The sequence below is a fragment of the Actinoplanes sp. NPDC051513 genome (assembly GCF_044454685.1).
Classification (GTDB): Bacteria; Actinomycetota; Actinomycetes; order Mycobacteriales; family Micromonosporaceae; genus Actinoplanes.
The window spans coordinates 350,295-407,965 of the sequence record NZ_JBITDW010000008.1 but is presented as its reverse complement, the minus strand read 5'-3'; the positions used below and the strand labels follow the sequence as shown (position 1 = coordinate 407,965).

General features: G+C 65.6%; 47 protein-coding genes and 3 pseudogenes (1 of these 50 only partly in view). 33 read left to right on the top strand and 17 right to left on the bottom strand.

Going from position 1 to position 57,671, the window contains the following annotated elements:
• Positions 1 to 794 carry the 3' portion of a hypothetical protein gene (locus ACIA5D_RS27250; RefSeq protein ID WP_396033047.1) on the top strand. Its footprint begins 490 nt before the window's first position, so the window shows 794 of its 1,284 coding nt (coding positions 491-1,284); its start codon lies beyond the left edge, outside the window; its stop codon occupies positions 792 to 794.
• 259 nt (positions 795 to 1,053) lie between these two features.
• A complete protein-coding gene (locus ACIA5D_RS27245) occupies positions 1,054 to 1,884 on the top strand; it encodes an alpha/beta hydrolase (protein ID WP_396033046.1) in 831 nt (276 codons plus the stop codon).
• Here ACIA5D_RS27245 and ACIA5D_RS27240 read toward each other — a convergent pair whose 3' ends face one another.
• The 3 genes from ACIA5D_RS27240 to ACIA5D_RS27230 all read right to left on the bottom strand — a co-directional run bounded on the left by ACIA5D_RS27240 (position 1,885) and on the right by ACIA5D_RS27230 (position 4,908).
• Positions 1,885 to 3,276: a hypothetical protein gene (locus ACIA5D_RS27240; RefSeq protein WP_396033045.1), complete on the bottom strand. Its 1,392-nt coding sequence runs from the start codon at positions 3,274 to 3,276 to the stop codon at positions 1,885 to 1,887. It lies immediately after the preceding gene.
• A gap of 535 nt (positions 3,277 to 3,811) precedes the next feature.
• Positions 3,812 to 4,030 carry a DUF397 domain-containing protein gene (locus ACIA5D_RS27235; RefSeq protein WP_396033044.1) on the bottom strand — a complete coding sequence of 73 codons (219 nt, stop codon included), beginning with the start codon at positions 4,028 to 4,030 and terminating at the stop codon, positions 3,812 to 3,814.
• The gene (locus ACIA5D_RS27230; protein WP_396033089.1) at positions 4,027 to 4,908 is read right to left on the bottom strand and encodes a Scr1 family TA system antitoxin-like transcriptional regulator; all 882 of its coding nucleotides are present in this window, start codon (positions 4,906 to 4,908) and stop codon (positions 4,027 to 4,029) included. The genes ACIA5D_RS27235 and ACIA5D_RS27230 overlap by 4 nt, the downstream gene beginning before the upstream one ends.
• A 1,115-nt stretch (positions 4,909 to 6,023) precedes the next feature.
• On the opposite strand from ACIA5D_RS27230, the gene ACIA5D_RS27225 reads away from it, so the two are divergent.
• The 13 genes from ACIA5D_RS27225 (at position 6,024) to ACIA5D_RS27165 (ending at position 20,122) form a co-directional block, all read left to right on the top strand.
• Entirely contained in the window at positions 6,024 to 6,860 is an 837-nt protein-coding gene (locus tag ACIA5D_RS27225) for a GPP34 family phosphoprotein (protein ID WP_396033043.1), read from the top strand.
• 57 nt (positions 6,861 to 6,917) lie between these two features.
• The gene (locus ACIA5D_RS27220) at positions 6,918 to 8,429 is read left to right on the top strand and encodes an APC family permease (protein ID WP_396033042.1); all 1,512 of its coding nucleotides are present in this window, start codon (positions 6,918 to 6,920) and stop codon (positions 8,427 to 8,429) included.
• Positions 8,426 to 8,587, top strand: a complete 162-nt coding sequence (locus ACIA5D_RS27215) for a hypothetical protein (protein WP_396033040.1) — start codon at positions 8,426 to 8,428, stop codon at positions 8,585 to 8,587. Before ACIA5D_RS27220 ends, ACIA5D_RS27215 begins: the two co-directional genes overlap by 4 nt.
• A gap of 73 nt (positions 8,588 to 8,660) precedes the next feature.
• Positions 8,661 to 9,275 carry a GNAT family N-acetyltransferase gene (locus ACIA5D_RS27210; protein ID WP_396033039.1) on the top strand — a complete coding sequence of 205 codons (615 nt, stop codon included), beginning with the start codon at positions 8,661 to 8,663 and terminating at the stop codon, positions 9,273 to 9,275.
• A gap of 1,030 nt (positions 9,276 to 10,305) precedes the next feature.
• Positions 10,306 to 11,145: an SAM-dependent methyltransferase gene (locus tag ACIA5D_RS27205; protein WP_396033088.1), complete on the top strand. Its 840-nt coding sequence runs from the start codon at positions 10,306 to 10,308 to the stop codon at positions 11,143 to 11,145.
• 158 nt (positions 11,146 to 11,303) lie between these two features.
• Complete coding sequence (fxlM, locus tag ACIA5D_RS27200) at positions 11,304 to 12,587, top strand: methyltransferase, FxLD system (protein WP_396033037.1); 1,284 nt, start codon at positions 11,304 to 11,306, stop codon at positions 12,585 to 12,587.
• 75 nt (positions 12,588 to 12,662) lie between these two features.
• On the top strand, positions 12,663 to 12,860 hold the full coding sequence (locus ACIA5D_RS27195) for an FxLD family lanthipeptide (RefSeq protein WP_396033036.1): 198 nt from the start codon (positions 12,663 to 12,665) through the stop codon (positions 12,858 to 12,860).
• Between the two features lie 92 nt (positions 12,861 to 12,952).
• A complete protein-coding gene (locus ACIA5D_RS27190) occupies positions 12,953 to 16,024 on the top strand; it encodes a lantibiotic dehydratase (protein ID WP_396033035.1) in 3,072 nt (1,023 codons plus the stop codon).
• Entirely contained in the window at positions 16,021 to 17,187 is a 1,167-nt protein-coding gene (locus tag ACIA5D_RS27185) for a lanthionine synthetase C family protein (protein ID WP_396033033.1), read from the top strand. The genes ACIA5D_RS27190 and ACIA5D_RS27185 overlap by 4 nt, the downstream gene beginning before the upstream one ends.
• The gene (locus ACIA5D_RS27180; protein ID WP_396033031.1) at positions 17,184 to 18,113 is read left to right on the top strand and encodes a thiopeptide-type bacteriocin biosynthesis protein; all 930 of its coding nucleotides are present in this window, start codon (positions 17,184 to 17,186) and stop codon (positions 18,111 to 18,113) included. Before ACIA5D_RS27185 ends, ACIA5D_RS27180 begins: the two co-directional genes overlap by 4 nt.
• A gap of 3 nt (positions 18,114 to 18,116) precedes the next feature.
• A complete protein-coding gene (locus tag ACIA5D_RS27175) occupies positions 18,117 to 19,286 on the top strand; it encodes a hypothetical protein (protein WP_396033030.1) in 1,170 nt (389 codons plus the stop codon).
• A 264-nt stretch (positions 19,287 to 19,550) separates the two neighbouring features.
• Complete coding sequence (locus ACIA5D_RS27170; RefSeq protein WP_396033029.1) at positions 19,551 to 19,739, top strand: type I restriction-modification system subunit M N-terminal domain-containing protein; 189 nt, start codon at positions 19,551 to 19,553, stop codon at positions 19,737 to 19,739.
• Between the two features lie 239 nt (positions 19,740 to 19,978).
• Positions 19,979 to 20,122 (top strand): hypothetical protein, encoded by a 144-nt coding sequence (locus tag ACIA5D_RS27165; protein ID WP_396033028.1) that lies wholly within the window; start codon positions 19,979 to 19,981, stop codon positions 20,120 to 20,122.
• A gap of 20 nt (positions 20,123 to 20,142) precedes the next feature.
• Here the strand turns inward: ACIA5D_RS27165 and ACIA5D_RS27160 are convergent, their stop codons facing one another.
• The 3 genes from ACIA5D_RS27160 to ACIA5D_RS27150 all read right to left on the bottom strand — a co-directional run bounded on the left by ACIA5D_RS27160 (position 20,143) and on the right by ACIA5D_RS27150 (position 22,562).
• Positions 20,143 to 20,403 (bottom strand): hypothetical protein, encoded by a 261-nt coding sequence (locus ACIA5D_RS27160; protein ID WP_396033027.1) that lies wholly within the window; start codon positions 20,401 to 20,403, stop codon positions 20,143 to 20,145.
• Positions 20,404 to 20,823: 420 nt separating this feature from the next.
• Complete coding sequence (locus ACIA5D_RS27155; protein WP_396033026.1) at positions 20,824 to 20,994, bottom strand: hypothetical protein; 171 nt, start codon at positions 20,992 to 20,994, stop codon at positions 20,824 to 20,826.
• 356 nt (positions 20,995 to 21,350) lie between these two features.
• The gene (locus ACIA5D_RS27150) at positions 21,351 to 22,562 is read right to left on the bottom strand and encodes a hypothetical protein (protein ID WP_396033025.1); all 1,212 of its coding nucleotides are present in this window, start codon (positions 22,560 to 22,562) and stop codon (positions 21,351 to 21,353) included.
• A gap of 10 nt (positions 22,563 to 22,572) precedes the next feature.
• Here ACIA5D_RS27150 and ACIA5D_RS27145 point away from each other — a divergent pair.
• Positions 22,573 to 22,926: pseudogene (locus ACIA5D_RS27145) on the top strand (IS6 family transposase); the annotation flags it as partial.
• Positions 22,927 to 22,985: 59 nt separating this feature from the next.
• Here the strand turns inward: ACIA5D_RS27145 and ACIA5D_RS27140 are convergent.
• Entirely contained in the window at positions 22,986 to 23,291 is a 306-nt protein-coding gene (locus tag ACIA5D_RS27140; protein WP_396033023.1) for a hypothetical protein, read from the bottom strand.
• A 608-nt stretch (positions 23,292 to 23,899) separates the two neighbouring features.
• Here ACIA5D_RS27140 and ACIA5D_RS27135 point away from each other — a divergent pair.
• The 3 genes from ACIA5D_RS27135 to ACIA5D_RS27125 all read left to right on the top strand — a co-directional run bounded on the left by ACIA5D_RS27135 (position 23,900) and on the right by ACIA5D_RS27125 (position 27,161).
• Positions 23,900 to 24,307, top strand: a complete 408-nt coding sequence (locus tag ACIA5D_RS27135; RefSeq protein WP_396033022.1) for a hypothetical protein — start codon at positions 23,900 to 23,902, stop codon at positions 24,305 to 24,307.
• 218 nt (positions 24,308 to 24,525) lie between these two features.
• Positions 24,526 to 26,820, top strand: coding sequence for an FxSxx-COOH system tetratricopeptide repeat protein (fxsT, locus tag ACIA5D_RS27130; RefSeq protein WP_396033021.1), 2,295 nt, complete (start codon positions 24,526 to 24,528; stop codon positions 26,818 to 26,820).
• Positions 26,821 to 26,933: 113 nt separating this feature from the next.
• Positions 26,934 to 27,161 carry a hypothetical protein gene (locus ACIA5D_RS27125; RefSeq protein ID WP_396033020.1) on the top strand — a complete coding sequence of 76 codons (228 nt, stop codon included), beginning with the start codon at positions 26,934 to 26,936 and terminating at the stop codon, positions 27,159 to 27,161.
• A gap of 39 nt (positions 27,162 to 27,200) precedes the next feature.
• On the opposite strand, the gene ACIA5D_RS27120 is transcribed toward ACIA5D_RS27125, so the two are convergent.
• Genes ACIA5D_RS27120 through ACIA5D_RS27110 form a run of 3 tightly spaced genes read right to left on the bottom strand, consistent with a single transcriptional unit; the run spans position 27,201 to position 32,276 of the window.
• Positions 27,201 to 28,316: a patatin-like phospholipase family protein gene (locus tag ACIA5D_RS27120; protein ID WP_396033019.1), complete on the bottom strand. Its 1,116-nt coding sequence runs from the start codon at positions 28,314 to 28,316 to the stop codon at positions 27,201 to 27,203.
• Positions 28,295 to 30,919, bottom strand: a complete 2,625-nt coding sequence (locus ACIA5D_RS27115; RefSeq protein WP_396033018.1) for a ThiF family adenylyltransferase — start codon at positions 30,917 to 30,919, stop codon at positions 28,295 to 28,297. Before ACIA5D_RS27115 ends, ACIA5D_RS27120 begins: the two co-directional genes overlap by 22 nt.
• On the bottom strand, positions 30,909 to 32,276 hold the full coding sequence (locus ACIA5D_RS27110) for a hypothetical protein (protein ID WP_396033017.1): 1,368 nt from the start codon (positions 32,274 to 32,276) through the stop codon (positions 30,909 to 30,911). The genes ACIA5D_RS27115 and ACIA5D_RS27110 overlap by 11 nt, the downstream gene beginning before the upstream one ends.
• Positions 32,277 to 32,366: 90 nt before the next feature.
• Here ACIA5D_RS27110 and ACIA5D_RS27105 point away from each other — a divergent pair, with 90 nt between their 5' ends.
• Entirely contained in the window at positions 32,367 to 33,245 is an 879-nt protein-coding gene (locus ACIA5D_RS27105; protein ID WP_396033016.1) for an ImmA/IrrE family metallo-endopeptidase, read from the top strand.
• Positions 33,235 to 33,663, top strand: coding sequence for a helix-turn-helix domain-containing protein (locus ACIA5D_RS27100; RefSeq protein ID WP_396033015.1), 429 nt, complete (start codon positions 33,235 to 33,237; stop codon positions 33,661 to 33,663). Before ACIA5D_RS27105 ends, ACIA5D_RS27100 begins: the two co-directional genes overlap by 11 nt.
• A 522-nt stretch (positions 33,664 to 34,185) precedes the next feature.
• On the opposite strand, the gene ACIA5D_RS27095 is transcribed toward ACIA5D_RS27100, so the two are convergent.
• Positions 34,186 to 36,591 carry a phosphotransferase gene (locus tag ACIA5D_RS27095; protein WP_396033014.1) on the bottom strand — a complete coding sequence of 802 codons (2,406 nt, stop codon included), beginning with the start codon at positions 36,589 to 36,591 and terminating at the stop codon, positions 34,186 to 34,188.
• Between the two features lie 331 nt (positions 36,592 to 36,922).
• On the opposite strand from ACIA5D_RS27095, the gene ACIA5D_RS27090 reads away from it, so the two are divergent.
• Complete coding sequence (locus ACIA5D_RS27090) at positions 36,923 to 37,372, top strand: hypothetical protein (protein WP_396033013.1); 450 nt, start codon at positions 36,923 to 36,925, stop codon at positions 37,370 to 37,372.
• Between the two features lie 112 nt (positions 37,373 to 37,484).
• Here the strand turns inward: ACIA5D_RS27090 and ACIA5D_RS27085 are convergent, their stop codons facing one another.
• Together ACIA5D_RS27085 and ACIA5D_RS27080 are read right to left on the bottom strand one after the other, a co-directional pair.
• Complete coding sequence (locus ACIA5D_RS27085) at positions 37,485 to 38,123, bottom strand: hypothetical protein (protein WP_396033012.1); 639 nt, start codon at positions 38,121 to 38,123, stop codon at positions 37,485 to 37,487.
• Between the two features lie 160 nt (positions 38,124 to 38,283).
• Positions 38,284 to 38,732: pseudogene (locus tag ACIA5D_RS27080) on the bottom strand (DUF1990 family protein).
• Between the two features lie 1,919 nt (positions 38,733 to 40,651).
• On the opposite strand from ACIA5D_RS27080, the gene ACIA5D_RS27075 reads away from it, so the two are divergent.
• Positions 40,652 to 43,870 carry an NACHT domain-containing protein gene (locus ACIA5D_RS27075; protein WP_396033011.1) on the top strand — a complete coding sequence of 1,073 codons (3,219 nt, stop codon included), beginning with the start codon at positions 40,652 to 40,654 and terminating at the stop codon, positions 43,868 to 43,870.
• Here ACIA5D_RS27075 and ACIA5D_RS27070 read toward each other — a convergent pair.
• A complete protein-coding gene (locus ACIA5D_RS27070; RefSeq protein WP_396033010.1) occupies positions 43,841 to 44,290 on the bottom strand; it encodes a hypothetical protein in 450 nt (149 codons plus the stop codon). The genes ACIA5D_RS27075 and ACIA5D_RS27070 overlap by 30 nt on opposite strands.
• A 41-nt stretch (positions 44,291 to 44,331) precedes the next feature.
• Between ACIA5D_RS27070 and ACIA5D_RS27065 the strand changes: the two genes are divergently transcribed.
• The 3 genes from ACIA5D_RS27065 (at position 44,332) to ACIA5D_RS27055 (ending at position 46,526) form a co-directional block, all read left to right on the top strand.
• On the top strand, positions 44,332 to 44,505 hold the full coding sequence (locus ACIA5D_RS27065; protein ID WP_396033008.1) for a hypothetical protein: 174 nt from the start codon (positions 44,332 to 44,334) through the stop codon (positions 44,503 to 44,505).
• Positions 44,506 to 44,556: 51 nt separating this feature from the next.
• A complete protein-coding gene (locus ACIA5D_RS27060; protein WP_396033007.1) occupies positions 44,557 to 45,675 on the top strand; it encodes a hypothetical protein in 1,119 nt (372 codons plus the stop codon).
• Positions 45,676 to 46,040: 365 nt separating this feature from the next.
• Entirely contained in the window at positions 46,041 to 46,526 is a 486-nt protein-coding gene (locus tag ACIA5D_RS27055; protein WP_396033006.1) for a hypothetical protein, read from the top strand.
• Positions 46,527 to 46,615: 89 nt separating this feature from the next.
• Here the strand turns inward: ACIA5D_RS27055 and ACIA5D_RS27050 are convergent, their stop codons facing one another.
• On the bottom strand, positions 46,616 to 46,960 hold the full coding sequence (locus ACIA5D_RS27050; RefSeq protein ID WP_396033005.1) for an Lsr2 family protein: 345 nt from the start codon (positions 46,958 to 46,960) through the stop codon (positions 46,616 to 46,618).
• A 176-nt stretch (positions 46,961 to 47,136) separates the two neighbouring features.
• On the opposite strand from ACIA5D_RS27050, the gene ACIA5D_RS27045 reads away from it, so the two are divergent.
• On the top strand, positions 47,137 to 47,703 hold the full coding sequence (locus ACIA5D_RS27045; RefSeq protein ID WP_396033004.1) for a hypothetical protein: 567 nt from the start codon (positions 47,137 to 47,139) through the stop codon (positions 47,701 to 47,703).
• Between the two features lie 366 nt (positions 47,704 to 48,069).
• Here the strand turns inward: ACIA5D_RS27045 and ACIA5D_RS27040 are convergent, their stop codons facing one another.
• Entirely contained in the window at positions 48,070 to 48,264 is a 195-nt protein-coding gene (locus ACIA5D_RS27040) for a hypothetical protein (RefSeq protein ID WP_396033003.1), read from the bottom strand.
• 379 nt (positions 48,265 to 48,643) lie between these two features.
• Here ACIA5D_RS27040 and ACIA5D_RS27035 point away from each other — a divergent pair, with 379 nt between their 5' ends.
• A complete protein-coding gene (locus tag ACIA5D_RS27035; protein ID WP_396033001.1) occupies positions 48,644 to 49,882 on the top strand; it encodes a hypothetical protein in 1,239 nt (412 codons plus the stop codon).
• Positions 49,883 to 50,074: 192 nt separating this feature from the next.
• Here ACIA5D_RS27035 and ACIA5D_RS27030 read toward each other — a convergent pair whose 3' ends face one another.
• Positions 50,075 to 50,293, bottom strand: a complete 219-nt coding sequence (locus ACIA5D_RS27030) for a transposase (protein WP_396033000.1) — start codon at positions 50,291 to 50,293, stop codon at positions 50,075 to 50,077.
• A gap of 159 nt (positions 50,294 to 50,452) precedes the next feature.
• Between ACIA5D_RS27030 and ACIA5D_RS27025 the strand changes: the two genes are divergently transcribed.
• From ACIA5D_RS27025 to ACIA5D_RS27005, 5 genes and pseudogenes are all read left to right on the top strand, one after another.
• Positions 50,453 to 51,553, top strand: coding sequence for a hypothetical protein (locus ACIA5D_RS27025; RefSeq protein WP_396032999.1), 1,101 nt, complete (start codon positions 50,453 to 50,455; stop codon positions 51,551 to 51,553).
• Positions 51,554 to 51,932: 379 nt separating this feature from the next.
• Positions 51,933 to 52,199: pseudogene (locus ACIA5D_RS27020) on the top strand (hypothetical protein); the annotation flags it as partial.
• Positions 52,200 to 52,264: 65 nt separating this feature from the next.
• Positions 52,265 to 52,582: a hypothetical protein gene (locus ACIA5D_RS27015; protein ID WP_396032998.1), complete on the top strand. Its 318-nt coding sequence runs from the start codon at positions 52,265 to 52,267 to the stop codon at positions 52,580 to 52,582.
• The gene (locus ACIA5D_RS27010; RefSeq protein ID WP_396032997.1) at positions 52,548 to 54,731 is read left to right on the top strand and encodes a S8 family serine peptidase; all 2,184 of its coding nucleotides are present in this window, start codon (positions 52,548 to 52,550) and stop codon (positions 54,729 to 54,731) included. Before ACIA5D_RS27015 ends, ACIA5D_RS27010 begins: the two co-directional genes overlap by 35 nt.
• Before the next feature lie 1,085 nt (positions 54,732 to 55,816).
• The gene (locus tag ACIA5D_RS27005; protein WP_396032996.1) at positions 55,817 to 56,626 is read left to right on the top strand and encodes a hypothetical protein; all 810 of its coding nucleotides are present in this window, start codon (positions 55,817 to 55,819) and stop codon (positions 56,624 to 56,626) included.
• The last annotated feature ends 1,045 nt before the right edge of the window (positions 56,627 to 57,671 follow it).

Genomic DNA, 57,671 nt, shown 5'->3' with positions numbered 1-57,671 from the left:
ACCGGCTCCTCCGCCTCCTGCGCGGCACGATCACGCTGCCCGCACATCTCAGCATCGACCGACCTGAACTCGCCGACCGGCTTGAGCAAAGTCGCCTCTACTGGGTCGACCCCACCTTCACCAACCTCGCCACCGCCGCCACACCAAGGCTGCCCAACACGGCTCTGCACCCCAGCCTGATCCCCGGCGATGTCGGCATCCTCGCCTGGGCTGAACCCATCGGCCACACCGCCGCGATCACCTGGTCCACCCACGACACCGCAATCCACCTCGTCCGATACCGGACCATCGGCAGCGGCCTCGACCAGCACGTCCAGCAACACATACGCGAAGACATCGGCTGGCTCGCGCCCATTTCCACCCACATCCTGCCGCTCGACGCCGAGATCAACCCGCGAGACCACGCTGGCATTGCCGTGACCCTCGCGACCTGGCTGCTCATGGGCCAACAAGTCGCCGAAAGCCCAGCCGCCGACCTCGACAAACCCACCCGCAAGCGATACACCCGCAGCTACCGGCCGCTACCTGACGTCCGGCTCGTCCGTCTCCGCACCGCCGACCAAGCACCGCCAGGAGGCCAGCCACACCGGCAGCCCGCTGACCGCGCCACCCCAGCCGAGCGAGTCTGGGTCACCGGACACTGGCGCGCCCAGCCCTACGGACCCGGCCGGACCCTGCGCCGCCCCGTCTACATCCACCCACACCTACGCGGCCCCGACGACGCACCGATCAAGCTCAGCACCACCGTCCGCGTACTCGCCAACCCGCCCGCGAGCACGAACACCAACGAGTAGGACCCGAACGGGGCGCGGGCGAGCCCAGCGCTTCACCGCGCCCCGTCCGTACCAACACCGCGAGTCAGAGATCACCGCGAGACTGTCAAGAAAATGGCTATGGCGCAGAAACGGTCGCTCCGCGAGAATTTGGACCCTCAAACGCTCAGTGGATCGCCCGGGGTCACTCACTCCGGAGCGACGACAGCAGCCTCCGACGGCAGGACGCGGAACCGCTAAGCTTCGAGCGGTGCCGACCGGGCTGGAGGGAACGCCGACCATGACCGACGACGCCCTGCAAGACGCGACCATGCAAACAAGCTTTCGTAGTGCAGATGGCCTACTTCTTCGTGGAACCTTCGTCGCGCCGCAGCGACCATCTGGCTCCTGCGTCGTCCTCGTGCACGGTGGAGGCGTAACCCGCGAGGAAGGCGGCTTCTTCGGCCGGCTCGCTACAGGCCTGGCGTCAGCCGGGGTGGCGTCGCTCCGCTTCGACTTTCGAGGTCACGGCGAAAGCGAGGGCAGGCAAGAGGATCTCACACTGTCCGGCGTGTTAAACGACATCAACGCTGCGGTCGCGCACGTCCGGCAACTCGCCGGCGGTCCGCCCGTTAATCTACTGGGAGCGAGCTTCAGTGGTGGTATCTGCGGCTATTACGCGGCCGAATTTCCATCTGAAATCAGCAGACTCGTTCTAATTAATCCGCTAGTCAACTACAAGAAGCGCTTCATCGACGACAAGCCGTACTGGAATAACGGTCAGATCGACGAGTCGGCGGGTCGCGAACTGACCCAGAGCGGGTTCCTACCACATTCGCCGACATTCAAGCTTGGCCGTCCCATACTGAACGAGGTATTCTATGTACGCCCAGATCGCAAGTTCGGCAACATTAAAGCACCAACGCTAATTCTGCATGGCACTGGCGACACCTTCATCCCCGTGCAGAGTTCACGCGACTACATTGCAAGGATTCCCTCGCCCTCTCGGTTGATTGAGATTGAGGGCGCCCAGCACGGGATTGCCGTCCATGATGATCCACAGTATGTAGATCCGCAGACTCAATTGTGGCAGGCGAAGGCGATCGAGGATATCGCCGCCTGGCTTGTGTGACTAGACCGTTTCCATCAGCCGGGCAAATGAGGCGACCGCAGGTCGTTTCCGCCAAGGATGCAGATTGACCCGCAGCCGCGCCAACTCTTGCATCGTTCGTGCGGATCCTGCCATGGTGGCAGCAGAAAAGGCTGAGCAGCCAATTGATGCGGCTTTGTCTGGTTGCTGAATAGTTGCTAGGGTCTGGGCCTGCAGTACGGAAAAGTACGCGAAATCGCGTGTCGAGAAGACTTCCGCCTTCAAGGTTGTCGCATAGATTTCGGCGGCCTCGTCTGGCCGACCGGACTCGCCATAGCAGATGGCGGTTTGTAGCCTGAACAGCTGTTCGCCGTAGTGGGCAGCGAGTGGACCGTCGTCGCCAGCCCCTTGCGCGAGAAGTTCGCGCGCCCGCTCCAGAGTGTCGTCAACCTTCTGACGGTTGCCATTCACCATCGCGAGTCCGCGCGCCTGCTGCTGGACCGCTTCGGCCATGATTCGAGAAGGGAGACGCCAGGGCCCATCCTGGGCAGCCTCGGCAAGCCCGAGCATCCGGGCGGCATCGCGATTGTCCCACGATGCCTGGCTTTTCTTGATCAGGACATAGCCAGCCATGGCGTAGTCAGTTGCTTCCAATCCCCATTCCGATGCCCGATCTCGCCAATAGTCTGCCGCGACGGGATGACCCATGTCCCGGTACAGCCAACCGGCGAACTCCGCAGCCCCAGCACCGACTCGCATAAGAGGGCGGCGCGTCTCCCAATCCACCGACCGCGCTTTGCGCTGTACGGTCGCGATGATGCCGAGCACGGTCGGTAGCGCATGGCGGGGGCCATGGAACCCGTCGTCTGCCGCGCTGTCGGCGAGCTTGCAGGTCAGGATCGCAACGAGCTCTTCGTCGCTGCATCGGTGACCGTCCCGCCACACACCATCCATGCGGTCAAGATCATCGAGCATCAGGGTCGGCGCTGTCCCAGCGGTCTTGATCAGGGCGCTACGGACGACCCCATTGCTCGGCTCTACGATAAGGCCGTCCTCATGATCTGATCGCTCAGGACCAGGGATAGCTACACCCGCCAACGGCGACCGGCGGTTGCGGTAGAAGCCAAGCTCGGCGTCAGTCACGGCACCCGTGACGCCACGAAAGCCGTCCCTTCGCGGCCGCCTAGGCCAGTGGTGTTCGCCGCGCTCGTAGCTTCCAATATCGTTCTCGTCGAGGTGATCTCTGACTTTCAGGTGCTCCCATTGCCAGGCGTTAACCGCTTCGGCGAATTCTTGTCGCGACATCGGCTCATCCGAGCCGCTGGACGACATCATTCGCAGACGAGCGTATATCAGCTTTGTGTTCGCGTTCTTGGTCGGTTTGCCGTCCGTCCGAGAGGTACGGGCGGGTGCTGGCGCGGGCGTGGCATCCATGGCGTCACCGTCCCGTTCCTTCATCGGTGCCTATTCCGGTGGCTGCGGGTTTGGGCATTGTGGTCAGCATGGCAGGAGCGACCATGCGTTCTCAACCAGCTACCCCGTCTGGAGGCCGCTGCCTGCGGCATTGTTGGAATGCTTGGTCGATGGGTCGCCTCCTGTAGGCGTGCGGTTGCCGTTCGCGCGCTCGCCGGCAACGAGGTAGGGGACCTGGTCGCTCCTGGTGTGGAGGTTCATCGGTACGCCGTCGTGGGCCGTGCCGATGGCTCGCCCGTGTTCGGCGGCCTTGGATTCCTTGGCGTGCAGCCGCCCGGGATCGCCGGTTGCCGGCCGGGTTCGCCTGCACGTAGTCGACTGGGATCTCCGTGCGTCGTCCACCACGGGCCTTGCCGCTCATCGCTAACCTCCGCTGTTGATGTTCCGGCCGCCGGATGGGCGCGAACCGGTGCCTAGTCACCGGTAGCTGGCAATCGGATGGAGCCTGCTACGACGGGCGACACCGGTTCGCCGCCGCCCGTCGCCCAGATTGGGTCTAGCTGTGGTTCGCCCGATTGCGGTCGAACTCGCTGTTCTTGACGCCCGTGATGAAGGCGTCCCATTCGGTGGGGCTGAACTCGATGACCGGGCCGGTGGGGTTCTTGCTGTGGCGAACGCCCACGGTTCCGTCGGCGGCGAAGGCCGTCTCGACGCAGTTGCTGGCGCCGTCGCTGTCGCTCGACTTGAACCAGTTGGTGAACTTGCTGATGCTCATACTCGGTTCCCTGCGTAGTTGTTGGGCTTTTCCTCGGCCATCGTGGCGAGGAAGTCGAGGCTGTCGGCCGGGGATAGGGCCGCCTGTTGAATGCGCTGGTACAGGTCTAGGTAGTGGCTGGTCTTGTCCGGTGTGCTGAGGACCAGGTCTTCGCCGTCGGTGTCGACCGCGACCACGGTCGGGTCCCTCGGGTCGGCGAAGCGGTAGGTGAAGAACGACGACTTCGGCACCACGTAACCGGGTAGCGGGGCGGACAGGGGCAGTATCCGCATCGTGATCTTGTTGCGTTCGCGTCCGATCCGCACGAGGTGCCGGAGTTGGGCGCGCACCACATCCGGAGGTGCCGCCGGGCGGCGCACGGCTTGCTCGTCGATGATGACCTCGTATTTCGGGCCGCCGGCCCGCTCGAGGATGCGCTGCCGGAAGGCGCGTGCTGCCAGCGCGCGGGCCGGGTCGAAGTGCTCGGGGCGGGTACCGCGGTTGGCGCGGACGCGAACTTCGGTGAAGGTCGGAATCTGGAGCAGTCCGGGCACCATGAGTTGGTACTCGGCGATCGAGCGGGCGCCGGCTTCCAGGTCGGCGTAGAGGGCTTGCTGCGGCCCCATCTCGTCGCGAAATTTCTCCCACCAGCCGCGTTCCCGACAATCGCGGGCTACGGCCATGATCTCTTCCCAGCGGCGCTGGCCTACCTTGAGTACTTCGAGGATGAGCATCATCTCGGCATCGCTTGGACCCACGTGTCCATTTTGTATTTGGCTGATCCGCTGCCGAGGTATCCGGGTTGCGGTGGCGAGCCGCACGGCGGAGTAGCCGTGCTCCTGCATGAGCTGTTTCAGCTCAGCCGCGAGACGACGACGCCGCACATAAGGGCTGATCATCAACAGACCTCCGGACGCCAACAAATGTGAAAGCGCACTACGACTGTCCGACCACTGCGGACTGTCCGGCGCGGCCAAAGCGTAACCCCGGATTTCGGCGACAAGATCCTTATAACCGTTCAATCGGGTGACAAAGTCGCAGGTCAATGGCGGTTTCCCTACTAACTCCGGTGCTAAAACCCCTATTAATTCGGGGTTCCACACCTGCGGACTGTCGGTAATCGTAGGCACACCACACGCGACATATCGATGTTTGTGGTCTGCCAATCATCCCGTCAGACAGCCGCACCAACGGGCGAGCAGATCCGGCCGTTGCCGAGGAGGACGTGATGACCGCCAACGGATCACCGACACCGGCCACACGCCGCCCCGCTCCTGCTACGCAAGCTGATCTGGTCTTCGCCGGGTCGGTAAGCCCACGCGTCGACGGGGTGATTGGTGGCGTGCAGTCCTCGCCCATGCTCAAGCTGACGCCGGTTCAGGTCGACCGCTCGAACCCGCGGGACAGGGCAGGCCGGGGCTGCTCTTGCGCTCGCCAGGTCGGCCGGAGGGGTGTGCACGCCGCACCCGTCATGGCGGCGGCTTTCCCCAGCCCAACCCCCAGAAGCGTCCGCGTCTCCGTGCTGCGCCGTGCCGCCGCGGTGGCGTGCGATCCGGGACGGCAGAGCCCCCGCCTGTCGTCCCTCAACCGCCCATACCGGCTGTGTCAGGCATCTGGTCAAGCCTCCGGAGATGCCTGCTGCCAACGGCCAACCGAGGGCGGCCGTGGGCGGGTGCGGATCAGGCCACAGCTTCACCGTGCCGGTCCGTACCCGCCCGCGAGACACGCGTACCCGGGCCGCCCGCACGACGCCCGCAGTGGCACCCCGAACTCGCCGACCAGCCCGAGGGGGATATCCGGAACACCGGGTAGATGTACGCGGGCATCGGCTTATTTACACGGCACACAGCAGGGCTCGAAGGCACCGGGCAACACCACACGAAGCGGCGGTCGCGAGCAGCCGAGCGGCCGTCGACGCAAGAGAACGGACGACCAGACCGACAGTGCCGGTAGTTCAGTCGGGCCCGAGTTCCCGTTCAGCCGAGTAGCCCACTGGGTGGGGAAGGACGTTGTCATGTCGTCAGCGGGGCCGGCGAGGCTCACCGATCAGCTGTGGCTTGCGGCGCACGACCGGTACAGCGGTAAACCGGTGATCGGTGAGGGCCCCCTCGGCGTCGGGCTCGCCGCCGGGTTGCTCGCCGAGCTGATCCACTACAAGTTTCTTGAGCTCAGCGACGGCGAGCTGTTCCGCACGACGCCGGACCTGCCCAGCGACCTCGCACTGCGGCCGTTGCTGGCAAAGATGGCGGAAGAAGAGCAGCGCCTGCCCCCGCCGGAGCCGTTGGCACCAGCCCAGAGGCGGGTGCCTGAAGGCCAGAGCTGGTCTGCGCCGGCCCCCGGCGGCCGCGGCTGGATGGAGCCGGCGCCGGAAAGGCAGAGCTGGCATCCGGCCGCCCGGGAGGCATGGGGTACCGCGCCGGTACAGGCTGCGAACCGGCATCGGAGGCGCGGTCATGACCTGCGCGACTGGATCGCGTTTCTGGCACGCGAGCATCGTGCCGAAGATCGGGTGATCGACCGGCTTTCCCGGGCCGGCCTCGTAAAGCAGCAGGAGCGTCGCCGGCTGCTGGGTGGTTCGAAGGTGCACTGGGTGCCCCTCGACACCACGGTGGCCGGCGCCCCAGCGACCGCGATCAACACCGCACTCACGCGTGGACTGCGGCTGGACGACCCCCAGCTGCTGCTCGCCGGCCTGTTCCTGGCGACAACCCTGCACCAGCATGCGCTGGCCACCTTAGGCCCGGATGACCTCGCCAGGCTGGCGGACCAGCTCAAACGGCGGCTGGACACGACCTCGCGGGAGCTGTTGAAGGCCGCGGACAACGCAGTCGCGGATGCCGCCCTGCTCTAGCGCCCCTCGATGTATCACACCATCTCTAACCCCTCACCTTCTGCAAGGAGGAACCCGGTGTCCGCACCAGCTACTGGGCACACCGCATCCCTGAGTGTGTCGTCCGCGTTGGCCGCCGACCGGCTCGGCGCGTTCACCGTCGGGACGACAATCGCCAGTTCCGTGGCACCGCTGACCGTTGTCGCGCTGGTCGTCAGCACCGCCCTGGCCGCCACCGGGCTGGTCGGTGTTCCGATCGCGATCATCGCAGTCGCGCTGCTGTTGATGCTGTTCGTCGTCGGCTATCTCGCGATGGCCCGGCACATCCCGAACACCGGCGCCTTCGGCGCCTACGTCGCGCAGGGCATCGGCCGCCCATTCGGGGTCGGCACCTCGTGGGTCGCGCTGGCCACCTACCTGAGCTTCGAACTGTGCTGCTTCGGCGGGTTCGCCGCCGCGATCGCCGTGCCGCTGCTCCAGAAGTGGTTCGACGTCAGCACGCCGTGGTTCATCCCCGCGTTCATCATGCTGATCCTGGTCGCGGTGCTGGGCGCCAACGAGGTCAAGGTGTCCGGGAAGGTGCTGATCGTCCTGGTCGTCGGCGAGACGATCCTGGTGGTCGTCTACAGCATCGCCATCATCAGCACCCCAGGCTTCCACTTCACCTTCGCCGCCCTGGCGCCGGCCAATCTGTGGGGACCTGGCGCGGGAACGTTGTTCGTCATCGGGATGACGGCATTCGCGGGGATCGAGCAGAGCGCGGTCTACATCGAAGAGAGCAAGAACCCGCTTCGCACCATCCCGATCGCCACCTACGCCACCATCGCCACCATCTGCGCCGTGTACGTGTTCGCGTCCTTGGTCGTGATTTCCGCCGGCGGCCCGCAGATCATCGCGCGAGCCACCACCGAGGGCCCCGACCTGTTCTTCAACGAGGCCACCGTGCTGCTCGGTACAGCCGCCCTGACCGTCGGGGCGATCCTGCTGGGGACCAGCCTGATCGCGGCGAAGCTGGCCTTCCACAACGCCGTCTCCCGCTACGCCTACGCATTGGGCCGCGAGGGAGTCCTGCTGAGGGTGCTCGGCCGGACCACCAGGAAGGGCGCACCCCGCACCGCGTCGGTCATTCAAAGCGTGCTCGTGTTCACCGTGCTCGCCCTATATGCGGCCGCCGGCTGGGATCCGCTGGTCCAGCTGTTCTATTGGGGCAGTACCACAGGCGGTTTCGGGGTGCTGCTACTGATCACGTTGACCAGTATCGCGGTCATCGCCTACTTCGCCCGCGACCCGCACGGCGAGAAGCTGTGGCACCGCCTCCTCGCACCCACATTGGCGTCCGGGATCCTGCTGTTCGTCGCCTACCTCGCGACCGACAACCTGCCCCTCCTTTTCGCCGTCGACCCGGGCACCGGCCCCGCCCGGATCGTCCCCCTCGCATTCCTGATCATCTTCGCCGCCGGTATCTGTTGGGGTCTGATCCTGCGCCGCACCCGACCCACCGTCTACGAGGGCATCGGCCGCGGCACCCGCGCCACGGTCTCCGCCTCCACCTCCGCCCTGTCCGCCGTCTTCCAAGGGACCACCCGATGACCACCACCCGGCCCTGCGCGTCGCCTGGCACTAACGACATCGACCCGGTCGCTGCCCTGGTCGCCGACGCCTTCGGCTTCCTGGAGGTCGTCCGCTGGCTGGCGCCCGACCCCGGCCGCCGCTGGGAGGTGTCACGGGCTGGTACCAGCCCGAGGTGAACGAGCGCATCGACCGCGGTGCGCCCAGCGCCGCCACCTCCCGCCTCTCCGGCACTATCGAAAGGACCGCCTGATGACCATCTTCACCCTGCCCGGGCTGCGCATCGCCGGCGAAGCCGACATCGACCTGGTCGCCGACGTGGTCGCCGACGCGTTCGACCACCTCGAAGTCATCCAGTGGCTCGTGCCCGACCCGGACCGGCGCTGGCAGGTGACCCGAGCCTGGTACCGGCTCCACGCCGAGCACGCGATCCGCGGCGCCGGCCAGGCGGTGCTCACCGAGGACCACACGGCCTGCGCGGTGTGGTTCGACCGCACCGGCCCGGTCAGCGAACCCGACGACTACGCGCCCCGCCTGGCCCAGCTCGCCGGGAACCACCTGGACCAGTTCGAACACCTCGACGCCCAGATGGACACCCACCACCCGAAGCCACCGCACTGGCACCTGCTGTTCCTCGCCGTCCGGCCCGGTCAATGGGGTCAAGGCCTCGGCAGCCACCTGATGAACCACACCCACACGCAGCTCGACGCCCACGGCATCCCCGCCTACCTGGAAGCCACCAACACAGACAACGCGCGGCTTTACCGCCGACACCACTACACCAACATGGACCCCTTCGACCTGACCGTCGACGACGACATCTGCCTGTACCGGATGTGGCGCGCTCCGCAACCTGTCACCGCATAACCCCAGGCGACCGGCCGCAGCAGTCCCCCCGTGCTGCCCGGCCGGTGACGAGGTGGTGTGCCGGCAACCGCAAGTCTCCTGACCGCAGGACGGCACACCACCTCACCCCGACCTCTACTGACTGCGACAACGAAAGCGTGCCCTGCCATGACTTCCGCGCCGGCCACTCGCTCCGGGACACCCGATGTCCGCCGTACGGTCGCCGCACGCTTTCGCCAGCCGACCACCACCACGGCAAGCACCGGTGGTGACCGGCATGTGGCGGTACCCCTCTGCCGTCGCGCCCGCCGGGTGCGCGACCACACGGCGTGGCCGCGGATCGCGCACGCGGCACCCGATCCCGTCTCCGCCGAGCGTCCCTGGCGGCTCCACCACCCGTCGGTGGCCCTCCCGCAGGATCGGGCGAGCCGGTCATGACCGACAACGGCAAGCTCCGTCCCGCTGTGCCGGCGCCCGATGGCTGCCAGCCATTCGCGAACCGAGATCCCCACCCGGCAGATGCCGGTGATTCGAGCCAGCCCTCGCGTGGCCGGCAGATCTGGCGGAATCTGACCGAGCCGCCAGATGATCACGAGGCTCAGCGGCCTGCCCCGTCCCGATTCACTGACCTTCTGGGGGGCGCTGCGATCATGGCCGGTTTCCTGGCGCTGAACTCGCTGCTGGTCATTTGGCTCACTGACTTCGGCGCCCACCCTGCGCTACGCGCGATCGTGTCCTCGGTCGTCATCGCTGCGGGCATCGAGACGGCCCGCACCTGGTATGCCAGGCAACGAGCCAAGGCCAGCAATCCTCAACCGAACGATGCAGAAAGCCAGCACCGCAATAGCGCAGCCGCGTGGGCCAGGACGCGGCAGCCGCGCTCGGGCGGGCGCGGGGTGCCCGAGCGGCTAAAACGGCGCCGCGTACCCGGCCCCCACCCGCGAAGCGGCCCCGCCCGAAGACATGACGATCCAGGCCCCACAGACGGAGGTGCCCGATGATCTCGCCCCGGCCGTCGCTGGCCCGCCCCGACCGTGCCGGTTGGCCCGCGATGAGTGGCATCGGTGTGCCGGCGTTGGATACGTCGGTGCCGCATTCGGCTCGTCGGTACAACTACTGGCTGGGCGGTAAGGACAACTTCGAGGCCGACCGGGCCTCGGGCGACGCCATCGCGGAGCGGTGGCCGGACATCGTCACGGCCGTGCGGGAGAACCGGCGGTTCTTGCGGCGGGCGGTGCGCTACGCGGTTCAGCGTGTGGGGGTGCGGCAGTTCCTGGACATCGGTACCGGGCTGCCCACCGCGGACAACACCCACGACGTCGCCCAGGCGATTGACCCGTCGTGCCGGATCGTCTATGTCGACAACGACCCGCTCGTGCTCACCCACGCCCGTGCCCTGCTGACCAGCACCCCGCAGGGCTGCTGCGCCTACCTGGACGGCGACGTACGGGAGCCGGAGAAGATCCTCGACAACCCGGTCTTGCGGGAGACGTTTCATCTGGGTCAGCCCGTGGCGTTGATGCTCGCCGCGGTCATGCACTTCGTGCCCGAAGCCGACGACCCGTATCGGCTGGTCGCTACCCTGCTCGACGCATTGCCGTCGGGAAGCCTGCTGGTGCTCTCGCACGGCAGCCACGACCTGATCCCCGCCGAGCAGGCCGCGCGGCTGATCGAGGAGGAGTACCCCGGCAAGGACGGCTTCTATGCCCGCACCCGGGCCGAGGTCAGCGCGTTCTTCGAAGGGGTGCACCTGATCGGCCAACCCGAGCGTGCGGGTGGCGGGTCGCGACGGCCCGGGTTGATCAGTGAGTGGCGTCGTAGCCCGGAAGACGGGCAGGCGCCGCCCCGCTCGGCGGTATCCACCTGGGGTGGCATGGGCCGCAAACCATGAATATCTCAAGCGTCGAGCTGGCGGCCTGTCTGAAGGTGCGGCGTGAACCGTGGAGGCCGCTCCGAAAGTGCAGGCGACGCTGTGCAGCTGCCCGCTCACGGTGCCGCGATACCCGTGAAGTCCGTTGTCCAGAATGTGCCAATGATAAGGGAAACACCATGACTGACCCAACCGCCGCGCACCAGCAGGCCGCCGCGCCGACCGGGCGATCCACCGACTCAGCGTCGAACGCGGATCGGGCAGCGAAGCTGCGCGCCGCGCTCGTCGAAAGCCTCCGCGCCGATGGGAAGATCACCACGCCGGCGGTCGAGGCCGCGTTCCGGACAGTGGCCCGCGAGCGATTCCTCCCAGCTGACGTGCCGCTCGACAAGGCGTATGCCGTGGATGACGCGGTGGTGACGAAGCGCGACGCGCATGGTGTGGCGCTCTCGTCGGTGTCCGCGGCCTACATCCAGGCGCGGATGTTGGAGCAGGCCGAGCTCCGGCCGGGCATGACGGTGCTCGAAGTCGGGTCCGGCGGGCTGAACGCGGCCCTGACCGCTGAGATCGTCGGGGAAAGCGGCCGCGTAGTCAGCGTGGACATCGACACCGAGGTCACCGACCGCGCTGCGAGGCTGGTAGAGGAGAACGGCTACGGCGGCCGGGTTCGGGTCCTGGTCGCGGACGCCGAGCACGGCGTACCCGGCGAAGGCCCGTTCGACGCCATCATCGTGACGGTCGGCGCCTGGGACATCCCACCGGTCTGGCTAAACCTGCTCGCCGATCAGGGTGTGCTGGTACTGCCGTTGATCATGAACGGGGTCACCCGCACCATCGGGTTCCGCCGCTCCGGTGATCATCTGGTCAGTACGTCGATCGAGGTGGCCGGGTTCGTGCCGATGCAAGGGGCCGGCCGCCACGACGAGCGGGTGTTCCTGTTGACCGACCCGAACGGCAAGCAGGTGAAGCTGCGGTTCGACTCCGGTGTACCCGACGACATGAGCGCGCTCGATGGGTTGCTGGCCACCGACCGGACCGAGGTGTGGTCTGGGGTGACGATCCCGCATCGGACCTCGTTCGCCGACCTGTACCTGTGGTTCGCCTGGCACCTGCCCGGGTTCTGCCTGCTGACGGCGGACGACGGCACGCAGCTGGCCACCGATCGCGGCACCTGGTTCCCGTTCGGCGCCGTGCATGGTGCCGGGTTCGCCTATCTGGCGATCCGGCCCGCGCTCGACGGAGCCGGTGTGGAGTTCGGCTCCCGCGCGTACGGCCGCGACGGTGAACTGGCGGCGATGGCGCTGGTGGAGCAGGTCCGGGCGTGGGACCGCGACGGCCGGCACACCGAGCCGGTGTTCGGGTACTGGCCGGTCGGCAGCGACGAGACCCAGATTCCCGCCGACGCCGCCGTCATGGACAAGACGCGCGGCGTCGTCACGATCTCCTGGCCGTCACGCGGGTGAGCAGCGCGCGGCTCACTCGCACCAGCCGGCCAGGTGGCCAACAACCCTTCGCACCCCGTAAGGAGAGTGATGTCGATGGCTCCGCTGGCTGCGGTCCTCGACGCCCCCACCGCCCCCGAGGTCGAGGCCGTCACCGACGACGACTTCGAGCTGGACATGCGCGTGGTCGAGGCCACGACGCCGCTGGAGGTGTTCATGTGCAACACCAACGACGGCTGCGGCTCGACGTGCAGCGGTAGCGCCTGTTCCACGTCCTCGTACGACCCGCGGTAAACCGCGTAGCACATCCCTCTGACGCCGTCGGAGCCCGCGCCGCCTCGCGGGCTCCGACGGCCCCCACCCCTTTGCTCGCATGAAGGAGCGACATGCCGACCGTTGTCCACCTCTACCGGCCGGTCGGCCCCGTGCTGGTCCGCGCCAGCACCACCGGCGGCACCGTCGACAGCCCACCACCGGCCGGCACGGCGGTCGACGAACTCGCCTGGCTGGCCACCCAATGGTCCCAACCCGAGCTGCGCGACGCGATCACCCTGGCCAGCCCGGACCTCGCCGGCCGCGTGAGCCAGCTCCTCAGCGACGGTGCCCCACCCCGGCGAGCCGTCCACCGCGCCGTCGCGGCGACCGCCTCCTATCTGACCCGGTGGCAGCGGCGAGCCACCCCATTCGGCTTGTTCGCCGGAGTCACCGCCGTCACGATCGGCCCCGCCGGTGCGCGGATCAGCGACCGGCACACCGCCGTGGCTCGCGCCGACGCCGACTGGCTCACTCGGGTCATCGACCCGTTGGAGCAGGACCACGCTCTGCGCCGCACGCTGACGGTCGTGGCCAACAGCGTCTGCGTCACCCGCGACGGCCGGTTCATCGTTGCCGCCCGCCCCGCACCCGGCCAGCGCTCGCCCGGCCCGCTGCGGGACATCTCGACCCGCAGCACCCGGCCGGTGCGGCTCGCGCTGGCGTGCGCCGCCACACCGGTGCGTTTCGACCAGCTCGTCGCGCATCTCGCGGATCAGCTTCCGCAGGCCGATCCGCGCACCATCGAGGCGATGCTGCATGGCTTGATCGACGGCCAAGTCCTGATCACGAATCTTCGCCCGCCGATGACCGCCGTGGATCCCCTAGGCCATGTACTCGCCGCGCTGCACGAGGCCGACACCGACCACCTGCCCGAGATGCTGGCGATGATCGACCAGCTCGGCGAGATCCACGCACAGCTTCGACGACACAACAAGCAGACCGACCCGGGGCGGCAAGCGGCTTTCCGTGCGGTGGCCACGGAGCTGATGGCCGCGATCGTGCCGGCGACGGCCGAGCCGCCGCTCGCGGTGGACGTCCGGCTCAACGCGACGATCAGCCTGCCGCAGCGGGTCCTCGATGAGGCCGCGTGCGCGGCCGGGGTACTGCTGCGGGTGACCACTGAGCCGTTCGGGTCACAGGCGTGGCTGGACTACCACGCGCGGTTCCGCGCCCGCTACGGTCCCGGCGCCGTGGTCGGCGTCCGCGACCTCGTCGCGGATTCCGGCCTCGGCTACCCGCCCGGATACCTGAGCGCGGCAAGGGCACGGCCGGCGTGGCGCATGCTCACCGAACGCGACGCCCACGTGTTGGCGCTCGTGCAGCGGGCCATGCGCGACGGCGCCGACGAGATCTCGCTGTCCGACGCCGACATCGAGGCCCTGACCACCGGCGACCCCACCGCCATCGTGCCGCCGGCCCGGCTAGAGCTCGGCGTCTCCGTCCACGCGACCTCCGCTGACGCGATGAACCGCGGACAGTTCGAGCTGCGGATCACCGGAGCGCCGCGCACGCACACCAGCATGGCCGGACGATTCGCGTACCTGCTGCCTGCCGCCGACCGCGACCGGATGGGCCGGGCCTATGCGGCAGGCAAGGGCCGGGGTGTGATCCTGGCGCAGGTGTCGTTCCCGCCGCGACGGGTGCACAACGAGAACGTCGTGCGCGTCGGCCGGCACACAGCTCAGGTGGTGTCGGTGGGCGAGCACCCGGACGGCGACGTGATCGGCATCGACTACCTCGCGGTGACCGCCGACGCGGACCAGCTCTACCTCATCCACGCGCCGACCGGCCGCAGGGTCATCGCGTACCTGCCGCACGCCTTGGCGGCCGTGCAGATGCCGCCGCTGGCTCGGTTCCTCGCCGAAGTCGGCGACGCCCGCACCGCCGTGTTCGGCCCGCTCGATCTCGGCGCCGCCGCCCGCACCCTGCCCTACGCGCCCCGCATCCGATACCGACACACCGTGCTGGCCCCGGCCGGCTGGTGGCTGAACGCCGCCGACCTCACCACATCGCACCCGGACAGCGACGCAGACACGTGGGACAAGGCCCTCGACCGGTGGCGGCGGCACTGGCGCGTCCCCGCCCGGGTGATCGTGTGCCACGACGAGCTACGCCTGCCGATCAACCTGGACGACGCAACCGACCGGCGGCAGCTCAACACTCGGCTGAGCCGCGCTGATCGGCTCGAACTGCGCGAGGACGCACCCGCCGACCGCGACGGCTGGCTCGACCGGCCGGCCGAGTTCGTCATCCCGATGACGCTCGCCAATCCCGTAGCTCGGCCCGTGCCCGTTACCGCCGCCACGACCGGTACGACGCACCGTCCCGGCGCGTCCGCCGTCGTCCACGCCCGCCTGATCGGCAATCCCGCCCGGTTTGACGACCTGCTGACCAGACACCTACCAGCATTCGCCGACAGCCTGACCGACCTCGGCGTCCTGTGGTGGTGGGCCGGTCGGCACCGGGACATGATTCGTCTCGATGCCGACCAGCACCTTTCCGTCTTCTTCCGGCTGATGACGCCCACTGCGTACGGAGCGGTGGCCGCCCGCCTCGGACAGTTCGCCGACGACCTGCAGGCTCGAGGATTGCCCAATGAACTGGTCTTCGCCGCCTACCATGAGCAGCCCGGCCGCTACGGTCGGCTGCTGACTCTGGCGGAGTGCGTCTTCGCCGCCGACACCACCGCAGCGATCGCACAGCTTCGCCTGGTGGAGCAGACCGGCGTATCCGGCCAGGCGCTCGCCGCCGTGTCAATGGCCGAAATCGCCGCCGGGTTCGCGGCCGACCCGATAGCCGGCTACGGGACGTTGCTGGAGCAGCTCAAGGGGCACACCGAGCCCGCCGACCGGGCGGTCGGCGATCTGGCCCGCGACCTCGCGTGCCCGGTCGGTGAGTTCGCCGGGCTCCGGGCGCTGGCCGGTGGTGACGCCGTCCTCGCCGCGTGGGAAGCCCGGCACCAGGCGCTGCACGCCTACTACCTGGCGCTCGACGCCGAGGGTGCCCCGGCTGGCCTGCTGCGGACCCTGCTGCGCGAGCATCACCACCGGGCACTCGGGGTCGATCCCGACTTCGAGCGCCAGACGAACCATCTCGCTCGGGCCGTCGCCATGCGTTACCTCCGCCCGGCAGGCGTCCGATGACCGCCGCCACGCCGATTACCCTCACCGAGACGGAATCCGGCGCACAATCCCTAGCCACCGGCACCGTCGGTCACGCGCTGCTCGCGGTGGAGCGGGCGGTCAACGGCACCGGGGAATGGGCCACAGCCCAACGCCTCATCCAACAGGCGGCGGCCCGGGTCGACGCCGCCCTACACACCGGGCTGTACTACGGCGCGCCGGCCATCGCCTTCCTGCTGCACACCACGACCGCTGACGGCCGCGACCGCTACCCGGCTGCCCGGCAAGCCCTCGACCTGCGCGTCCGCCGGCTCACCCGCACCCGCCTGACCAGCGCTACCCAGCGGCTCCGCGCCAGCCGCCCAGCCACCTTCGCCGAATACGACCTGTTCACCGGCCTGATCGGCTTCGGCGCTCTCCTGCTGCACCAGGCGCCCGACAGTGACGAACTCGGCGACTTGCTGACTTACCTTGTCCGGCTCGTCGAACCCCGCTACCACGACGACCTGCACGTCCCCGGATGGTGGGTCGAGCACGACCCCGACCCGCTGTATCCGACGCCAGGCGGGCACGCCAACCTCGGGATGGCGCACGGCGCGGCAGGACTGCTCGCGCTGCTCGCTCACGCCACCCGCCACGGCCATCACGTCCCTGGACAGACCGAGGCGATCGGCTGGCTGTGCGGCTGGTTCGACCAATGGCGGCAGGAGTCCCCGCACGGCCCGTGGTGGCCCCAGTGGATCACCCGCGAACAACTGCGCACCGGCCACCTCACACACGACGGGCCGGGACGACTGTCGTGGTGCTACGGCACGCCCGGCATCGCCCGCGCGCTGCAACTTGCGGCCATCGCCACCCGCGACCGCGCCCGCAAGACGGTCGCCGAGCACGCCCTCGCCGCCTGCCTGATCAGCCCACAGCGCGACCGGTTCACCGACCTGGGCATCTGCCACGGCCTAGCCGGGCTCTACCAAACCGCGCACCGGGCCGCCGCCGATACCACCAATCCCGTCATCGCCCGGCAGCTTCCCGCCCTCGTCGACCTCATCACCCACACCGGCCACGAAGCCGAGGGCGACGACAGCGGATTCCTGACCGGCACCACCGGCGTCCTGCTGGCACAGGAGACCATCCGCGCCGGCCAAACCTGCACAAGGTGGGACGTATGCCTGCTGATCGCATGACACTCACGACCGGGCAACTCGCCGAGCGGGTGGAAGCGGTGCTCGCCGGCACCGCCGTCGAGCACTCCGCCGTCGATGACATCGACCTGTCCGACGCGGTGGCAACCTACCGAGCCGCCGGGCGGGCCGCCCTGACCCGCAGGCGAGAGCGAGTCTGGTTCCAGGCGCGCCTCGCGTGGCCGGACTGGGCCGACGCGGAACCAGTGTTCGCCGCCCACGTCGCGGCCCGTCTGGATGACCTCGACAACGTCGCGGCCTGGTGGTTCCTGCGGAAGTACCCGCACTGGCGGCTGCGCGTGCGCAGCTCCGATCACCGCGCCGTAGCGGCGCTGCTCGACGGCCTCGTGACGGCGGGCACGATCACCGGCTGGCAGCCTGGCCTCTACGAACCCGAGGCTGCTGCCTTTGGCGGCGAGGCCGCCATGCCCATCGTCCACGACCTGTTCTGCGCCGACAGCCGAGGCGTACTCACCTACGCCGGGCAATGCAGCCCCGCGCTCGGCCGCCGCGAACTGTCCCTACTGCTCATCCGCGCCATGCTCCAACACGCAGGGCTCGACTGGTTCGAGACCGGCGACGTCTTCGACCGGGTCGCCCAAATGCGTCCCACCCCCGCCGACCACGACACCACGGGAATCGACGCGCTCGCCGTGAAGATGCGGCCCGCGCTGGCGGTCGACATCACCACCGCCATGCCACTGTTCACACCCGGCGGACACCTCGCCTGCGCTGCTCCCTGGCTGGCCGCGTTCATCGAGGCGGGCAAGCTCCTCGGCGAGGCCGCCACCGCGAACCGCCTCGATCGCGGCCTGCGGGCCACGACCGCCCAGATAGTGATTTTCCACTGGAACCGGCTTGGTCTGTCCGCCCAGGCCCAGGGCATCCTCGCCCACGCCGGGAAAGCCGCCACCCTACCCCGGAGCTGACCCATGCCTGCGTCACCGCTCACCGCCGCCGTCCGCCGGTTCCCGCTGCTGGGCCGCCCTCGGCCCGACTGCCCAGCGCTGCCGGCACGCATCCAGGAGATCACGGACGCTGTAGAGACCGCCCGGCACAGGGCCGATCACGGCATGGCCGACGCCGCTCACGCCCTCAACAAGGCCGCCCTGATCGCCAGCGACGCCGGCCTTACCGACCTCGCCCGGCGGCTGTGCTGGCAGCACATCGACACCTACCGCCATGCCGGACGGCGCCTGACCATCCGGGAGGCCCGCTACGTGCTCGAACCGGTCCTCAACCTCGCCCGCCTCCAGATCCGCACCGACCAGGGAAGCGCCGCCCTGCGCCTACTGGAGTCGATGTACCACGCCGTCACCCGGCACTGCGATCTCATCGTCGCTGAACAGACCCTCCCCCTAGCCAACCTCACCGGCGAACCGGCCGACCGACGCCAGCTACGGCAATGGGTCTGGCTCCAATTCATCGGCGAAGGCGTCCGTGCACTCGCCCTCGCCGGCCGATGGGACGAGGCCGCCGAACACGCACGCCACCACAACGGCATCGGCGACCACCTGATGGAAGGCCGCCAAACCGAGATCATCACGCACTGCCTAAACGGCACCCGCCCGCAAGCGCGCATGCTGCTCGCCGAGAGCACCACCACCGAAACCTGGGAACACGACATCGCGGCTTGCCTCCACCTGATGTGCCTCCCAACCAGCGACGAACCGACCGCACCAACCGGCGCGGTACCGCTGCTCACCGCAGCCGTCGGCCGTTACGACGGCAGCAACAGCTCCGCCAACTACGCCTCGTACCGCGCCCGGCTCGGCCTCACCATCGCCACCCTCGCCAACACCATCAGGGCCAGCATGGCGACGGCCCTACTCACCCGGGTCGCAGAGAACGCGATCAGCTCGGCCGACGGGTACGCCGCCCGCGACGTGCTCGGCTTCCGCGACCCCATCGAGGGCATCACCGACGCCCAACGTCGCCGCCTCAACTATCGCGCCGCGGAGGCAGGTCTCGGGATCGGGACGCTGCCGGAGTCGATCCTGCAGCGGCTGACCGCCGGCAGCGACGAGGCAGCGGCCGTGCTGGGTACGGCGCTCGTGCTTGCATCCGCTCAGACACCGGCTCGGCGATCAAGCACGAAGTGACCGACGCTATGAGGGACAGCAGGAACCATGCAGTGGCCCGCCTGCGATGGGTGTTGGCCTGGATGGAGCAGAGTCCGACGGTCCGCAGCCAGAGGGCTCACCCAGCCCACCGGCCGCTGCGCGGGTACTCGTACGCCGTGCCGGCGAAAAGCCATTGACCGCTCCGCGCTCTGGCATAACGCGCCAGCCCGTCACCCCGATCTCCATCACCCTCCGTCAAGGGCAGACGATGGAGTGCCTGACGGGTTACTGGGAGATGACTACGTGCGCAAACTGACGTTGCCGCAGCTAGAGCGCCACCTGTTCGCGGCGGCGGACATCCTTCGGGGCAAGATGGACGCCTCCGAGTTCAAGGAGTACATCTTCGGGATGCTGTTCCTGAAGCGGGCATCGGACATGTTCGACGCCGAACGGGAACGGGTGGTCGAGCGGTTCAAGTCGCGGGGCGAGTAGGAGGCCGGACACCGGGCAGAGCAACCCGAGTCGTACCGGGAGGCGTTCTTCGTCCCGGAAATCGCCCGTTGGGGCCACCTGCGGCGGCTACACGACAACGTCGGTGACGGGATCAACAAGGCTCTGGTCGAGCACCGATCCGCCGCCGTCGCGACTGGACTTCGGGGCGCTGTCTGCCGGCTCGCCTGTTCGTGGCGACGTGGAGGGCACCGCGGACGTGTCGGCGACGTGGTGGGGGCGTGGACGGCCGGGCGATGCCGTACAAGAGCCGAGCCCGGACGTGGCGGATCACTACCCGGGAAGACAACGGCTGGCAGGTGACCTGGGTCGAGGCGCCGACCTGGTGTGGCGGCTACGTGCTTGCCGCGAAGTGCCGGGCCTAGTGCTGACCGGCGCTGGGGGATCAGCCGGGCGGTGTGGTCAGCGGGGGTTGGCTTTCGGTCACCAGGGCCCAGTTGGCCAACTGGGGCGGAACTTTCTGCTTCAGGGCGTCGACCATGGCCCGCGCGTCTTCCTCGTGGGCGAAGTCGTAGACGACTTCCCGGCGGTCGTCGCCGCCCTGGCGGCCGCGTACCTGCCAGCCGGTTTCGGTCCGCAGCAGGTATACGTCGCGCCGGGCCATGCCCCACTGACGGTTGTTCCAGTGCTCAACCTGCTTCGCCACAGGCCGAGACTAGAACAGGCGTTCGAGCGCATCAACTTGGACGGGAGGCGGTAGACGGGCACGAATCGTGCGCCGAGCCGCGAACTACAGGCTTGTACTTCGCTCGCCGACCTTGCCGCTGTACTGCGGAAACGGCAGCGTTGATGATGACGGGGGATACCCGAGCGCGGAAGCAATGCGGCGTAACTGAGTAGTCATCCGCACCCTTGCTCGGCCCCCGGCTCACCGGCAAGGAAGCGGCGGCCGAGGTCGGTGGTGCGGTGGCGCCTGCGTAGTTATCCACAGGCGGCGTAGAGCCCGTTGCCACCCACCTCGCGTCCAGCCACACTGAGGACGCTGGCGAGGTCACTCTCCGGAAGGCCGGCCACGGCTGCGGCAGGTGGGGCAGGTCCGGACAGAAGGCACCAGCACCCCAGGGCGCTACTTGTTGAGCCGTGACCGGATGCGGATCGCGTTCCCGATGATCTGGCTCAACACTTCGTCGACCTGGGCGAACTCATCGTCGCTCAGGCTGGAGACGTCAACATCCTTCGTCTTCTCGATCAGCGTTGCCGCAGCTCTGAGGCCACGGAGCAGATCATGGCTTAACACCCGATCCACGCTAGCTGCCGCTCAGCCGCCGAGACCGTCGAATGATCTTTCCGTGAGGTGGCGGCCTACTTCGCATCAGCGATATCCGGCCGGTGCGTGTGGATCCAGGTCTCGATGTCGGCGCGTCTCCACACCCGCCCTTGGATCAAATCGTCGTACGGTGTGGGCCAGTCGGGACGCCGCGTGAGCTGATATACGCGTTGCCGGCTGATATCCCCGAGTCGTTGACGTATCTCCGCTGTGCCCATCAGATGGCCTGTCATGCGACCAGTGTACTCACGACTAGCCGTTGCTTGTCTACAGAGCGGTCGCGGAACGTCGGAGGTTCACGGCTTGCCGGCACTGCTGGAGGTGGGTCAGCCATCGAGGATCCGGGTGAGCGTAGTGATGCTGTCGGTGCAGGCCGTGATGTAGGTGTCGATACGCCATGTCGTGGCCGCGACGGTGCCGAGCCGTACTGCCAGTACCGGGCGGGTGGTGACGGTGCTGCTGTCGAGCGCCCAGACGATGACGTCGGCGAACAGGTTGCCGATGATGCCGCGGATGATGTCGCGGGTCAGCAGGATCAGGTCGCCGGCCGCCTTGACGATGACGGCCATGGCCTCGGCGATCTCGGCGCAGCCGATCAGAGCTTCGATGTTGTAGGCCATGCGCGCCCGGTATGAGCGGATGTCCAACCGGTCTCGCCGTGGTAGATCCTGATCGAGAGATTGGTGGAGGAAGACGCTGAGCTGCTGGAGATCAGCGCTGACGGTGTGCCAGATCGCGGCGTGTGAGGCGGCGACACCCGGTGCTCCGGTGAGCTCGTCCAGCAACCGGCGTAGCGGGCCCACGCAGGTCATCGCGTAGCGCAGCCCGCCGGCGCGTAGCGCGGCGGTCAGCTCGTCGACCGGCGCCGCGAACTCCGCCACCGGTGCGGCGTCCGCGAGCTGCGGCTCTACCCATTCCCGATTGCGCACTCTGGTGATAACGGTGTCCATGAGCCCGTGCAGGGAGTGGGAGGGGCCCTCGACGAGCGGTGTCCCGTCCGTTGTCGCCACGTCGTCGTCGCGGCGGACGATGTGTTTGAGCTGCGTTGTGCCGTCGGCGACGCGGTGGAGGCTCTGGACCATCAGAAGCAGGTTTTCCTCGAGATACTCCAGTTGCTCCTGGTAGCGGTCATAGCGGTCGGCCAGGCTGGTCAGGATCGATGCGCACAGCGGCCCGAACGCCTGCTGGTCCTCGATCTGCCGGCTGGTGTTCCGGGTTTCGCCGAGCAGTTCCCGCACCGCATCCAGGTTTCCGGCGTGGGTACGGAACAGGGCCGGTTCGACCGGCAGGGTGGCGGACATGATCACCGGCGGGTCATCCCGGAGGCCGTCGCCGCTGATCGTCACGGCGAGTAACCGTAGCGGCGACCGGCGCACCTCGTTAGTACGCACCCGCGAACACATTCGCGGGCCTGGCACGCGAGCGACGTTCGGATTCGGATCGCCGTGACGCACACGCGAGACGCGTCCCTTGCCGTGTTGCCCGAGTACCGGCACACTCCGGCCGGGTCTGTTGCGTTCACTGGCCGGAGTGTTCAAGGCTTGCTCGGTGAAGCATGCCGCTCGGCCGCGTCTTTGGTCACCTCCCCGCTCGGCGTTTGCCGGGTTCCGGTTCCCGGCCGAGGTGATCGTGGTGGCGGTGCGCTGGTACCTGCGCCACGGCCTGTCCTACCGCGACGTCGAGGAACTGCTCGCCGAACGCCGGATCGAGGTCGACCACGTCACGGTCTACCGGTGGATGCAGCGATTCACTGTGCTGCCGGCCGACGCCGCCCGGTCCGCCCGGCACACGCCGGGCGACCGCCGGTTCGTCGACGAGACTTACGTGAAGGTCAACGGAGTTTGGCGCTACGTCTATCGGGCGATCGACCAGTACGGGCAGGTCATCGACCTGTTGGTCTCCCCGATTGCTGCGGCCTGCTTCCGCCCGTCGACCGGCACCTAGCAGACATCGAGTCGTGGTTACGCCGCCGGCTCGCTGCCGTTGCTGACCACCCGCACGAACAGGTCCTGCGCCAGTTCGCGTTGTGGCACCACCTCCCCCGCGTCCGCGCCGACGCGGCCCGCCGACCCCTGCGAGCCACCGCCAAGCAGTACGTCACCCATCAATTCACCCAGGCCCAGGCGTTCCTCACCTGGCTGCACCAGCCTGGCATCTCTCCCCGCGCCGTCACTCAAGCCCACATCGACACCTGGTACGGCGAACACCGGGTCCACCAGCGCCACAACATCCGCGGGTTCCTTATCTGGGCCATCGGCCACGGTCATCTTCCCCGCAACCTGACCGCGCCCCGGCTGACCTACCAGACAGCGGCCTCGTTCACCCAGCAACGCCGTCTGGCTCTGCTCCGCCGCTACCTCACCGACTACACGGCACCCGCAACGAGTCGGGCCGCCGCCTGCCTGCTGCTGCATGCCCAGCCGCTGAGCCGGATCGTCCGCCTGACCACCGACGACCTGACCACCATCGACGGCCAGCTCCGCATCCGCCTCGGCGAGCCATCCAGCCCGGTGCCCGCACCGTTCGACGCGCTGCTCGAGCAGGTCGCCGACGCTCCGCCAGTTCCGGCACCGCGTGGCTGTTCCCCGGGCGGCATCCCGGCCAGTCCCTTGCCTACAGCACCCTACACCGGCGGCTGCGTGAACTCGGGTTCCCGCTGGTTGAGGCCCGCGTTTCCGCGCTGCGGCAGCTCGTGCTCCAAGCTCCGGCACCGGTCATCGCCGATGCCCTCGGCTTCCACCAGACCACGACGGCCCGCCAGGTCGTCAACGCCGGCGGCCGGTGGAGCCGTTACACAAGCGCGAGAAGCTCTCGCATGTGATGGGGTGGTGTCTGTCGGTCAGAATGAGGCATCATCGATCGGTGGGAGTGGATCATGTCGGCGGTTGAGGTGATCACGGCGGCGCTGGCGGCCGGTGCGGGCGTCGGGGTGAAGGACGCGGCGTCCGCGGCGGTGAAGGACGCCTATTCCGGGCTGAAAGCGCTGCTCAAGCAGCGTCTGGGCAGCCACGACGGTCGGGTCGCGCAGGCGTTAGAAGTCGACGAGACCGAGCCGGGCGCGTGGCAGGCCCGTATCGGTGATGCGCTGGCCCAGTCCGGTGCGGCCGATGACGAGCAGATCTTGGAGGTCGCGCGGCGGCTGCTCGCGGCGGCCGATCCGGACAAGGCACGGGCCTTGCACATCGACGTTGAAACGAACTACGGGGCGATCGGCGAGTTCCATGCCCCGGTGACGTTCCATCAGGCGCTGCCGATCCCCCCGACGCCGCCGGCAGTCGGCTAGGGCAGCCCACTGCCGGCGAGGCAACCGATCAGCCCGGTATCTCTATCCGCGACGCGCATGGCCCGACTGGCATCTTCCACGGCCCGGTCACCGTTCACAGCCGCGCGCCGGTCCACTGGCCGGTCCTCGTCGGCGCCCTACCGGCGCTGGCCATCCAGCGCGTCGACCGGCCCGCCGACCGTGACCTCGCCGACGCTGTTGCCCACGGAGGGCAAACCGTGGTCCTCTGTCAGGTCCTCGCCGGCCTCGGTGGCGTGGGCAAAACCCAGCTTGCCGCGGCCCTGGCCCATCGGCTGTGGGACAACGGGCACGTGGATCTGATCGTGTGGATCACTGCCACCTCGCGGACCGCGATCCTGACCGGGTACGCCGACGCCGCCGCCCGGATCACCGGTATCGACGATGCCGAACCCGACCAAGCCGCGGCGAGGTTCCTGGGCTGGCTGAACGAACCGCATCAGCGGCGTTGGCTGATCGTGCTGGACAACCTCGACGACCCCAACGACCTAACCGGACTGTGGCCCCCGACCACCACCGGCGGGCACACCGTGGTCACCACCCGCCGCCGCGACACCGCCCTGCTGTCCGGCCGGCACCTCATCGACGTCGACGTGTTCACGCCAGACCAGGCCGTGGCCTACCTGCACAACAAACTCAAACAACAGCCGCAACGCCTGGAAGAGGCCGCCGACCTCGCCGCCGATCTCGGCCACCTGCCCCTGGCGCTGTCGCAGGCCGCCGCCTACATCCTCGACCGCGGCCCCCGGATGACCTGCGCCCGCTACCGAACCCTGCTGGCCGACCAACGTCGCCGACTCGCCGACCTCGCCCCGGACGCCCTGCCGGACCAGCACCGCGACATCGTCGCCGCCACCTGGACCCTGTCCATCCAGCGCGCCGACCAACTCGCACCGGCCGGCCTGGCCCGGCCCGTCCTCGAACTGGCCGCCCTGCTCGACCCCAACGGCATCCCCGCCGAAATATTCACCACCGACGCGGCAGCCACATACTGCGCCCAACGGCTCGACCGGCCGGTGGACCCCGACGACCTCGACGACGCCCTGCACATCCTGCACCGCTTCAGCCTGCTCACCGTCGACGAACCCACCACCACCGCCCGGATACACGCCGTGCTGCAACGCGCCGTCCGCGACAACACGAACCCCGGCCACCAGTCCGCGCTGGCCGCCACCGCCGCCGACGCCCTGCTCGAAGTCTGGCCACCGGTGGAACGCGACGTGGCGCACGCCCAAGCACTACGTGCCAACACCACCGCCTTGAACGCCAACATTCCCCTTGGCACCAGCAATGGCATCCATCCGGTGCTGTTCGGAGCGACGGATAGCCTCGGCAAGGTCGGATTGGTATCCACTGCCGTCATCGCTTGCGAGCAGTTGCTCAACGACATCCTGCCCGTTCTAGGACGCGATCACCCCGACACCCTGACCGCCCGCAGCAACCTGGCGCGTTGGCGAGGCGAAGCCGGAGACCCCGCCGGCGCTGTCCTCGCCTACGAGGAGCTGCTCGACGACGTCCTGCGGGTCCTGGGACCCGACCACCCGACCAGCCTGGCCACCCGCAACAACCTCGCATCGTGGCGAGGCGCGGCCGGAGATCCGGCCGGAGCCGTCACCGATTACGAGCAGCTGCTGGAGGATTGGCTGCGGATCTGGGGACCCGATCACCCGGCCACCTTGACCATCTACAACAACCTCGCCACCTGGCAGGGAGAGGCCGGAGACCCGCCGCGCGCCACACTCATCCTCCTGGCGCTGCTCGACGACTCCCTGCGGGTCTTGGGATCTGACCATCCCGACACCCTGACCACCCGCCACAACCTCGCCCTATGGATGGCCGAGAGCGGAGACCTCGCCGGTGCCGTCACCGAATACGAGCAGCTACTGGAGGACCGGCTGCGGGTTTTGGGCCCCGACCACCCTCTCACCCTGACCACCCGCGCCAACCTTGCGCAACGCCGCGGCGAAGCCGGAAACCCGGCCGGCGCCGGACTTGCCTTCGTGGACCTACTCGAAGACACCCTGCGGGTTTTGGGCCCCGACCACCCTCTCACCCTGAGCGTCCGCGCCAACCTCGCCCGCCTGCGGGGCGAGATCGGAGACCCCGCCGGCGCTGTCCTCGCCTTCGAGCAGCTGCTCGACGACGTCCTGCGGGTCCTGGGACCCGACCACCCGACCAGCCTGGTCACCCGCAATAGCCTCGCATCCTGGCGACGCGCGGCCGGAGATCCGGCCGGCGCCCTCACCGATTACGAGCAGCTGCTGGAGGACTGGCTGCGGATCTTGGGACCCGACCACCCCTACACCCTGACCACTCGCGCCAACCTTGCGCATTGCCGCGGCGAAGCCGGAGACCCGGTCGGCGCGGTCACTGCACACGAGCAGATACTCAACGACATCGTGCGCGTCCTGGGACCCGACCACCGCGACACCCAGACCTTCCAGAGCAACCTCACCCTCTGGCGTGGTCGAGCGGACAACGACGACAGTCGGTAACCGGCGCGACGCTGGCCGCGCACGTTCAGGTGCCGCCGTCGAGGTGCTCGTCGCCACCGACGACCGGCTCCACAGCGGCGGACCAGCTCGACCAATGCCACAATCAGCTGACCATGGTCGGTGGCTACGTCGACCGCGCCGAGCTCAACGACGACAGCTACAGCTACATCTGCATCGGCGCGGACGGCAGATCCGGGGCCTATGCAGAACGCGGGATCGTGCAGGCATCGCGCACCATGGTGGTCATCTGGGCTTGCCCCGAGTCCGACCGAATGCGTTGGGATCAGCCGCTGAAGCACACCATGGCGAGCTTCGCACCGACGACGGCGCCGACAAAGTGATCGCAAATACCCAGTTCGGATAGTGATCGCGCTGGCTGTTCAAGCCCCGAGTGCGGGGCAGTAGAACTCGATGAGGGTGCGCGTAAGTTGCTCGCCGCGGGTGGCTATGGCCTCCAGGTCCGTGGGTGACATCCGGGCGAAGTTGGTCGGGTAGCCGGCCACCTGCTGACGCTCGACAAGATCTACGATCGGGATTGGGACGCGGGCGTCATGCATCCCGAGGTAGGAGTAAACGAATCCCTTCACATGCCGGGCAGCCGCCAGTTCGTGGACCCGGGCGCGGGAGCCGTCCTGGTTGCGCGTGTGTGCGATCTCGAAGCTCCGTTTGAGTCTGCCCAGCATGAAGTTCGGTGCCAGGGGTGCTGTCCGGCCGGGTCCGGCGTCGACCGCGATCAGGTAGTCCAGGTCGTACACGTGACTGGTGTATTGCCTCGATCGTCCTGGGAGCAGCGGGCTGAGACCGAGGTTGTCGTAGACGCCTCCGTCGGTCATCAACATTGTTTTGATGTGCTGAGTGCCGTCGGTCCGGGTGAAGGTGTAGGTGCGGTTCAACTGCGGCAAGAGGACCGGGAATGCAGCTGAGGCGGCGACCGCGTCCGCGACCGGCACCGGTTCGATGATCGTGCCGTGTGGGGAACAGGAGGACACGTCGCTGCCGAACCGGACGGCATTGCCGGTGGACAGGTCCGTTGCCGAGAGGACGGTGCTCAACGTGGGGTGGGTGACCTCGGTCATCTTCTTGACGCCGAAGGGCCGGGCGGCAAGGGCATCGACGAGTGCTTCGGTTCGGGTGCTCCGGCGAGGGCGGTTCTTTCCGCCGGGCAGCGCCGCAGACGTGGCGCTGAGGATGTTGGCCATCGTTCTGCGTGGCGTGAAGGTGCGCATGGCGAGTTCCATTTGCAGGCCACGACGGAGGAGGTCGGCGACGGTCGAGTCGAATTCCCCGAAGTCCTCGGGTCCGTAGGCCCACATCGCCGTCAGCAAGCTACCGCCGCTGATTCCTGAGACGACTTGCACGTCAGGCAGGACTCCGCGGTCATGGAGCGCTCGTAGCGCTCCGAGCCCGAACGCGGTGGCACGAAATCCGCCGCCTGAGAACGCCAGTCCCACTCGCGGGCGCTCGGCCGCTGTACTCACGGGCGCCTCCTGCGCCATGGCCACCAGGATGGTGAGCGAACGACTGGTCCTGTAACCGCCGCGGCGCCGTGGCGTATCCGTGTGGGCGTGCCGGTTCCGCCGCGAAAGTACCAACCGTCGGGTAGCTGTTGGAGATGCAGGCCGCCCACATATCCGGGATGCCCGCTGACGATCGGGCCGTCTGAGCGCGGCACGACCTTGAGGTAGATGTCGGGTCGGGCTCCGACGTCACCGTTGCGCCATCCACGCCAGTTTGCCTCGTCGCCGCCCAGGATCATCATCAACGCCCGGCGAGTGGTCCCGTCCGGAGCAACGATCGACGCCATGCCCTGTTCATCCGTCGGACTCGGGTGCGCGTATCCGAAGGGATGGGTGTGCCAGAAGCCGACGAACCCGCAGGTGCTCGCGGTGAGTCTGACCTCGGCGCTGACGCGTTCCTGCGTGCCTTCGACACCGTGGTGGAAGTACGTCGCGGACAGGTAGCTGTCCGGCGGCGGACCGGTGACCTTGTCGACGTACACAATGCCGGTCGCGTCATCGAACGCTCCGAGAAGCATCCCGCCAGTCTCGATCTCCGGTGCCCGAATCCGATCCCCGCGCCGCACCTCGGCGCGAGCCTCGGCGAGCGCTGTTCCGCTCACCCGGACCTCGTACTCTCCCGACTCATCAGTCCCCACGACATCGGCCGGCCAGCTCACCCGCGAGGTGCCCATTGTGGCCGCCGCGCCCATCCTGACAGCGGAGGCGAAGGACACCTGCTCGCCGCTTTCTGTATCCCGTCGCCCTTGGTCAGCCGCGTGGAGGACCATCAGCGCCTCGTGGAGCATCATCCCGGCGAGCGCGGTCGATTGCGCTGCCGAGCCGACAAAGGTCGGCGAGGAGCAGCCGGGCTCCGGGAAGAACAACTTTGTGCGGGGAGTCGCTGGGAACAGATCGTCGCCTACGTCGACCCACTCTGCCGTCTTCGACGCGGCCAGGAGCGACACCTTGCGGAAGGTGTCGGCTGCCGCGCCGGTCGCCGCCGGCAGGTTCGTGGTGACCAGCCCGCGTTCGGCGTTGTGTCCGATGACCATCGTGACCAACGGTGGTCGCACGGCGGCGTGTTTTCGGGCCAACTCGATGGCGGAGCGGACCGACGCGTCGGCCGTCGCATCGATGATCAGGTCGTACGCGCTCAGGTCCTGATCCGGGGCGAAGAACTTGGTGCGGACGTTTCCGTGTGACGGCTCGACATCAAGGTCGTCGCGGATGGCGGACAGGCGGCTCGCAAGCGCGCGGGCCTTCCCGCGACCGATGTCGGCGTCGGTGTACGGCTGCCGGACCAGGATCCCCGGTTTCACCACTGCGGAGTCGGCGACGGTCAATTCCTTCACACCAGCCCGAACGCACAGCTCCGAAACTGGCGCGCCGAGCGCCCCCGACCCGAGCACGAGGAGGCGCCGGCCGGCAAGCCATCTCGACGGGGTGTCCTGGTCGCGCCGCCGGGTGACCTCGGGCCGGGTCTCCATGATGTCCATCCAGGCGATACGCGAGGAGTCGAACAGGCTGAAGGCCAGGTCACGGACCTCGTCTTGAAGCTTGGCAGACTCTTTCGACGCCCGCAGGTCGCGGATCTGCGCGAACAGGTCGGTGACCCTCCCGCTCAGCGCGTCCAGCTTCCACGCGGCCAGGTGGGCCAGGCGCACGTCTCCCTCGACACGCCGAGAGGGAGTGCCGACGAGCATGGCCGTGAACAGCGGTGCCCCGTCGTCGGGGGTCTCGTCCCAGGTGTTTCCCGCAGCTTTCGCATCGCGCTCGACCTGCCGAGCCCGCAACTTTCTGTTGACGTGTGTACACACCGCCAGGTCGTTCAGTAGAGTGATCCGGTCGTAGCCGGACTCGGAGAGCCCAGCGCTGAGCGACTTCACGTCCGTCGGGTACTCGAATCCGAGCTGGTCTGGCATCAGGACGACCGGGATAGCGATCAGGGGTCTGCCGCGGTGGAACACTTCGAAGGCAGCGTCCTCGGCTCGACCCACTGCCGAGTCCAAGTCCACCCACTCCAGGACGTCGACACGCTTGCGGTCGCCGTTCACCGAGCACCAGGCCACCAGCGTGCCGACGTCGCTGCCGGATCCGTCCGCAGACCAGGGCACTAGGTCGCCCAAATTCGGGTGAACCAGCAGCCGACCAGCGTCGGCACTCGTATAGACCGCCGGTGGATGCAGCGGCTGGCCGTCAGGGTCGAGGGTTCCGGCAGCTGCGTTCTCGATCCACTTCGACAGCCGGCCGATGAACCCGCGCATGCCGTCCGCTGGGTTCCATTCAACCGACGGCACGGCGTAGAGGCATAGATAGTTTCCCCATTGGACGTGGGGCGTACCTGCCCAGCGCTCGTGAACCGAGAAGACGATCGGAGGCGCGAACGGGAAGCCGTCCATGATGATGACCTTGAAGCGCTCCCTGTCGCGTACCGCGATTCCGGCCGGCGCATGCTCGAGCCCGGAGGTATCCAGCGAGATAGTGAACGCGGTATTCCCTGCGGCGTTCGTCCACTCCTCGAGTACCTCGACCGCGCCGTCAGCTACCTCGACTAGGTCGCGCAGCTGACGGCGGGCGAGGTCGGCGCCGTCAGCGCTCACGCCCGAACCCGACGGCGGTGGTGGGCGCGGCGTCAGAGCCGCGGTCGGCCTTGATGGCGGCCTGGACCCGATCGGCGCCGGTCATGCCCGCAGTCTCGGAGATCGACACCACGCCTCCCGCGTATCGGCCTGCGGCGGTGGCGGCTGCCGCGACCTCGGACAACCGCCTGAGCTTCCGGCCAGCGGCCCTTGCGGCCTCTGTTCTCTTGGCGGAGAGCTCGATGACCTCATCCTCGACTATCTGTGCGCCGTTCTCGTCAACGCCCAGGACGACTGGCGATGGGTCCTCGACGGAGGGCCACTCCATCGTGCAGATGAACCGGTCGAAGTAGTCCTTGTATCGATCGGCTGCCTTCTTGTGGGGTGGGTTGGCGCCGTCGACATCCGCGGCAGGGATGAGGTGGCTACTCGCGACGACCACCGAGCCGTCGCGGGCGTGTCGCTCGAAAGCTTCGAGGATGTCGGTCTTCAGGATGTCCTTGCCGCCCTCACGCACGTACATGACGTGCTTGGAGCAGTGATGAGGAGCCAGCAAGAGATTCCACTCCAGATACTGCTCTCTGCCGTGGTCCTCGCTGTACTCGAAGATCTTCATGATCGTCTCGTACGCCAGATCCCCGAACAGCAAGACCTTGCCGTCCCGGCCTCCGTCCTCGGTGAGGGTGATTTGCAGAGACAGCGAGGTCTCGTTGCGCTTGGCGGCGCAGTCGTCCTTGAACGGCGCATGGATGAAGGCCTCGAACCGACCGGCCTGGTCAACGCCGTTGATTTTGGTGACGCTGATCCCCGGCTTCAGCAGGTACTCTTCCGGGAGGTCGTGGTAGGCGTGCTTCTGCTCGTCGGTGTCGTAGCCGACCACGAGGACACGGTCCCCCAGCGCGATCCCATCGTCGTCGGCGATTGCCTTCTTCACCGCCTCGACGCGACGCTTGACCTCCTCGTGGAAGACCTTTGCGTCCTCGCACAACTCGACATCCTCGCCGTCGTCGAGGTACTCACGCCACATGCGCGGAGTAGCCCACAGCTCACCGATCGTCGCCTTGTCCAGTAGGTCGGCGAAGCCGCTGCAATGATCCTTGTCCGCGTGCGTCAGCACAAATGCCGCCAGAAAGGGCCGGCCATCCGGACCGGTGGGCAACGCCTCCACCAGCAGATCTACGACTGGAACCTCAGGCGTGTCGTCATCATCGGCCTTCGCGCGGTCGTTCAGGTCGACCTGCACCAACACCTCGTCGGTGACTACAACCGTCGAGCTGTCGCCCGTGCCGACCGGCCAGAAGACCGCCCCAAGATCTGGAAGAACCTCGCCCACGTCAGACTCCATCTCCGCCGATTCGACCGGCGTGCGGTCGGACATCGACTCGTTCGCTATCAGGAGCCGAGTGTTCCTGATCGGGAACGATGATACGTTCTCGATCGGGAACCTACGACTCTGGGTGGGGAACAGATGCGCGCGTCACTCTCCGAGCTTGAGCTCGCCCGGCTGGAGGCGCCCGGAGCGCCGGATGCTCAGCTGGTGATCAGACTCGCCCAGCGGACCCTCGACGAACTCGCCATGCAGCCTCCGGTCAGCCATGAGATCATCGCCTCGATGCGTGACATCGCCGAGATCGCCGAGGGAGATATTCCTTGGGCCGGCTGCCTCGTGCCTGGGCCGGCTGGCCTGCGAATGACGCTGCGCCGACGGGACCCTGCCGGAAAGAAGCGTTTCACCGCCTTCCATGAGGTGAAACACACCTACATGCCCGGTTTCACCTCGGTCGCGCAGTACCGCTGTGACCCCGCCACGCCACCGGACGAAACGCCGAAGCGCGATGTCGGCATCGAGACGCTGTGCGACCTCGGAGCCGCCGAACTGCTCTTTCCCAGGGCCACCTTTAAGGCCGATATTGCCGGTAACGGCGCAACGGTACGGCTAGTCGAGGACCTCGCGGACCGCTACGACGCGAGCCTAGAGGCGACCGCTCGGCGACTCGTGTCCTTGCGCGCCGAACCCACCATGCTGCTGATCCTCGAACCAGCGTGTAAACCCAGCCAGCCCGACGCCGAACCGGCGCTGCGGGTGCAATCCGTCAAGTCAAACGACAGGCAGCGGCTATACCTGCCAAAGCACAAATCCGTGTCCGACGACAGTCCCTTCGGTCGGGCGTTAGGCGGCGAATCGGTCGACGAAATTACCTCCCTGCAAAACGTCGCGACCCACAAGACGACACGAGTCCGAATCAGCGCCGGCCAGTATCCGTACACCGGCAGTCGAGGAGAGCGGCATATGCGAGTACTTGCCCTGATCACCGCGGTAGGCTCGGGCTCCGGCCATGGACGCTGACTCCACTGATCGCCCAGCTCATACGGACGCGGGCAGCGTGGGGGGTCGAATCCGCAAATATCGGCTGGAGCGAGGGCTCAGCCTGAGCCAGCTCGCCGAGCAGTCGGATGTCAGCAAGGGCTATTTGTCGACCCTAGAAAACGATCCGGCGGCTCGGAGGCCGTCGGCGGAGAGCCTCTACGCCATCGCCAAGGTGCTCGGGGTGACGATGTCGGACCTGCTTGGCAGGAAGATTCTCCCCGCAGCCGCTACCGATGTCCCCGATAGCCTTCGTGAGTACGCCGAAGAAGACGGTCTTCCCGAAGCCGACGTCCGCATGCTCAGCGCGATCCAGTTTCGCGGCGATCCACCACGCACCAAGGAGCGCTGGCGCTACATCTACACCGCCATCCGCACTAGCGAAGCGATCGACAAGTAGCTTGCGTCGACGCTGTCTGCCCGCCTGGATGGGCCTCTCAGTCTGAACCAACCGGCAGCGTTTCAGGCGTGTTCACAGAGTGTGATGGCGTGGCGTGGTGATCGGTGGGTGATCGGATGTCGACGACCATGTCAGTACGGGCGCGACTAAATCAGCACGTTCCAGAGGCGGCTATCGATCGTCGAGGCGCCTGAATCATGCTACGGATCAGATGCTTTCGACTTTGGCGCGCCATAGGGCCGCGGTGATCCGGAGCAATGGGTGGCTTCGTCCGCGAGTTTTGGCGCCATATGTTCGCGACTTTCGGCGCGACCTTGCCGGCGCCGCGCGGGCCGAGATGTTCGCGAGAATCGGCACCACTTGTGGATCTCTACCACTTGTGACGCCGGGCGGTAGCTGAGGAGCCCGTTCACTCTCCGTGCAGATGATCGTGACGAGATCTGACCGTGAGTGCGCGGATCTGCCGAGATGAGCACGCCGTACAGGCGCTCATGTGGCATTCCTAAATCAGTATGAATCAACTCATTGACCGCTGCGCCTACTACCAAAAGCTCTCATCAGCTCCCTCTGCGCCGATACGGCTGAGGGCCGGTCACCTGTCGCTACCAACGTGCGAAGCCAGTTTGCAGCTGTACTTCCGAGCCTGGAGTCGGCGACTTCAAGACAATCATCCAGGTTCTCACCGTCGAATTGAATACCCGCCGCCAGCTGTGCCAGAGTAATACCAAGCTGATAAATATCGACGTCAGGAGTCCAGGAGACGCCATTGAAGTCTGGGGGCAAATAGCCGGGTGTGGCGGAGACTGTAATGACAGGGTTCGCCGCTCGCACTGAAATGTTGAAGTCGACTAGGACGGGCCCTCTCGACGGAGTCAGGACGATGTTGTCAGGCTTGATGTCACGATGAACAATACCCAAACGCGCGCGTTCCCATTCTTCAAACTCTGCTGCGGTTATCTCCTCCCTTTCAGACTTCATCGCCGCGGCAGGCGTTGGGGCCGGGTGCATGTACGAAAGTGCGTCCAGTAGCGCGGCTGATATCTCAACAAACTCATCAAGATTCGGTGCAGTAGTCGCGTTGCAACGCTGCGATAGGGGTCCCCCTTCTAGATATTCCATTACCAGGCATGGGACGCCATCGCTTGATCGTGTTGCCTCTATAAATTTGACGATTCCATTGTGATCTAAAGCCTGCAAATACTCAACCTCGCGCTCAAGCGAGCTAAATCGTGCTGACCGAAATGCCTTGATTGCCACCCGGTTATGGTCAGCATCCTCGCCGACGAGAACGTCCGCGAACGCGCCAGAACGCAACTTTGCTATAACCGTCCATCTCCCCACGGGCGCACCGAGCTGCAATATTGAAGAAGCGCTGCCAATATCTTTCCGGGGCTCCGCCGTCTCCTGCAAGTATGTTTGCAGGAGTCTGATTGAGACGAATTCGCTCGTCTCACCGTTTGGCAGGAGGCCGTAACCCATAAGATGCGACATCTCGTCCCGGTAATCAGATGCAAGACTACGAAAGTTGAAGACCTGCCCTTCGGCCAGGAGCTTTAACATCACAAACTCATCTGCGTATTGATCCTCGAGTGACGCGACTATTTGCGCAAGAACAGCGCTGTCCGACGAAACCAGCGAACGAGCTGCGGAAACAGCGGCACCCCTGTCGATGGTAACGGGATTCTCACGCGGCAAATTGCTAGCGTGAACGATGCCGCCGATTGTGCGTAGCAGTGCCGGATGGCCGCCCGTCTGTTCGACAACATACTCTATTGCCTCTGGACTCCACCTTAGTCCGATCGGTCCACCCAGGTTAAGTAGCAGTTCAGCCGCATCGGCCGCATCCAAGGGGCCTAGATATCGAACGGATAGATATCGGTACAGAGGATTATCTTGCCCGCCGACAATAGAATTCTCCACACACTCAGGACTAGTGCCTGAGACAAGGAAACGCAGCCTCCCGGGCGATTGCTGATCTAATCCCCGAAGAACTCTCCAGATTCGCACAAAGGCTGAGCCGTCGGGTAGTTCGATGAGACGTTCGATTTCATCGACTGCGATCACCAACCTGCGCGCAGTACTCCTAAGGACTAGCGCAATGTCGTGCGCGAACTCCTCCCAAATAGAAAGTCCCTGACCTAGCGCGTCACTGGCAGTTGCAAATTTCCCAAATAGCCTATATCCGCGAATATTTCGAGCTATCCGTCCGGATGCGAAAATGGATTCGCCAAGGGCCCACAGCAAATACTCCGGCCGAGGATCGATCGCAGTGATCCATTGCAGGTCAATCTTCGCAATAATGCATCTTCCACTTTGTGTTACGGACTCGATGACCCTGTTTGTAAGGCTCGTCTTGCCGATCTTGCGCAGGCCGAAGATTCCAACCTGACTGCCTCCTTTGGCCAACTCGTCAGCAATGTCGTCGACCGTTGATCGTCGGCCGAAGAAGTCCGCCGCCCGGACCGCCGCAGTCGGCAGATCGTAGAAGTTTCGTGTATAGAGACGGCTCAAAAGAATCTGCCGAAGTGCAGGAACGTCATTGCCGCGCATAGCGCGCAGCTCATCAAGAGAGCAGTGCACTATCGTGGTATCGAATGACGACTCGGCCTCGATGCTGCTTCGCGTTTGCGGATCGTATCTGGAAACCAGAATTGCAAAGCTCTGACTGAGGCGTACACCTCTTGATTGGAGCATCGCCTGCATGTCTTCTATATCTCTGGCCTGAAAGCTTGGGAAGGTCGTGCACCAAAGCAGTATTTCGCGATCGAGCCTGAACAGATCTGCAATAGCGTTATTCGGCTTGAGTATCAGACCCCATTTCTGACGAACTGCGTATTCTGACTGTATATTCTCAACGGAAAATCCGGCACTCTGAACAGCATCAATCACTAGGCCGCGGTTAGGTTCGTCGCCGCGCCGGAAATTCAAGACTATATCATTTGATAGCGCCATACTAACGCCCTTCTCAACTGCTGCTGGCGTAGCCGACAATGCTTGTCGGCGTATGGAATCGTTGCGTAGATTCCGACGAACACGATATCAGCCCCCTTCGCCTCTGGACTCCACGCGCGCAACGTCGTTCATGCACGGTCTTCGGCGAGTTGGGGCCGCAAGATCGGCTGTACTCTTCTGCCGCGAAGCGGGTGCTACCCATAGTCACCTCTGGCCGTCTCCACGCGTCCACTCTTGCCGTGCGCGGTCGTTGCGTGGCCCAGCCATGCACCGTGGGAGCGGCGCGAGCGTATGAAACGATCTCTTCGTGATCCAGGATCGAAGGAGCCCGGTAGTCACTGCGCTGATCCAGCTCGCGGACAGCGGCGACTATCAAGACCGAGCTGACGCGGGTCGTTCCCTCGCGAATTTCGCCGAGGCCACGGAATCGCGAGAGATGCTGGTTCGGCTCATCCTTGATGTCAACGACACGTTCGTCACGCGGACGACCACAGAGGCGCTGCTCCGGCGACAGGACGCCGCAGGATTCACGATTGTCGCTGAAGCGTTGTTGTCGGCGGACTTTCAACACCGTACCTACATCCACGAGGCAGTCACGGCTGTCTTCATGGTGTTCGCCGCGCAGAGGGACAGCGCGGTGAAAGCATGCGATGCTCTGGCGCTCGACGCCAGTACACGGGTTCGTGAGGGAGCCATCGAACTACGCGAGATGCTTGCTCAGATCGATCCGCTGCTTTACCCACAGAAGCGGGCCTGAGCGTCGGCCATCGGCAGACGCGCGAGGCAGATGCGTGCCAGAGCCGGCAGCCGATGCGCTGATTTGCCGCTGATCGAGCGCGACCCTACGCTCGGCCGTGACACTTCGTAGTTCATGCACCGGTCGCGCCGATCGCAGCGTTGCCGCCCTGGTCATCGCCTGTCCGGTTGATCGGGGTTAGCAGCCAGCGAGCGAAGCAGCTCGAGTCGTCGAGTTCGGTGTACCACCGGGCGGTGACCCGATACGTCCTAACTCGGACCGCGACGAGCAACCCTGTGTCCGGCTCCCTGCTGGGTGCTCCGTGTTCCGTGGGGGTGTCGCCGGCCCGTGCCGGAAGAAGCGTCATCGAGTGTTCGCCCGAGCCGTCGCAGGCGGCGCTGAAGATGGCCAGCTCACCGCTGCTGATGTTGATCAATGTGCAGGGATCGGCCGAATCCTCGGCGTAGCGCAGGCCGGCGGCAAGCGTGCGCAGGTAGTCCTCGCCAGATGCCTGGATGATGGCGACGGTGCCGTCACTGGACTCGAAGACTTCCATCCAGCTGTCGTCACGCACGACGCCGTCGGCCCCGACGACAGCGGCCATCTGTTCGCCGACCAGGATGCCGGTCTCGTCCGGACCCATCTCAACTATTCGATCGAAATACTCGTCCTGGCTGAAGCCGAGCCAGCGGTCCCGGCTCCCGGAATCCATGGCGAGGTAGGGCTCGCCATTGGTCCAGAGCCTGCCGATGTGTGCCCATCCGTTCTCCACGGCGTGAGTATCCGCCGCGATGCACCGGAACACGCGCTCGGCATCCTCATCTGCCGCCGACCGTGCGCGCCGGCCACGACGGCCTTCAGCTGGCGTGACCGTCAATCTGAGTCGCCTCCGCACGCGTTCGAGTCGAGAAACAAACGCCTCGGCGAACGGCTCAGAGGTAGGCAGTCGGGTCAGCAAGCCGTCGAGTCGCAGTGACGTAGCGGTTCGTCGCGTAGGCCTGGACAAGACGCGTCACGGGTCCTCCAACTCGAGCAAGCAGCGATGCCGGGCGGCTGAAGGCTCGGATGCGGAAATGAACCTCGCCCGTATCCGTCAGGTCAAGCAGGAACGCTTCTCGCCCTGCTCGGGGTGACCGGGGAGTGTGCCGTAGGCGAACCCGCGGCGGTCACTTCCTTCCTCGGTGTAGATCACTCGGCACGGGATGGTGAGACGCAACGGTCTGAAGCCGGCACGAAGTACCACGATGGCGCCGGAAGTGGCTATCTCGACATTGCTTGCGGGTGCCAGGCCCGCCGCGCGATGCATTTGCCAGCTGAGGAGACCCTCGGCAGCGCGTTCGAAAGTGTCGCGGCCCTCGCCCACCACGACGTCGCGAAACACATGGCCGTATCCAGGCGGTAGCGATGCGTCCCGAGTCGCACCGACCTGCTGGTAAGTCAATTCGGCAGCAGCCAGCCCCGCGAAGATTTCGGCCGATATATCCCGCACCGCACCACGGTAACTGCCGAAGCAGCTCAAGCGCGTACTCAACTGCCGCGATCCGCGCGCGACTCAGCGTCACGTCGAACCCGGAGCGGCTTGGGGCACCGGGCTGATCCGCGCTGCACCAAGGGCGGCGAGCCCTCATCGGCACTCCCGACACGCACGGGTGACACCTAGACGTCAACTCGGTCAATGGCCTCCGCTACCGCCTTCGCTCCGGCGTCGAGATCAACGCTCAATTGACCGAGGGCATCGGCTAGGACGCTCTGGAACGTGGCGACCTGTTGCCGAAGCGCGGCGACCTCCTCGGCGAGGGCGAGGGTCGCGAAGACCTGGGCCGCTGCGCCAGCGCGTTGAAGGGTAAGGGGATCCGTCGTCTCCTGGACTTCGTCGGTTAGCTCTCGCATTGCTTCCGCAAGCCACTTGTTTCGCTTATGCATGCCTCGATGAGACCGGAATTCATAGATCATCAGCAATGGGGCGCCTATCTCGCTAGCGGCCCTGGTCGTGGAGGACCCGGAGCCAGTTGAAGAGCCGCCGGCCGGTCCGGATCCGCCGGCCGGAACCCTTGCATCGCTTGCAGAGCCGGAACGCGCGGCCGGTCGGAGAATCCCGCCGGCCCTTGCCTTCGCACTTCGAGCACTTCGCCAAACGGCCAGCGCCAGCACGCGAATGCGTACACGGCCAGGACGCCCAGGACGGTCATAGCGCAGAGCACTCCGCCTGTCCCCTCCGCTCTCGGTGGCCAGATACATCCCAAAACTGCTCCCCAAGTGGACGTCTAGTCATAGGGGTTGACCTGCCGATTCCCCCGGAATCACCCTGAGGTAGCGGGGGGTAATTTTCGTGGTTTGGCGGGGTGTGGTGGACGGGTAGCCTGCTCCCTTCGAGATCGCGGTTGGTGACGCCACGGAACCTCACCGCCGTCCTCGCTGTCGCCGTGCCGGGTCTTGGTTGCTGTCGGCTGGGCCCGGCCGTGTGTTGCCTCGGCGGGTCGCGGTGGCAGTGGCCTGTCCCGGCGGGTGGCCCTCGCCCGGCTGGGCAGGTCGTGCGGATCTTGGGTACTGGACTGGGAGTCTGTGCCGGTGGTGTTCACCGGCCGGGCCGTGGTCGTGTCCGGCTCGACCCCGGAGAGGCTGCACTGCGTCAGGACGCCCGTTAAGCCGGACGTGCGGTCCGCTGCCTCGCGTGTGGCTGGCGGTCCGTGGTGCGCAGCGCGAGTTTCTAGCGTTCCCGGGTGTGGCTGCCTCGCCGTGCCGGGACCCGGCGAGCGTCACGTCCGGTCACGGCGGCCCTGGCCGTTACCCGGTCAGAGCTTCCGAATTTGCCGATGACAGTGCATCCGATCACGCAACTATCGGATGGCCATTCGTCATCCGGATCAGGATGGGAAGTGCCGCCCATGCACCTTCGCAATTGTTCGACCTTGCGTTCGGCGTCCTGTCGCGTGTAAAGCCGAGTGCCGAGAGAGGTATCGCGCCCGGCCAGTCTAACTTTGCCGTTTTCGCCCTTCCCGCCGGTGGCGGCGACGATGAGAGGCGTGGACAGGTCACACCCGTCGGATCTGCACGGCGGTCTCGAGCACGAGGTCGAGGCGCTGAGCCCATGTGTCCGCCGACGGTCCCGCCGGTCGTCCCGTTGGTCACCGTGAGACAACTGGGCGGGCACTCGGCGCTCGATGCTCACTTCCTCAGCGCAGTCAGCCGAGACGCCTAAGCGTCACGACTCTACCGATAGGGCTGTTCCGTACCGGGGGACCAAGCATGGATACTGAAAGTCATAGCTGAGTTACTCAGTGTCCGAGGCGGGTGATCCGGTTGGAACGCGCACGGCGGACGGTGCTCACGCTGCTTGTTGTCTGCGCCGCTCCGCTGATCGCCGTCTGGCAGAGCCTCGTCAACAAGAATCCCGCCCTTGCCCTGCTGGTCGCTGCTGCATGGCTCATGATCCTCATGGTGGGTTGGCTCTTTTTGAAGGTCGCCGCCGATTCGATGAACCGCCACCTGGCCGCATGGGGCGGAGCCTTCGATCGCCTGGTGGACCAGCGCCTCTCCCGCTACGGCAAGGTTTACGGCCAATGGGTGATGGACTCGCGCCGCTTCCTTGACGCGAAGGGCCTCGCCACAGTCGGGACGTTCAGTCCGGAGTTGGACGAGGTCTTCGTTGACGTTGGACTCACCGCCCGAGCGCCTCGTCAGGTGCCCCCGGACCTTCTCGGTTCCGCACCCACCGACAGCGCCCGGCGCCAATCGATCTGGGACTTCCTCGACCAAGACGAACCAATGGCGCTTGCGGTGATCGGCGCGCCGGGCAGCGGGAAAACGACCCTGCTCAACCACGTGGCACGACGTACGGCACGGACGGCCCAGGGTCGCCGCCGCGCGATCCCGGTGCTGTTGCAGCTGCGCGATCACGCCAAGGCCGTCGCTGCCGAGCCGGGGATGCCGCTCCCTGTGTTGATCCGCAAGTCGCTTCCGAAGTTGGCGGTCCCGGAGCCGGCAGGATGGTGGGAGAGCCGACTTATGCGCGGCAAGTGCGTGGTACTTCTCGACGGCTTGGATGAGGTCGCGAACGCCGATCAGCGCCGTGACATCGTGGCCTGGGTCAACCAGCAGATCGCCGTCCACCCGCGCAACGACTTCGTCGTGACATCCCGTCCGCATGGCTACAGAGACGCTTTCGTGGAGTCCGCGACCACCCTGCAGGTTCTGTCATTCACACCCGACCAGGTGCGTCGATTCTTGCAAGGGTGGTACCTGGCAGTCGAGCGGCGCGCGACAGGCAGTACCGGGCGCGAGGTGGAGATGCTTGCTCAGGAGGCCGCTGACGATCTACTTGATCGTCTGGCCGCTTCGCCGGCGCTTTACGACTTTACGATCAATCCGCTGCTGCTGACGATGATCGCTAATGTGCACCGGTTCCGCCGGTCGTTGCCGAACAGCCGGGCCGATCTCTACGGGGAGGTCTGTCAGGTGATGCTTTGGCGGCGTCAGGAAGCCAAACGGTTGAACCTGAACCTGCCGGGGATCAGTAAGGAGCGGCTGCTCGCGTGGCTGGCTTTCGAGATGATGCGCTCTGGCACCCGTGACATCGGCCTGAGGCAGCTGCTTGATGGTATCCGGCCTCGGCTCAAACGCGTCTCAACGGACGTCACGCCGGAGGAGTTTATTAACGATGTTGGCTCGAATGGCCTGCTCGTCGAACGGGAACGCGACCTCTACGCCTTTGCTCACTTAACTTTCCAAGAGTACCTGGCCGCCAGGTACATTCAGGAGCATGGCCTCGAGCCGGTGTTGGTCGAGGCAGTGGATGACCCATGGTGGCGCGAGGTCACGTTACTATATTTGTCCGGTGCCGATGCCGATTCGATCGTCGCGGCTGCGCTTCGCTCAGGCACGCCGACGGCATTGTCGCTCGCTTTCGAGTGTGCCGAGATTGGTGCCGAGCTCGCGCCGGAGCTGCGGCAGCGCCTTTCAGAGGTACTGAAAAACGCCTTCGACCCATCGGCAAGCACGGAGAGTCGACGCCTGGTGGCCAGCGTCCTGGCCAGCCGGAACCTGCGGAGGCTGGTGCCGACGCCATCCGGCACGCGCGTCTGCCCGGACCCGGTCGCCGCCGACCTTTACTGGCTATTTCTTCAAGATTCTGGGACACCACCTCCAGACGGTCGCCCGGCTAGCAAGCCAAACGCGCCCGTTCGCGGCGTGTGGAGCACCGACGCGAACGCCTTCGTCCGCTGGATCAACGCATTGACCAGTATGAGCGGTAATGGCATCCATCAGGGCGCGGGAATGATCTACCGCCTGCCCAGCTCCAACGAGCTGGACGCATTGGTGCAAAGCGCAGGTCCGGCTGCGCAGATCCTCCGCTCGCAGGCCAAGCAGGTATGGAATATTGCCGGAGAAGCGAGCGGCCCTTCGGTCTGGGCGGCGCCTGGGCGTCCAGCGGCGAACGTCGTCTCGGTTAGCGATTTGCTCGCCGCCGCTGTCACGGACCTCAGCCCGTCTGGCGTGCTTGTCCGGCTGATTACCGTGACCGCCGTGAATACAGCCGAGCGACTCGGCCCGACCGGCGTACCGATCCGCCAGGCCGCCGAGGAATTGGCCCGGGACATGATAGCTACCCGCTCCGGACACAACACTGTCGGCCTGGAGAATACAACCGCCCTGGAGGACTTGCGCACCTTATTGAAGAAGGCGCACCAGGCGGCCACTACCATCGACCGCGCGCTGCGCGCCCTGCCAGGTATTGACCTCGAGATCGCCGCAAAGATCGATCAAACCCTATCTCAGCATCCGATCGGGCGCGTTGTTGAACGTCTCGAGAAGGCTGCCTCCCTCGGGCGCGACGTCGCCATTGCCCAGGAATGGAATCGTGATTTGGGAGTTGATAGCGCCCTGCCCATCGCGCGGGCAACCCGCGATCAGATCAATCGGGCTCGCCGGAGGTTGCACGAACTCGCTGACTCACGACCGCTGATGGCCTTGCCGCGGGCACTATTGCACCAACAGCTAGGCATGGCCACCGAACCAGTCACCTGCGTCCGTACCGAACGCGCTTTCCTGCAGTCTCGAGCCGCTCTTGGCACAAGCCTTACTCTGGCGACCTCCGCCGTACTCGAGCCGCGCGCCAAGGAAGACGACCGGAGTGCGGTGACGCGGTTCGGCGCGGCCCTGTTGCATCTTTCCGCCACCGGCCCAGAACCGATCTCGGTCGACTTGGGCAGGTTGTCCGACGTGATAAGGCATCTGCCGGACGACGTGAATCGTGGCTTCTCCTCGCCGGTCTGGGCCGGTGTTGTCCTTCGCCAGCTCCGGGAGACCGCGACGCCGATCCTCGGGCGGCAGCGGCCGATGACGGATGACGCCGCCACCGCGATCCGGGTGCCCGCCTTGGTGCTGGCGGCCGAGGCGGTACTCGCGCACGAACAGGCGCTAGCGACCGATCTTCGCCGTTTGGCTGCTGCCACTTGCCTGATGCGACGCCGCAAGGAGGACAGCGACTCGCTAGAGGCCCTTGTCCTTGCCACCGCCTAAGTTGGGTTGACCATGCGCCAAGTTTATTACGCAAACGACCCTCTCGTCGAACCCGCAGGGGAGCGAGCAGCGCTGGCGCGGTGCTGCCACATGACCAGTGAATGGATGTGGCGAGGCACGGCAGACCGGGTCTGGGGCGCCGGCGACAATGCTGTTGTGGCGGCCAAGCCGTCCTTGTTTCGCGGGGATGGGGTCGAGTTCATTCCTACGCTCGGCTATCGTGTGCAGCGGCATCAGCCCGCGGCGCTCGGCGCCGGCCCTCGCTTGTGTAAGTAGCAGCTCCACTTCGGTGACCAGTTGCTGCACCTGACTCGCGTCGAGGCGGGTCTCGCCGTGCGGATCGATTTGACCGAGCAGCCGGAGTGCCGGATTCCCGAGCGAGATCAGTCGGTCGAAGTCGCCAGGCAGCATCAAAAACACGCCGGTCGGACCGGGAAGCGTCGTATCCGCTTGTCGGTCGCATGGAGCTCGACCTGAACGCCCATCCTTTGATGATCCTCGAAGGCAGGCTGGGCATCCTCATTTGCCGCGAAGCGTGCGCACTCGCTGGCCAGCAGCCGTCACCTACGGTCGCCTGCGCGATCCGGACATCGGTGCGGCGCGATGGACGCTGCCGCTTGCTGAAGGTCGTGTAGGGGTGGGATCATCGCGGCCATGATCGAAAGAATCGAGTCCTCCGTCCGCCCGTGAGCGTGACGCCCGAGCCTGGACTGCTCGGACCCCAGATCACTCTGTTCGAACACGCTCTGCGTTTGCATCAGCAACATCCTGACGGCGTTCTACCTCGCAACGGCGAGCCGTATCCGGACGAAGAGCGCCACCGCCTGCGGCCGTCAACCCGGCGCGTGAGGGATCAACGACTCTACGGGGCCGATGCCGCTGTCATCCTCGACAGCCACTTCAGCCGGCCCGACGCGCAGGCGAGTGAACTCGTCGACGCCCTGCGGGATGTCTACGTCCCGATCCATCGCAACGACCACATCGTTGCTGCGGCGCTGCGCGCGGATCGGCAGCGCGTGCGGCAGACCGGCCGGTGGTTGGTGCGGCACAGCACCGATCGCAATGCCGCCACGGTCGGACTCGCGCTGCTGGCCGCCGATCAGGCCGAGGAGGACATCCCGCTGATCCAAACGATCGGCCTGCTGTCGAACCATTTCGGGCCGTTGGCCGCCGAGGCCTTGCAACGCCGCCGTGAAGGTGCCGAAGCGCTGCAGTGGCTCGCCGAACGCGTCGCGGGCTGGGGCCGGGTCTACGTCGTCGAGGCACTGTGCCGACGAGGCGCCGCCGGTTCCCGGGCATGGCTGCTGCGCCATGCCTGCGACGGCGACTACCTCAACGGCTACTTCGCCGGCAAGGTCGCCACCGCGGCGCACCTGTACGAGGCGATCACCAGCACCGATACCGACGACGAGCTGATCGATCACACCGGCCGGTTGCTGAGGGTCATGACGGATTGCGGTGGCATGGGCATGACCCTCGAGGATTACCCGCCGGCGCCTGTCCTGCTGACCGCCCATGCTGCTCGCCTCGCCCGGCAGCAGCCGACGGTGAACCGATACGTCGATGCCGCGATGATCGCCGACTATCTGGCGGCCAAGCCTCCGCACCGCTGCGGCTGCAGGGCCGAGCAGCGGGACCGCATCGTGCAGCAGTACCTCGCCGTACTCGTGCGGCCGGATTGGCGTGCCGCGGTCTATGAGGGTCGTGGCCTGAACAGCGACTTCTTCGCCTGGTTTATAGGTCACGTAGCGGCGCGGCTGCGACTCGGCGCTTTCTCCGACGTAGTGGAAAGTGACGAACAATGAACCACTGCGCCAATCAGCAATAGCAACGACGGCGTCGTGTCGCCCTCAAAGAAACGGCGGAGTTTGGAGCCGGTACCCGAACCTCTCGTCGCACTCACATGCCGCCGATAGCGCGCGGCAGCCTGCCTGGCCCGTCACGCTTCGTACGTCGGCGTTGGAACGCGATCCAACAGTACGAAACCGTGAAGATCGGTTTAACTCACAAGCCGCGATCCGGGCGCTACCTGACGTGGCTCTCGAGGTCCGACGGTGCATGACTGGCTACTTCGCCCCCTTTCGGTTGTTTGCAGCTGCTTTGCGCATAGTCTTGGGCAGTTGGCTGGTCTGCTGGTCGACCTGGTCCTTGGGTGCTGGTTGAATGCGGTGTGCAGCTGACGAGGACCTTCACGCCTGACCAGTACGCCAAGGCGACCGAATCATGGGCCTGGCTCGACCTGGCGGGCAAGAAGCCGATCTTCACCTCCGCGTTCGGCGACGTCTTCTTCACCGCGGCCGACGGGTTCTGGTGGCTGGACACGGTCGAAGGCACGCTCACCCGGCCCTGGCGGACCGCGGACGGGCTGAGCGCAACCCTGAACTCGGCCGAGGGACAAAACATGTACCTGCTGAGCAGGCTGGCAGCAGAGGCCGAGCGCGCCGGCCTGACTCCGGGCCCGAACGAGGTCTACGACTTCAAGATCACGCCGGCGCTGGGTGGCCGGATCGACGTCAGCAACATCGGTGTCATCGACTTCGTTGTGGGTGTGAACATCACCGGACAGCTGCACGACCAGATACGAGGGTTGCCGCCAGGAACAAAGATCGCGGGCGTCACGATCAGCGACGACGGCCAGGTCCGCATCACGACGTAGAACGCGCACCGCCCGCGATATGTCCTTCGCTCCGTGATGGCCGCCTTCTGGGGACGACCGCGACTGACTCACCGGGTCGTTCCTGTCGGTCAGCGTTTGGCGTGGAAGGCCTCTGCGATCGAGGCCGGGATGCGCCCTCGTTCCGACACCTCGTAGCCGTTCTTGGCCGCCCATTCCCGGATGGCCTGATTCTGCTCGCGATTCGACCGGCTCGAGGCCGCCGAGCCGCGGGAGGCAATACGCCCGCTCGCGCCGCTGCGGCCAACCTTAGACGCGGCAGACAGGTACGGGTCGAGTGCCTTGCGGAGCTTGCCGGCGTTCTTGTCGGACAGGTCGATGGTGTAGTTCACGCCGTCGAGCCCGAACTCGATGGTCCGGTCGGCGTCACCACCGTCGAGATCGTCGGTAAGAACCGTGATGATTTGCTTGGCCATGGTCTCTCACTCCCCGAAAGCGCAAAAGGACGCGCACTGAATACGCTGCCGCAGTTACCATAGCCGCCGCGTTCACGACGCTGTTCGCCGCGTCGGCAAAACCTGGCGTCGAACTCGCACTCGTTGGAAAGACCATCCGGGTCTGGCCGCATAGCGTGCCCGGTACGCTGCCAGGCGTGGGTGATGAGGTGGGAGTTGAAGCAGCGCGTCGGTTGGCGAGCATCGGCACCGTGCGCGTTGAGCCTGGTCTGACCGATCACGAACTGGCAGCGGCCGAGGCGAAATTCGGCTTCGAGTTCGCGGACGACCATCGCGCCTTCCTCGCCGCGGCGCTACCAGTTTGGGCGGCGGATCATGATGACGACCCGGACAAAGTCAGTTGGGGATGGCCCAACTGGCGCGACCTCGATTCGGACGTGCTGCGCCGTCAGGTCGAATGGCCAGTGACAGCGGCCTTGGCGGACATCCGTGATGGACATTGGCCCGGCGGGTGGGGTAAGCGTCCCACCGCGGCCAAAGAGGTGGACCGCAAAGCTGAGAGATTGCTGGCTCGAGCGCCGCGATTGGTCCCGGTGTATGCGCATCGCTATCTCCCGGCCGGTCGTACCACGTCGGGGCATTCGGTGCTCTCTGTCCACCACCTGACCGACATCATCGTCTACGGCCTTGATCTTCCTGACTACATAGACCACGAATTCAGGCAACCGGTGGTCACGGCTCCTTTCTGGCAGGCCTACGTTTAACAGCAAGTCGAGTGACATTCGTCGCTGAGTGAGTTGAACGCCGGCCTTCGAAGGAGATCATCGACGATTGCCTCCGCTTCAAGATCGGCTGCATTGATTTGCCGCGTCTTTTGCGTTGACGCCGACGCGAAGTTGCTGACGGTGACCGCAACCCTGTAGACGACCTCCGTGGTCGACGTCGCGCTGAGGCTGTCGTGGCCGGTTCGGGTGCGCCGGCCGGAACGCCGATCATCGTCGGAGTCGACACGGACAGCCGATCCCATCCGGCTGGCAGGCGTCGATCATCGGCGCGATGAACCAGCGCCCGAAACACACCCTTGCCGTCCTCGGTGTCCTCGGTGTCCTGGTCGCCGGCTGCCAACCCGATCAGCAGACCACCCCGCCGGCGGTCGTCGGATCCACCACGGAGGCTACGACCACGCCCACGACCAGCGAGGTATCACCGACGCCCACGGCCACGGTGAAACTCGTGCAGACGACCCCGCCGACGCCGACGGGGATACCGAAACCGGCCACGACACGGCCGAAGCCGAAACCCACCACCACGAAACCTGCCAGCAAGCCGACCAGTAAACCTCCGGCCGGCCAACAGGGTGTACATCCGGGAGCGTTTTGCACCCCGGAGGGCGCGACCGGCTACACCAGCAAGGGCACGAAGATGCGATGCACCCGCAAATCGGGAGAGGACCGGGCACGCTGGCGGGCTGCTTGACCGCCGGTCACCAGCAACGCCTCGGGCACCCTGCTCAGCGCGCCCTCACGCGCCATTATAAGCGCGTCGGAAGGCGTTGCCCGCTCGATGGACGGCGCTGAATCCGGCTTTTCAGGATGAACGTACACCGAATCGTCAGGGGCATATTCCGTGCGGCCTGACGTCGATGACGTTGGCCCGACGAGCAACTCGATTGGGCTCTGAGGGTGCGCATGGGAGTATTCCGGGATGTTGGGAAGCGAGCCGGCGTGGTCGGATCTGGATGATCTAGCGAGCAGCAGAAGGTTGACGGAGGAGGGCGTCGCGACCTTGCGCTGGGCGTACGCGCGCCTGCGGTCGCTTCTGGGTGATTCATGGCTTACCAGACAGTACCGCAAACAGGGTCGCCTCCCCGGCGAGCTGCTCTTTGCTGGCACCCACCGATACGCGCTGCCGCAGGCGCTGTCGTTGGTCCTGCGCCTCGATCACGATGTTTCTGAGCCGACCTTCGCCAAGGTCAAAGCTGAGCTTCGGCGGGGTGCCGATAGCTCGTTGTGGCGTCATGTATTGCTGCAGCTGGAAGTCGCCCGTGCTGCCAGAGACAGGGGAAGTGCGGTGATGTTCGAGCCTGCGATTCCCGGCTCGAAGAAGCGCGGAGACCTGCTGATCGACGGTCACACCGACCAGGGGTGGCTGGTGGAAACGACAACCGTTCCCCGGGCTGCGATAGATCTGGATTGGCAGGACTACGAGGTTCGGCTCCGGCACGCTATCCATTTGATCGAGCAGCGCTATGGTGTCACCTGCGTCGTCTGCCTTGACGACCACATGGTCTGGGAAGACACCCAAAACTGGATCGCTGCTATTGACGAGAACGCGAGTTCCATGACGGGCGCGCTCAACGTGCATGTGGTCCCGAGTGAAATCGGCGCCGTGACTGTCTACCGAGGCTCGGTCCCCGAGGGCACGGTCGTGTTTAGTGGCGCGGCGCAGTACCGCGACGGCTGGCATCGTCTCGGTAGGACCTTGTCGACCAAAGCAGTTCAGGTTCGCGGACCGTGGCCGGCGTGGATCCGCGTCGACTGCCTCGACGGATTGTTCCAATTCACCGAATGGGCTCAAGGAGCGCCGTCGGAGCGGCTACAGGCGATCGCCGCAGCAATCCACACCGCTGTACGGTGGCCGGACAACGCGGAGGGTGTTGTCTTGTCGACTGGTCCCGCCGTGAGCCTCGGAGCAACCGATTCCGCGCAGGAGAATGTTGGGGTCCAAACTGCGGATGGGGTCTTCGTCCGTCGGCTGCTGGCTCGACACCTAGTTCGTGAGACGGTTGTCATTCCATTGCCCGGTCGCGGCAAAGATCGCGCCAAGTGGTGGGCGGACGCCTACGGGCGAGAGCCAGGATGGCTCGACGAAGACCTCGAAGGTGCCGGGCGACCGCGTCTGGACCATCTGTGGAGGAACATTACCCCTACCGTTTCCGCCTAACGGGCCGTCGATGCGGAACCCGAGAAATACTCTCCCTGGCTTCGCTCGGGGCGACACAGCGCAACCCCACGACCGGGGACTGTCGCCGCTCGCCTAATTCGGTTCTGTCACGGGAAGTGTGGTGGGTGGTCGGGCTACCGGTCAGTTGGGTTGGAGGATGCGGCGCCTGAGCAGGTCGAATCTGGCCCTGCCTTACATCTGTCTTTTGAGCATCTTCACGCGGTTGACCTGGCCTTCGACCGCTCCGGAGCTCCAGGGCAGGGTCAGCCCGGCCGTGACCGCGGCGAGATCCCGCTGCAGGCCCTTGGCGAAGGAGTGCAGTTCGGTGACGTCGCTGGCGAGCACTGCGGCGATCCACTGCGGGAGCCGGGCACCGGATCCCAGAAGCGCCTCGTGACGGCGCCGAGGCACCGCAGATCACGCAGCGTAACGAGCGGTCAGCGGCAGAAGAGCACGTCATGGCGCACATCTTGTCTCGTGGTCTTGGTCGCGCGAGCGATCACCATGGTAGGGATAGAGGTCGCCACGCAGGGGCTTCCCGCGCACGACTTGAAGTAGCATAGTTAGTCCATGAAAAATGATATATCAGCCGTCGTCGGAGATATTTCGAACCTCAGAGCCGCGGTGGCGATACGAGGTTCGTTTGGCATCCTGGACGAATATCGGCGAACCCGATTTGCCCTATTGCTAGGAAGTTCTGTAGATTTGATTGGCTATCACGCCAATCTAATAGTCCTGCAAGGCGTAGATCCGCTACCTGAACAATCTTGGAACCGAGCGCTAGCGCTCGCCCAGCGTGCAGTCGACGAAAATAGCTTCGACCCGTTGCTCGAGATCGACCTGCCAGCATTTAATATGATCGCATCGGGCGTTAATGCTGGCCGGGCGAATAGCTGGCACCAAGATCGCTCCCTCGTTCTTGACGATCCAGATTTTTTCGGACCTGAGGAACGATTGCAGGCTCTTCGCGGCGAGCTCGCCTTGATACAGAAGTTTCGAGATGCGTGCCCTCCTGCGGAGCGAATTATCGCGGCAGCAGAAGAACTCGAATTCGCAGCCGACAAAGGCGTCTTGAAGATCCACGACTGGGGTTGGATGCTTGGCGCCACGCCCCGTTCTCTCAACTCATCGTATGAGAAACTAGCTGGGGAGTTAGGAAGGATTTCGCCATTCGAAGTTATCGACGATGCTGGCGCGGCTCTAATGAAGCCGGTCACGAGTCATGCTAATGTTCGCCGCGAACGCCTCGCGGAGGCGCTTGGAACGCGATTTATCCGAAACAGAGTTGACCTTGGAGGCTTATCGATACCTACGGTTATCGAGTGGCGCGAGTTGCTGGCACGCGATCTGACGCGCTTCCGACTTCGTTTGCTCGAGCTGGCTAACGACTCACCAGACGACTTCGATGACTCCAAACTTGAAGCTTGGCTTGAGAAGTCTGTAACGAAGTTGGATATCGAACTGGGCCGCCTCATGGTTGGGATCGAAGAGGCGAAGCGGCGTTTTCGCCGACGCGCTACTACCGCCTTAGGGGCGTCACTTATTCCATCGCCGGGCATGCTTGGACTGGTCAAATCCGGTGTAGGCTTTTTCGCCTCTAGGGAAGCTCGCCTTGACGGGCTTCGCGAAAATCCCTTGTATTTCGTTTATCGTCTTTCAAGAGGCGCTTAGCAATCGCGAAGGCGTCAAGCCCCCGCACCGTGTCGCGATCAAGAAGCAATGTTTGCCTGCCGGGCACTGTTCTCGGCAAATCCGGTCGCGGTCAGCTCACTCAACATAACGCCGCGTGATCGGTGGGCTCCCGTCGCATGGCCCCGGACAGCGACAATCTGGGCCCTCTGGCGCCGCCTCACCCACAGCCGATCGTGAGCAGCTTGCCCGAGGTCGGGTCAAGGCAGCACCGCGGCCGAACCTCATCGTGACTCACGGCGAACTCCGCATATTCCAACTCCAGGCGTAACCAATACAACGGCACCTACCTGTGGCCCGCCGTACGCGGCAGGCACCACGCCAACCTGGCCTATGTCATTGACGACCTGGCCGATGGCAGGCCGCGATGACCGGCGAGCTGGGCGCGCGCCGCTACAGCAACGCGTGGATCCGGGTCCACGACTCGGGTGACTTCTTCTCCGACGCGTACCTGCACGCGTGGCTGCATATCTGCCGCGCCAGGCCGCACAACACGTTCTACGCTTACACCAAAGAGGTTTCGCGCTTCCGGCGGCTCGTCGAACCGGACCCGCGAGCCAACTTCCTGTGGGTCTTCTCCTACTGTTACCTCTCAGGTTTTCCTGTTGTTCACGAACTCCGGCTGTGAGGACTGCGCGCGCAGGTCAGGGCTGAGTGAGCAGGGGTGGCTACCAGCAACAGGAGAGCGAGGGCGTGGACAGCGCCTTCGTCTACTTCGTAGCCCCACGCAACCTACCGCACGGCCCGGACGGCGACCCTCGCGGCGAATCCGACCTGGCCGGCAACGGAATTGAGGTCTTCGAAGACCGCACCGGCGACACCTACCCCGGCCTTCTCTGTGAGCCGAAGGGAGCCTTCACCGCGATGGGGGAACACTACGCCCAGCACTGCAAAATCACAGACATGCCGGTGGTGCACCTGCCGCCGAGCGGGACAGTGAGGTGGACCCAGGCGGACGGGACGATCGGAGAGGGCCATGCTCGAAGCGCCAGGTACACCGAGAATTACTGACAAGGCCGGCTATCCGGTCAGCGTCCGGCCCGACGAGGTGATCCGGCGGGGCACTCAGGTTATCGTGCGCTTCAGCGCCGAGGTCCCTGAGGAAGCCGTGCGCGGCATCGGCGTCGTCGGCGAGCGGATCCGGGTGTACCGCACAGGCGACGGGAGGACCGTGGAGATCGATACTGCCGGGCTGCCGATCGGCGCGCACACCCTCCGGCTAGACGAGCTGCCCGAGGCGGAGAACGTGCCGAGCGCGATTCCTTTCGTCGTGGTCGGCACCGATGCGCCGCTGCCGGAAGGTGTGCTCGTTCAGCACGCCGCCCGTCTGGTCATCGGCGAGCTCGAAGTCGGCCGGCGATCCATGGATGGCGTCGGTGACGGCGAATACGTCGACGTCTTCAAGGCCGAGGACCGGAAGTCCGGCATGCCGGTCGAGCTGGCCTACAACCAGCGCGGCGAGCAGGTCGACCTCGACGAGGAGCTGGCCGGGCTGGCCCGGCGGCGACACGAGCAGTACGGCGCGGTGCACCCCGCGCTCTGGGAGGCGGCTCGCATGGCCGAGCCGGGTGAGCCGGTGCGAGTGGCCGTATGGCTGAATGATCCGGAAGCGCCCGTGCCGGAAAAGTCCGATCTGGACCCGGCCGACCGCCGGCCGGATGCCGACCGCGACGCCCAAACCAGGTGGAAGGGCATGACCGGGCGGTTCACCGAGGAAGCGCGCCGCTTCGAGCTCGAAGCCGACGGCGCGGACGAGGCTGCCCCCGTCGTCTACGGACGCATGCCGGCCGGCCTGATCGCCGAGCTCGCTGCCCGGGACGACGTCGCCGCGGTCTTCCTGCACGAGCCCGAAGGCGAACTGGACCTGACCAATTCACTGGCCATCGCGAACGCCGATGACGCACACACCGCAGGCGCCACTGGCAAAGGCGTCAACGTCGCCGTCTACGAGAACGGACCCGATGACGTCAGCATGCTGGCCATCACCGCCAGCTTCCTGGCCAATCCGGCCACCGCCAGCCACGCCCGGCACACCCACGGCATTCTCAAAAACGTCGAGCGCGGCGCGCCGCACGGACACGCGCCGGACTGCAACCTGCACTCGGCCAACAGCATGGATCTGGCCGCCATCCGCTGGGCGGCACAGGACCGCGGTTGCACGGTCATCAGCCAGAGCTTCCACCGCAACAGCGAACAGACCACGTCGACCCTGTCGTACGACGACATCTACAAGGACAACCTGGCTCTGCACTGGCCGTACCCGACCATCTGCGAAGCTGCCGGCAATGGCGTCAGCACCGAATATGTGAACCACAAGGGCTACAACCGGCTGACCGTCGGCAATCACAACGACAGCGCCTCCGCGATGGCCTCGGACTCGGTTTTCCGCAACCCGTCGGCATCGCACGGGGACCGGGAGCTGCCGGAGATCGCCGCCAACGGCGTCGCCGTGACCACGGTCGGCCTCACGATGAGCGGCACGAGCATGGCTGCGCCGGCGGTGACCGGTGGCGCCGCGTTGATCCAGCAGACGAGCCCGACGCTGCGCTCGTGGCCCGAGGGCTGCCGGGCGATCCTGCTGACCGCCGCCTGGCGCAACCCGGCCGGCGGCACCTGGCGCGGCGATCTGATCGCCGGGGCGGACGGGGCGGACGGCGCGGGCGCCCTGGACTCGCAGGCAGCGGTGCAGATCGCGAAAAGCCGGCAGCCGCGGAACAACACAGGAACGCGGCGGGGCTGGGACGTCGGCACCTTCCGGCCGGCAGAGGTGGACCGAACCGGCTTCGCCACATACGTCTACCGCGTCCACGTGCCCCTCACCACGCTTCGGCCGCACGTCAAGGTCGCCCTAGCCTGGGATTCGGTCATCTCGTCGTTCGACCTGTTTGGCTCGCCGATCCTGTTTGGTTCCAACCTCACCGTCGACCTCGACCTGCACGTCCGAGACTCGGCCGGCAACGTTGTGGCGGTCAGCGCGTCGTGGGACAACAGCTACGAGATCGCCGAGTTCGCCGCCCGCAGCGGCGAGACCTACGAGATCCGCATCCGGCGTTGGTCCGGCACCGACAACGTCTGGTACGGCGTCGCCTGGGCCGTTACCGGCCTCGAACTGGTCATCGAACGCCTGACCGCCTCGTCACTGGCCGTCGGACGCCGATAGAACGGCTCACGGCCCGGGGTCAAGGGTGCCGCGTGCGGTGGAGGGGGTGAGGCGAGCGGCGGCCAGCCGGGAGCGGGTGATCAAGCCGCAACTCACCGGGAACGATTTCGGGCCGCGCGCGAGATGCACAATCGGTGTCCGGGAGGTCGGCTCGCCGGACCTGCGGATACCCGACCGAAGCCGACGGAATCGGAGACCCCTCGTTGGCATGATCGGATCAGCGTGGCGGTGGTACGGCGGGCTGGGCGGTGAACCGGTCAGAGCATGCGGCGGCGTACGGCCGGTAGCGTCACGATCGGCCCCTGAACTGCGGGAGTGCGGTTCGTATTCGGCCAATACGGTCCACCAAGACAACTCGGACATTTCCGGTAATCGATCGCGAGGTTGGCAGGCCCTCGTTTCGTGCCGAATTGTTCTGAGCTCACCCGAGCGAATCATTCGGTGGTGCACGTACGTTCGATTGATCCAGCAACTTCAATTGATCTGTATCATCTCGGCGAGGGGTATCTCTGAGTGTCGACCCGTAGCTAGGGCGGTGCAATGTTATTATCTCCGAACCCATATCATCGAATCATTCGACTTGCTGCAAGGCCATCCAGTCGCTAAACCGACTACTCGCCATTGATCGCGGCGCATCTCGTGACAGATCAATAGCGAAGGAGAGACAGGTTGCGAACGTTCCCGACGAAGAGAGCTAGGTGGATCGGATGTCAATATCAATTCTTGATAGTGAGCTCGATCTGGATGTGCCGTGCCACTCATATCGGCACAACAGACGCTTTCTGGATGTAATCGGCGTGGCAGACCTACGTCACTTCTTTTACAAAAGGATACGAGCCAGTGGTATGGAGAATCTAACTGGGCTGCTGAATGCCAAGATTATCTCCAGTCAAGAACTACGAGACGTGATCTGGGCATTCGTATTCGCTCACGGAACCGGTTGCACGCGTGATAGTGTATCTACGGGCTCAATCCACGCAATAAGCACGTTTTCTCGGGCACCAAACGGAATGTTACACCGATATTTCGAAAGTACGGAAAGAAGCTTTCGCGAGGTCGACGAGCTAGCGGTTACGGCCAAGGCGATGCCAGACCTCGACGATATCCGGCTCCTGCATTTCGCGGCATTTGGTCTAGGCGAGCTGCCAGCTCAATCCACGTTCTACGAGTTCAAGGCCGATTACTGGGGTGTTGAGCACGAATTGCATCATTTCGACTCTTCGCTACGCACCGCGCTCTTACTGGATGCCAAAAGACTCGGTGGCGCACCGACGATCGGCTTAAACGGCAACGAGGTCTATGCGGCCTTGCTTCCGCAGCCGGTAAATGGAGGGGGAAATTGCGGAAGCAGTACTTCCTGTGGTGAGGGTTCGGGCAGCTGTGAACCCGTACCGCCACAATCCTCGGCCGGCTACTACTGCAAAACGGGTAATGGAGCCGACGCATGGGTCGACGTCTTCACAAAGGCCATACGGGAGGGCCTGGTATCCTCGGACGACGTCGATTTCCCTGCAGTCAGATCAATTCTAACCGACCTGCTGCCACGATCCCGACGAGGACGTCAACTAATGGCGTACTACTACGTTGCGTCAAGTTGCTGCTCAGTTCGAACCGATCTGTCGGCACTTGAGGTATATGTGCAGGCGCTTCCAGCAATTCGCAAGTTCGTCCGCGAACTGCTCGATGGATCGGACGACGCGGCCATTGTCACCGACGACGTTCTTATTGCCTGGGCGCGTATCGCCGACCTGCATCGCGACGCGCATATGCCTTCTCGTGAGCGAATTTCGCGCTCGATGAGTCGACTCGGTCTAATTCGATTGAGGACTAGGGCGGAACTCATGCGCATGCTCGAAACGGACGGTCCGGATCTAGACTCTGGCGAAGCTTTTTAGCGCGGACCGCACCTCCGATCCATCTATGTAACCTGACTTAGCTCACTGTTTCGTGATAGGGCTGGGTGCATCGCGCTGACCTCGCTTCTCTACTCGTGTGTGGAGAATCGGCGCACCAGATCTGGGTCGTTGGGTAGGCGACGGCGCCGATCGTGCGCACGGTAAAGATGGCTTCGGATGCGTTGGGGGTGCAACTCGTGTACTCCTCGCGGCGTGGGTCGAGAGATATCGAGATCCAGCATCGGCCGGCCCCAGTCAGATCCCCGCCGCCTCCGAACCCGGCTTCGCCCGTCCGTCATTTACTTCAGTGTCGACTCAATTGGTAAATCACACAGAAGTTGATGGCGTACTACAAACTTCGTCGACTGTCACACGGCGACTGCCGAAGCTAAATCGGACACATCCGCGGTCTTGGGGGAAATATTGTGGGCGGCGGAACAGATTCGAGGAAGACTTCTCGCAGCACGGAAACGCAGCCTGCGTAAAAATTTCCCCAAGGTAGTCATTGAGGCGGCAAGAATCAATATTCTTGCGTGGAGCCAGGAAAGACAGGATGCACTCTCATCGGCAGATGAGTGAATTGATCATGGATTCCAACGACCGTTCCGCTGCGCAACGTAGTCGCTTGTGTCGAGAGGTTGGGCTCCACGCTGACGCGAAGTCCCGGCGAGCCGACGTGGGCGGCTCCGGTGGAACGGGTCTCGTCCTGCGCGGGCCGCGCGGTCGTTGTCCTGACCATGTTGCAAGCGACGCACACCCGGTGTGGTGATGCGAGCATCGAGGATGGCGCCTTTCTCGGCAGAAGGCCGGCGGTAGGCGATCACTGCCTTGAGTGTCACGGTCCAGCGGTGGTCGGACGGCCTGGGCAGCAGCGCCGAGGCTGTTCGTGGAGCGGATCAGTCCGGCGGCGCTGCGGCGGGTCGCGACCGGTGAGCTAGTCAGGGTAGGCGTCGGCGTACGGCCGCCAGCATGACGATCGGCCCCTGAACAGGGTGAATGCGGTTCGGGTTGTGCCACGTCCGGTCCACCGGGTTCGAGCCCCGGA

Bases quoted from the DNA above. Each gene is read 5' to 3' on its own strand.
- ACIA5D_RS27120 (WP_396033019.1), bottom strand. From the start codon at position 28,316: ATGGCGCAGGAGGCGCCCGTGAGTACAGCGGCCGAGCGCCCGCGAGTG.
- ACIA5D_RS27135 (WP_396033022.1), top strand. From the start codon at position 23,900: ATGTCGGCGGTTGAGGTGATCACGGCGGCGCTGGCGGCCGGTGCGGGC.
- ACIA5D_RS27180 (WP_396033031.1), top strand. From the start codon at position 17,184: ATGACACTCACGACCGGGCAACTCGCCGAGCGGGTGGAAGCGGTGCTC.
- ACIA5D_RS27210 (WP_396033039.1), top strand. From the start codon at position 8,661: ATGACCATCTTCACCCTGCCCGGGCTGCGCATCGCCGGCGAAGCCGAC.
- ACIA5D_RS27110 (WP_396033017.1), bottom strand. From the start codon at position 32,276: ATGTCCGACCGCACGCCGGTCGAATCGGCGGAGATGGAGTCTGACGTG.
- ACIA5D_RS27035 (WP_396033001.1), top strand. From the start codon at position 48,644: ATGTTGGGAAGCGAGCCGGCGTGGTCGGATCTGGATGATCTAGCGAGC.
- ACIA5D_RS27215 (WP_396033040.1), top strand. From the start codon at position 8,426: ATGACCACCACCCGGCCCTGCGCGTCGCCTGGCACTAACGACATCGAC.
- ACIA5D_RS27065 (WP_396033008.1), top strand. From the start codon at position 44,332: ATGGAGCTCGACCTGAACGCCCATCCTTTGATGATCCTCGAAGGCAGG.
- ACIA5D_RS27195 (WP_396033036.1), top strand. From the start codon at position 12,663: ATGGCTCCGCTGGCTGCGGTCCTCGACGCCCCCACCGCCCCCGAGGTC.
- fxlM (WP_396033037.1), top strand. From the start codon at position 11,304: ATGACTGACCCAACCGCCGCGCACCAGCAGGCCGCCGCGCCGACCGGG.
- ACIA5D_RS27245 (WP_396033046.1), top strand. From the start codon at position 1,054: ATGACCGACGACGCCCTGCAAGACGCGACCATGCAAACAAGCTTTCGT.
- ACIA5D_RS27225 (WP_396033043.1), top strand. From the start codon at position 6,024: ATGTCGTCAGCGGGGCCGGCGAGGCTCACCGATCAGCTGTGGCTTGCG.
- ACIA5D_RS27235 (WP_396033044.1), bottom strand. From the start codon at position 4,030: ATGAGCATCAGCAAGTTCACCAACTGGTTCAAGTCGAGCGACAGCGAC.
- ACIA5D_RS27125 (WP_396033020.1), top strand. From the start codon at position 26,934: ATGGTCGGTGGCTACGTCGACCGCGCCGAGCTCAACGACGACAGCTAC.
- ACIA5D_RS27105 (WP_396033016.1), top strand. From the start codon at position 32,367: ATGCGCGCGTCACTCTCCGAGCTTGAGCTCGCCCGGCTGGAGGCGCCC.
- ACIA5D_RS27185 (WP_396033033.1), top strand. From the start codon at position 16,021: ATGACCGCCGCCACGCCGATTACCCTCACCGAGACGGAATCCGGCGCA.
- ACIA5D_RS27025 (WP_396032999.1), top strand. From the start codon at position 50,453: ATGAAAAATGATATATCAGCCGTCGTCGGAGATATTTCGAACCTCAGA.
- ACIA5D_RS27205 (WP_396033088.1), top strand. From the start codon at position 10,306: ATGAGTGGCATCGGTGTGCCGGCGTTGGATACGTCGGTGCCGCATTCG.
- ACIA5D_RS27050 (WP_396033005.1), bottom strand. From the start codon at position 46,960: ATGGCCAAGCAAATCATCACGGTTCTTACCGACGATCTCGACGGTGGT.
- ACIA5D_RS27175 (WP_396033030.1), top strand. From the start codon at position 18,117: ATGCCTGCGTCACCGCTCACCGCCGCCGTCCGCCGGTTCCCGCTGCTG.
- ACIA5D_RS27140 (WP_396033023.1), bottom strand. From the start codon at position 23,291: ATGACCGTGGCCGATGGCCCAGATAAGGAACCCGCGGATGTTGTGGCG.
- ACIA5D_RS27240 (WP_396033045.1), bottom strand. From the start codon at position 3,276: ATGGATGCCACGCCCGCGCCAGCACCCGCCCGTACCTCTCGGACGGAC.
- ACIA5D_RS27005 (WP_396032996.1), top strand. From the start codon at position 55,817: ATGCCAGACCTCGACGATATCCGGCTCCTGCATTTCGCGGCATTTGGT.
- ACIA5D_RS27230 (WP_396033089.1), bottom strand. From the start codon at position 4,908: ATGATCAGCCCTTATGTGCGGCGTCGTCGTCTCGCGGCTGAGCTGAAA.
- ACIA5D_RS27100 (WP_396033015.1), top strand. From the start codon at position 33,235: ATGGACGCTGACTCCACTGATCGCCCAGCTCATACGGACGCGGGCAGC.
- ACIA5D_RS27190 (WP_396033035.1), top strand. From the start codon at position 12,953: ATGCCGACCGTTGTCCACCTCTACCGGCCGGTCGGCCCCGTGCTGGTC.
- ACIA5D_RS27010 (WP_396032997.1), top strand. From the start codon at position 52,548: ATGCTCGAAGCGCCAGGTACACCGAGAATTACTGACAAGGCCGGCTAT.